The sequence below is a fragment of the Pseudoalteromonas lipolytica genome (genome assembly GCF_900116435.1).
Classification (GTDB): Bacteria; Pseudomonadota; Gammaproteobacteria; order Enterobacterales; family Alteromonadaceae; genus Pseudoalteromonas; species Pseudoalteromonas lipolytica.
This window is the reverse complement of record NZ_FPAZ01000002.1, coordinates 173,014-230,684: the sequence shown is the minus strand read 5'-3', so window position 1 is coordinate 230,684 and position 57,671 is coordinate 173,014. Positions and strand designations below refer to the sequence as shown.

General features: G+C 41.6%; 50 protein-coding genes and 1 pseudogene (1 of these 51 running past the window's edge). 23 read left to right on the top strand and 28 right to left on the bottom strand.

What is annotated here, in order from left to right; translation table 11 throughout:
- A protein-coding gene (locus tag BM378_RS02545; RefSeq protein WP_074988520.1) for an NADP-dependent oxidoreductase crosses the window boundary here: on the top strand, positions 1 to 878 show its 3' portion. 121 nt of this gene lie to the left of the window's left edge; only the last 878 of its 999 coding nucleotides appear in the window; its start codon lies off the left edge, out of view; its stop codon occupies positions 876 to 878.
- 214 nt (positions 879 to 1,092) lie between these two features.
- Here BM378_RS02545 and BM378_RS02535 read toward each other — a convergent pair whose 3' ends face one another.
- Positions 1,093 to 1,608 carry a TFIIB-type zinc ribbon-containing protein gene (locus BM378_RS02535; RefSeq protein WP_074988518.1) on the bottom strand — a complete coding sequence of 172 codons (516 nt, stop codon included), beginning with the start codon at positions 1,606 to 1,608 and terminating at the stop codon, positions 1,093 to 1,095.
- 21 nt (positions 1,609 to 1,629) lie between these two features.
- Entirely contained in the window at positions 1,630 to 2,217 is a 588-nt protein-coding gene (locus BM378_RS02530) for a DUF4202 domain-containing protein (protein ID WP_074988517.1), read from the bottom strand.
- Between the two features lie 174 nt (positions 2,218 to 2,391).
- Between BM378_RS02530 and BM378_RS02525 the strand changes: the two genes are divergently transcribed.
- Positions 2,392 to 4,902, top strand: coding sequence for a bifunctional diguanylate cyclase/phosphodiesterase (locus BM378_RS02525; RefSeq protein WP_177222567.1), 2,511 nt, complete (start codon positions 2,392 to 2,394; stop codon positions 4,900 to 4,902).
- On the opposite strand, the gene BM378_RS02520 is transcribed toward BM378_RS02525, so the two are convergent.
- Positions 4,877 to 5,341, bottom strand: coding sequence for a TlpA family protein disulfide reductase (locus BM378_RS02520; RefSeq protein ID WP_036972428.1), 465 nt, complete (start codon positions 5,339 to 5,341; stop codon positions 4,877 to 4,879). The genes BM378_RS02525 and BM378_RS02520 overlap by 26 nt on opposite strands.
- A gap of 245 nt (positions 5,342 to 5,586) precedes the next feature.
- On the opposite strand from BM378_RS02520, the gene BM378_RS02515 reads away from it, so the two are divergent.
- Together BM378_RS02515 and BM378_RS02510 are read left to right on the top strand one after the other, a co-directional pair.
- A complete protein-coding gene (locus tag BM378_RS02515) occupies positions 5,587 to 6,156 on the top strand; it encodes a Tll0287-like domain-containing protein (protein WP_074988515.1) in 570 nt (189 codons plus the stop codon).
- A gap of 99 nt (positions 6,157 to 6,255) precedes the next feature.
- Positions 6,256 to 6,591, top strand: a complete 336-nt coding sequence (locus BM378_RS02510; protein ID WP_074988514.1) for a zinc ribbon domain-containing protein YjdM — start codon at positions 6,256 to 6,258, stop codon at positions 6,589 to 6,591.
- On the opposite strand, the gene BM378_RS02505 is transcribed toward BM378_RS02510, so the two are convergent.
- The 6 genes from BM378_RS02505 to BM378_RS02480 all read right to left on the bottom strand — a co-directional run bounded on the left by BM378_RS02505 (position 6,588) and on the right by BM378_RS02480 (position 11,458).
- On the bottom strand, positions 6,588 to 7,388 hold the full coding sequence (locus tag BM378_RS02505; protein ID WP_065979609.1) for an alpha/beta hydrolase: 801 nt from the start codon (positions 7,386 to 7,388) through the stop codon (positions 6,588 to 6,590). The genes BM378_RS02510 and BM378_RS02505 overlap by 4 nt on opposite strands.
- Positions 7,389 to 7,577: 189 nt before the next feature.
- Entirely contained in the window at positions 7,578 to 8,423 is an 846-nt protein-coding gene (locus BM378_RS02500) for a mechanosensitive ion channel family protein (RefSeq protein WP_074988513.1), read from the bottom strand.
- A 41-nt stretch (positions 8,424 to 8,464) separates the two neighbouring features.
- On the bottom strand, positions 8,465 to 9,436 hold the full coding sequence (locus BM378_RS02495; protein WP_074988512.1) for a calcium/sodium antiporter: 972 nt from the start codon (positions 9,434 to 9,436) through the stop codon (positions 8,465 to 8,467).
- Positions 9,437 to 9,780: 344 nt separating this feature from the next.
- A complete protein-coding gene (locus BM378_RS02490; RefSeq protein ID WP_036972435.1) occupies positions 9,781 to 10,185 on the bottom strand; it encodes a hypothetical protein in 405 nt (134 codons plus the stop codon).
- 14 nt (positions 10,186 to 10,199) lie between these two features.
- Complete coding sequence (locus BM378_RS02485) at positions 10,200 to 10,430, bottom strand: hypothetical protein (RefSeq protein ID WP_065979612.1); 231 nt, start codon at positions 10,428 to 10,430, stop codon at positions 10,200 to 10,202.
- Positions 10,431 to 10,648: 218 nt separating this feature from the next.
- The gene (locus tag BM378_RS02480; protein WP_074988511.1) at positions 10,649 to 11,458 is read right to left on the bottom strand and encodes a sulfite exporter TauE/SafE family protein; all 810 of its coding nucleotides are present in this window, start codon (positions 11,456 to 11,458) and stop codon (positions 10,649 to 10,651) included.
- A gap of 389 nt (positions 11,459 to 11,847) precedes the next feature.
- Here BM378_RS02480 and BM378_RS02475 point away from each other — a divergent pair, with 389 nt between their 5' ends.
- From BM378_RS02475 to BM378_RS02465, 3 genes are all read left to right on the top strand, one after another.
- Positions 11,848 to 12,822, top strand: coding sequence for a DUF1852 domain-containing protein (locus BM378_RS02475; RefSeq protein WP_074988510.1), 975 nt, complete (start codon positions 11,848 to 11,850; stop codon positions 12,820 to 12,822).
- A 24-nt stretch (positions 12,823 to 12,846) separates the two neighbouring features.
- Positions 12,847 to 13,878, top strand: a complete 1,032-nt coding sequence (locus tag BM378_RS02470) for a methionine synthase (protein WP_074988509.1) — start codon at positions 12,847 to 12,849, stop codon at positions 13,876 to 13,878.
- A 213-nt stretch (positions 13,879 to 14,091) separates the two neighbouring features.
- Complete coding sequence (locus BM378_RS02465; protein ID WP_074988508.1) at positions 14,092 to 15,627, top strand: EAL domain-containing protein; 1,536 nt, start codon at positions 14,092 to 14,094, stop codon at positions 15,625 to 15,627.
- A 250-nt stretch (positions 15,628 to 15,877) separates the two neighbouring features.
- On the opposite strand, the gene BM378_RS02460 is transcribed toward BM378_RS02465, so the two are convergent.
- Together BM378_RS02460 and BM378_RS02455 are read right to left on the bottom strand one after the other, a co-directional pair.
- Positions 15,878 to 16,702 carry a MipA/OmpV family protein gene (locus tag BM378_RS02460; protein WP_074988507.1) on the bottom strand — a complete coding sequence of 275 codons (825 nt, stop codon included), beginning with the start codon at positions 16,700 to 16,702 and terminating at the stop codon, positions 15,878 to 15,880.
- 379 nt (positions 16,703 to 17,081) lie between these two features.
- Positions 17,082 to 18,014, bottom strand: coding sequence for a LysR family transcriptional regulator (locus BM378_RS02455; RefSeq protein ID WP_036972445.1), 933 nt, complete (start codon positions 18,012 to 18,014; stop codon positions 17,082 to 17,084).
- A gap of 33 nt (positions 18,015 to 18,047) precedes the next feature.
- Between BM378_RS02455 and BM378_RS02450 the strand changes: the two genes are divergently transcribed.
- The 3 genes from BM378_RS02450 to BM378_RS02440 all read left to right on the top strand — a co-directional run bounded on the left by BM378_RS02450 (position 18,048) and on the right by BM378_RS02440 (position 19,903).
- Positions 18,048 to 18,548 (top strand): DMT family transporter, encoded by a 501-nt coding sequence (locus tag BM378_RS02450; protein WP_227006875.1) that lies wholly within the window; start codon positions 18,048 to 18,050, stop codon positions 18,546 to 18,548.
- An 8-nt stretch (positions 18,549 to 18,556) separates the two neighbouring features.
- Positions 18,557 to 19,048, top strand: coding sequence for a DMT family transporter (locus BM378_RS02445; protein ID WP_036972446.1), 492 nt, complete (start codon positions 18,557 to 18,559; stop codon positions 19,046 to 19,048).
- 378 nt (positions 19,049 to 19,426) lie between these two features.
- Positions 19,427 to 19,903: a hypothetical protein gene (locus BM378_RS02440; RefSeq protein WP_074988506.1), complete on the top strand. Its 477-nt coding sequence runs from the start codon at positions 19,427 to 19,429 to the stop codon at positions 19,901 to 19,903.
- On the opposite strand, the gene BM378_RS02435 is transcribed toward BM378_RS02440, so the two are convergent.
- Positions 19,900 to 21,105, bottom strand: coding sequence for an anhydro-N-acetylmuramic acid kinase (locus tag BM378_RS02435; RefSeq protein ID WP_074988505.1), 1,206 nt, complete (start codon positions 21,103 to 21,105; stop codon positions 19,900 to 19,902). The two genes, BM378_RS02440 and BM378_RS02435, sit on opposite strands and share 4 nt — an antisense overlap.
- Positions 21,106 to 21,365: 260 nt before the next feature.
- Here BM378_RS02435 and BM378_RS02430 point away from each other — a divergent pair, with 260 nt between their 5' ends.
- Positions 21,366 to 24,104: a TonB-dependent receptor domain-containing protein gene (locus tag BM378_RS02430; protein WP_074988504.1), complete on the top strand. Its 2,739-nt coding sequence runs from the start codon at positions 21,366 to 21,368 to the stop codon at positions 24,102 to 24,104.
- Positions 24,105 to 24,280: 176 nt separating this feature from the next.
- Positions 24,281 to 24,514, top strand: a complete 234-nt coding sequence (locus BM378_RS02425; RefSeq protein ID WP_065978546.1) for a hypothetical protein — start codon at positions 24,281 to 24,283, stop codon at positions 24,512 to 24,514.
- Between the two features lies 1 nt (position 24,515).
- Here the strand turns inward: BM378_RS02425 and BM378_RS02420 are convergent, their stop codons facing one another.
- Together BM378_RS02420 and BM378_RS02415 are read right to left on the bottom strand one after the other, a co-directional pair.
- Complete coding sequence (locus BM378_RS02420; RefSeq protein WP_074988503.1) at positions 24,516 to 25,358, bottom strand: SMP-30/gluconolactonase/LRE family protein; 843 nt, start codon at positions 25,356 to 25,358, stop codon at positions 24,516 to 24,518.
- 10 nt (positions 25,359 to 25,368) lie between these two features.
- The gene (locus BM378_RS02415; protein ID WP_065978548.1) at positions 25,369 to 25,788 is read right to left on the bottom strand and encodes a hypothetical protein; all 420 of its coding nucleotides are present in this window, start codon (positions 25,786 to 25,788) and stop codon (positions 25,369 to 25,371) included.
- Positions 25,789 to 25,973: 185 nt separating this feature from the next.
- On the opposite strand from BM378_RS02415, the gene curA reads away from it, so the two are divergent.
- From curA to BM378_RS02400, 3 genes are all read left to right on the top strand, one after another.
- Positions 25,974 to 27,005, top strand: a complete 1,032-nt coding sequence (gene curA, locus BM378_RS02410) for an NADPH-dependent curcumin/dihydrocurcumin reductase (RefSeq protein ID WP_074988502.1) — start codon at positions 25,974 to 25,976, stop codon at positions 27,003 to 27,005.
- Between the two features lie 48 nt (positions 27,006 to 27,053).
- A complete protein-coding gene (locus tag BM378_RS02405) occupies positions 27,054 to 27,671 on the top strand; it encodes a glutathione S-transferase family protein (RefSeq protein WP_036972455.1) in 618 nt (205 codons plus the stop codon).
- Between the two features lie 105 nt (positions 27,672 to 27,776).
- A complete protein-coding gene (locus BM378_RS02400) occupies positions 27,777 to 28,358 on the top strand; it encodes a hypothetical protein (RefSeq protein ID WP_074988501.1) in 582 nt (193 codons plus the stop codon).
- Positions 28,359 to 28,419: 61 nt separating this feature from the next.
- Here the strand turns inward: BM378_RS02400 and BM378_RS02395 are convergent, their stop codons facing one another.
- Positions 28,420 to 28,644 (bottom strand): GGDEF domain-containing protein, encoded by a 225-nt coding sequence (locus BM378_RS02395; RefSeq protein ID WP_051501884.1) that lies wholly within the window; start codon positions 28,642 to 28,644, stop codon positions 28,420 to 28,422.
- Here BM378_RS02395 and BM378_RS20275 point away from each other — a divergent pair.
- Positions 28,574 to 28,792 carry a tyrosine-type recombinase/integrase gene (locus tag BM378_RS20275; RefSeq protein WP_227006874.1) on the top strand — a complete coding sequence of 73 codons (219 nt, stop codon included), beginning with the start codon at positions 28,574 to 28,576 and terminating at the stop codon, positions 28,790 to 28,792. The two genes, BM378_RS02395 and BM378_RS20275, sit on opposite strands and share 71 nt — an antisense overlap.
- A gap of 181 nt (positions 28,793 to 28,973) precedes the next feature.
- Here the strand turns inward: BM378_RS20275 and BM378_RS02385 are convergent, their stop codons facing one another.
- The 3 genes from BM378_RS02385 to BM378_RS20600 form a co-directional block, all read right to left on the bottom strand.
- Positions 28,974 to 32,558, bottom strand: coding sequence for a toll/interleukin-1 receptor domain-containing protein (locus BM378_RS02385; protein ID WP_074988500.1), 3,585 nt, complete (start codon positions 32,556 to 32,558; stop codon positions 28,974 to 28,976).
- 43 nt (positions 32,559 to 32,601) lie between these two features.
- Complete coding sequence (locus BM378_RS02380) at positions 32,602 to 34,212, bottom strand: hypothetical protein (protein ID WP_074988499.1); 1,611 nt, start codon at positions 34,210 to 34,212, stop codon at positions 32,602 to 32,604.
- Positions 34,213 to 34,300: 88 nt separating this feature from the next.
- Positions 34,301 to 34,429 (bottom strand): J domain-containing protein, encoded by a 129-nt coding sequence (locus BM378_RS20600; RefSeq protein WP_256213501.1) that lies wholly within the window; start codon positions 34,427 to 34,429, stop codon positions 34,301 to 34,303.
- Positions 34,430 to 34,741: 312 nt separating this feature from the next.
- Between BM378_RS20600 and BM378_RS20725 the strand changes: the two genes are divergently transcribed.
- Positions 34,742 to 34,954 carry a helix-turn-helix domain-containing protein gene (locus tag BM378_RS20725; RefSeq protein WP_177222566.1) on the top strand — a complete coding sequence of 71 codons (213 nt, stop codon included), beginning with the start codon at positions 34,742 to 34,744 and terminating at the stop codon, positions 34,952 to 34,954.
- A gap of 121 nt (positions 34,955 to 35,075) precedes the next feature.
- Positions 35,076 to 35,925: pseudogene (locus BM378_RS20595) on the top strand (IS630 family transposase); the annotation flags it as partial.
- A gap of 444 nt (positions 35,926 to 36,369) precedes the next feature.
- Here the strand turns inward: BM378_RS20595 and BM378_RS02355 are convergent.
- Together BM378_RS02355 and BM378_RS02350 are read right to left on the bottom strand one after the other, a co-directional pair.
- Positions 36,370 to 37,596, bottom strand: a complete 1,227-nt coding sequence (locus tag BM378_RS02355; RefSeq protein WP_065979287.1) for a Rieske (2Fe-2S) protein — start codon at positions 37,594 to 37,596, stop codon at positions 36,370 to 36,372.
- Positions 37,597 to 37,734: 138 nt separating this feature from the next.
- Positions 37,735 to 38,037 carry a hypothetical protein gene (locus BM378_RS02350; protein WP_065979286.1) on the bottom strand — a complete coding sequence of 101 codons (303 nt, stop codon included), beginning with the start codon at positions 38,035 to 38,037 and terminating at the stop codon, positions 37,735 to 37,737.
- A 158-nt stretch (positions 38,038 to 38,195) separates the two neighbouring features.
- On the opposite strand from BM378_RS02350, the gene BM378_RS02345 reads away from it, so the two are divergent.
- Entirely contained in the window at positions 38,196 to 38,564 is a 369-nt protein-coding gene (locus BM378_RS02345; RefSeq protein ID WP_065979285.1) for an AlbA family DNA-binding domain-containing protein, read from the top strand.
- A 333-nt stretch (positions 38,565 to 38,897) separates the two neighbouring features.
- On the opposite strand, the gene BM378_RS02340 is transcribed toward BM378_RS02345, so the two are convergent.
- The 3 genes from BM378_RS02340 to BM378_RS02330 all read right to left on the bottom strand — a co-directional run bounded on the left by BM378_RS02340 (position 38,898) and on the right by BM378_RS02330 (position 41,462).
- The gene (locus BM378_RS02340; RefSeq protein ID WP_074988495.1) at positions 38,898 to 39,416 is read right to left on the bottom strand and encodes a CZB domain-containing protein; all 519 of its coding nucleotides are present in this window, start codon (positions 39,414 to 39,416) and stop codon (positions 38,898 to 38,900) included.
- Positions 39,417 to 39,496: 80 nt separating this feature from the next.
- A complete protein-coding gene (locus BM378_RS02335) occupies positions 39,497 to 40,165 on the bottom strand; it encodes a response regulator (RefSeq protein ID WP_074988494.1) in 669 nt (222 codons plus the stop codon).
- Positions 40,158 to 41,462, bottom strand: coding sequence for a DUF4118 domain-containing protein (locus tag BM378_RS02330; RefSeq protein ID WP_074988493.1), 1,305 nt, complete (start codon positions 41,460 to 41,462; stop codon positions 40,158 to 40,160). The genes BM378_RS02335 and BM378_RS02330 overlap by 8 nt, the downstream gene beginning before the upstream one ends.
- Before the next feature lie 186 nt (positions 41,463 to 41,648).
- Between BM378_RS02330 and BM378_RS02325 the strand changes: the two genes are divergently transcribed.
- Positions 41,649 to 43,103, top strand: coding sequence for a TrkH family potassium uptake protein (locus BM378_RS02325; RefSeq protein WP_036972469.1), 1,455 nt, complete (start codon positions 41,649 to 41,651; stop codon positions 43,101 to 43,103).
- A 185-nt stretch (positions 43,104 to 43,288) separates the two neighbouring features.
- Here BM378_RS02325 and BM378_RS02320 read toward each other — a convergent pair whose 3' ends face one another.
- Positions 43,289 to 45,223: a RecQ family ATP-dependent DNA helicase gene (locus tag BM378_RS02320; RefSeq protein WP_036972470.1), complete on the bottom strand. Its 1,935-nt coding sequence runs from the start codon at positions 45,221 to 45,223 to the stop codon at positions 43,289 to 43,291.
- A 260-nt stretch (positions 45,224 to 45,483) separates the two neighbouring features.
- Here BM378_RS02320 and BM378_RS02315 point away from each other — a divergent pair, with 260 nt between their 5' ends.
- The 3 genes from BM378_RS02315 (at position 45,484) to BM378_RS02305 (ending at position 49,147) form a co-directional block, all read left to right on the top strand.
- The gene (locus BM378_RS02315) at positions 45,484 to 46,788 is read left to right on the top strand and encodes an NAD(P)/FAD-dependent oxidoreductase (RefSeq protein ID WP_036972471.1); all 1,305 of its coding nucleotides are present in this window, start codon (positions 45,484 to 45,486) and stop codon (positions 46,786 to 46,788) included.
- A gap of 90 nt (positions 46,789 to 46,878) precedes the next feature.
- A complete protein-coding gene (locus BM378_RS02310; RefSeq protein WP_036972950.1) occupies positions 46,879 to 47,448 on the top strand; it encodes a manganese efflux pump MntP in 570 nt (189 codons plus the stop codon).
- Between the two features lie 193 nt (positions 47,449 to 47,641).
- Positions 47,642 to 49,147: a phospholipase effector Tle1 domain-containing protein gene (locus BM378_RS02305; RefSeq protein ID WP_036972472.1), complete on the top strand. Its 1,506-nt coding sequence runs from the start codon at positions 47,642 to 47,644 to the stop codon at positions 49,145 to 49,147.
- 1 nt (position 49,148) lies between these two features.
- Here the strand turns inward: BM378_RS02305 and BM378_RS02300 are convergent, their stop codons facing one another.
- The 4 genes from BM378_RS02300 to BM378_RS02285 form a co-directional block, all read right to left on the bottom strand.
- Complete coding sequence (locus BM378_RS02300; protein ID WP_074988492.1) at positions 49,149 to 49,901, bottom strand: substrate-binding periplasmic protein; 753 nt, start codon at positions 49,899 to 49,901, stop codon at positions 49,149 to 49,151.
- Between the two features lie 203 nt (positions 49,902 to 50,104).
- Complete coding sequence (locus tag BM378_RS02295) at positions 50,105 to 52,738, bottom strand: glycosyl hydrolase family 18 protein (RefSeq protein WP_074988491.1); 2,634 nt, start codon at positions 52,736 to 52,738, stop codon at positions 50,105 to 50,107.
- A 65-nt stretch (positions 52,739 to 52,803) separates the two neighbouring features.
- Positions 52,804 to 54,402 carry a lytic polysaccharide monooxygenase gene (locus BM378_RS02290; protein WP_074988490.1) on the bottom strand — a complete coding sequence of 533 codons (1,599 nt, stop codon included), beginning with the start codon at positions 54,400 to 54,402 and terminating at the stop codon, positions 52,804 to 52,806.
- A 55-nt stretch (positions 54,403 to 54,457) separates the two neighbouring features.
- Positions 54,458 to 57,637, bottom strand: a complete 3,180-nt coding sequence (locus BM378_RS02285) for a glycosyl hydrolase family 18 protein (protein WP_074988489.1) — start codon at positions 57,635 to 57,637, stop codon at positions 54,458 to 54,460.
- Positions 57,638 to 57,671 lie beyond the last annotated feature (34 nt).

The following is a 57,671-nucleotide window of genomic DNA, read 5'->3' as shown; positions in this document are numbered from 1 at the left end:
ACACCTGGATGTCAGTCGACCCTTACATGCGCCCACGTATGATAGATCGTGAATCTTACATCGAACCCTTTAAATTAAACGACGTTATGGATGGCGGTGCCATTGGCGAAGTAATTGAATCACGTAACAATCAATTTCCTGTTGGCAGTAAAGTAACTCACCTTAGTGGCTGGCGCACTGCACACATTAGCGATGGCAGCGACTTAACCCTGTTACCTGATGTACCACTGCCTGATCAATTATTTTTAAACACCATGGGTATGACAGGTTTAACTGCATGGGCAGGCCTTACAAAAGTTATCACTCTAAAAGAAACAGACACTGTGTTTGTGTCTGCTGCATCTGGCGCAGTCGGCAGTGTTGTGTGCCAAATTGCTAAGCTAAAAGGCTGTAAAGTTATCGCCTCGGTGGGTTCAGATGAAAAAGCTCGCATGGTAAAAGACTTAGGGGTTGATGCTGTAATCAACTACAAAACCGTTGAAAACCTTACTCAAGCACTTCAGCAAGCCGCTCCACAAGGGATTGATGTTTACTTTGAAAATGTCGGTGGCGACCACCTTGAAGCAGCATTAAATGTGATGAACGATTACGGCCGCATTCCTGTTTGTGGCATGATCTCAGGTTACAACAACGACACGGCGCAACCTGGGCCAAATAACTTATTCTTCATTAACTCTAAAAAGTTAACCGTACAGGGCTTTATTGTTATTGATTATTTTGACCAATTCCCTGAATTTATAGAGCAAATGGGCGCATGGCTCAGTGAAGGTAAAGTTAAGTCTGAAGAAACAGTATACGAAGGCATAGAAAATGCCGTAAATGCTTTTCTTGGTTTATTCGAAGGTAAGAATAAGGGCAAAATGCTGGTTAAGCTATAACACGCTAAACGTGTAATAAAAAGCCTGTGTCTTCGCTGACACAGGCTTTTTAAAAGTGAACAAATTTAAAAAATACCATCGTCGAAACCAGAACTGTTTACGATTTAAACGCCCTAGAAAAGAAAACAGTACGTCACAAATAGCTAAATCTCGAAGTTTCGAGAGGTACATAGCTTTGCGAGTTAGCTCAGCCTCAGGGGCTTTATATAGGTTATCAGCCATTCAAAAGCGATAAGTATGCCAGCTCTGCCAGTTTTTCTAATGATGAGCTTGCCTTAGATTCTGGTTTTTCAGCATCAACAGAATAACGCCTTTTTGGGATCTTAACTTGAATAAAGCCATGGTTGTTTGCCATATCGAGACGTAATAGTTCACGTTCTTTTGGGGTTAGGTGATTTTCATGAATTTTTTCAAGTTCACCATTATCAAGCCAAATCGCGGCACAGTTGGGGCACTCATCTAACTCAACTACTTTAAGCGGGGTAAAAAAACGCCGCATCATCACGATATCAGGGCACTTAGGGCAATTAATCCGCTTGGTAAGATCAATGCATTCTGTCGGTAATGTTTGTAAGTGTGCGACCAACACCTGTGCTGTTTTTAAATTGGGATCGCTGAAGTGAAATATTTGCCGATTATCAAAAAACACGCCACCCGTTGATGAAAAATACACCTTAGTATCGCCAATACTCACCTCATTAAGGGGTGTATTTGTGCGTGGACAATCCATAAAACATCCTTGTTTTTAATATTAGTTAAGCGCTTTTAAAATAAGCGGTTTTAATGGTTCTGGCAATGCGATTTGCCCACCTAAAACAAACTCATGTGCTTCACTCGACATTTTTTGCCATGTTTTACGAATGATCCCCAGCCATTTCGCCTCGTCGTAATCAGGTTTACTCATTGAAAAATCAAGCATGTAATGCTCAATAAATACCAAACTTGCAATATCTTCTATCAGCTGGCTGTCAGGGTTATGTTTAATGTTCTTTTTAGCAACCGCAGCATACACACGCTCACAATCAGCTATTGAATAGCCCGCAGTTTTCATTAGCGCAGTCACTCGCTCAGCATGAAAATCGTATAACGCGCCTCGCCACTGATAATAACCCTGCTTACCTAAAGGGAAATCACTGCGAGGTGAGCGCCAACGTTCAATATGCTGACCTCGTGCAGCAATGTGCATTAACTCATCAGCGTCAGGTTTAAAACGCGTTAGCATGTCTGTCATACGCATCGCATAAAGGAATTCTTTTGCATATGACTGCCCCTCGAACTTCACACTATTTGGATCAGCATTATTTGCATTATCTATTGCTTTTATTACAGCTTGGTACATAGGAGTTCTTTCTTAAGTATTTGCAAGTTATTGTAATCTGGTCTGTTACATTTTGCTATTTTGTTGAAATTGATGAGTAATTATTGAGCTTTGCTAGACAATAAAGCAACCCTAAACTAGTATTTTTCAGTAAGTAATTTCATACTTTAATTGCCTAAGAGTTTAGGGATGCCCTTGCTGAAGAAAAATAAAATCTCTCAATCGTTACTTTCCTTTATCATTAGTTTCGGCTTATTTTCAACGATTGCATTCAAGGTGTATTTTGATAGGCAAGAAATGCATGAGCTGGAACAAAAAACGATTCTGAATAGTTACAGTAGCGATGTTGAAAAGGCCATTCTCAATGCCCTTCAAGGCCCTTATTTAGTGCGCGCAGCAATGCGTGACTATTCATACACACAAGAGCAGTTCGAAACACTCGCCAAACAAATCCTTAATCACAGCGATGGCAGCCAAACGATCCAGTTGGCGCCAAACGGAATTATTGCCTACAGCTATCCATTACTAAGCCATGAAAGTGTCATCAATGCAGACTTATTCAAAAACAAAACCATCCAAGATTCTTTGCAAAAAACGATACAAACCAAACAAATGCAACTTGATGGGCCTAAAGAGCTCTCACAAGGTGGACAAGGGTTAGTCGCACGCTTACCTATTTTTAAACAAGACACCCTTTGGGGGTTTAGTATTGCTGTGCTGCGCTTTCCTGAATTTATAAGCAATATTAAACCTAAACTTGCCTCTGCATCTCATCGTTTTGAAGTCTGGCAAAAACAAGACACCAATTACCGGCCTTTACTCGCTAATCAGACGTTTGATGAAAGTGAATGGCTAACTCAGCCGATCATGATAAAAAATCAGCAATGGGTAGTCGGCATTAAAGACCAATTTATATTGCGTAGTCACACCGAAATTGCTGTTTTACTGCTGTTCTCACTGCTGTTGTCATCTATCAGCTGTTATTTGTTTTTTATCACGGCGCGTCTTCGCGAGCACGAGCATAATTTAGAAGAATTAGTGCAAAAACAAACAGTCGAACTTTCAGAACAAGCGTTAGCACTCAAACAAGCACAATCATTGAGTGGTGTGGGGAGCTGGCACTTATCACCCGATACGGGAACGCGTCATTTATCAGCCCAAGCCAAAGTGCTTTTTAACTCAGATTCGGCAGAACAAACGATCAACGCTATCTGTAACAGCATCGACAGTTTTTATAAAAATGCCTTTTTAAATTTTATCAATTCACGCCCAAATACGCCTATAGAGCTTGAGTACACCATAAAAATTAATGGCGAAAAGCGCTGGTTTCACGAACTTGCAGAGTGGAACTTTAAAACCAACACTTTAGTGGGGACTGTCGAAGACGTCAGTGACGAAAAACACCAGCAACATGAACTCTATCGGCAAGCTAATTTTGATCCAATGACCGGACTGGCTAATCGCCATTACACTGAAAAATACATCACCAGCTTATGTCCTCAAAATCAATATAACTCAGGACTTACCTTGTTATGCGCTGAAATAAAAGGCTTTCGACAACTCGAAGATATCTATGGTCATAATTTCATAAACGAATTACAAATAATCATTGCCAATCGTTTAATAGAGTTTGCAGAGCACTACCACGCATTTTGCGCTCATATTAAACCCGGGTGTTTTCTAATGCTGTTAAAAGAAGCTATTATTGATGAAAAGCTTGCAACCTTTGTTGATAAACTTCAACACCAAGTTGCTGGTTTAATTGAAACCGCAGGCACGGCCCACTTTTATCATTTTTATATTGGTGTGGGTTACCCTCATTTACAAAGTCTCGATGCAAGAGAGCAAATTAATACGGCACTTATTGCAATGAATGAGTGCCATAGCTTAGAAAAAACATTCACTATTTACAGCCAGTCTCTAAAAGATAAGCTGATAGCAAAGAGCGACTTAGAAAGTGATTTGCGTCACGCCCTCTCTACCGGTAAGCAATTGAGTATGGTTTACCAACCCATTCTTAATACCAAAACAGGGGCGTTGGTTGCATGCGAGGCATTAGTTAGGTGGCAGCATCCTGTTAGGGGCTATGTGTCACCAAACGAATTTATCGCCATTGCAGAGCAGTCTGCGTTGATCAACTTATTATCGCGGTGGATCATTGCCAAAGTCGCTGAAGACTGTCACCGATTAGTGGAAAATAACATTCGTATAAGAATGTCGATAAACCTGTCTCGTAAACAGTTTTCAGATGCGCATCTCGTAAAACGTTTAAGCCAAGAAAAAATGACCTTGTTCCCGGCGGATCAAGAAATAAACCTTGAGATCACTGAGTCTGCTCTTTTTCAAAACACACAATATGCCATTAGCTTAATGCACAAACTAAAAACAGCGGGCTTTGATTTATCGCTTGATGACTTTGGAACGGGTTATTCATCGCTTGCGTCCATACAGCAATTCCCCCTTGATAACGTGAAAATAGACCGTGCGTTTATTTGTAATTGCGTCGAAAACCCGCGTGACGGTCTTTTTTTACAAACCATGAGTGACTTGGCGCATCATTTAAACTTAACCATCACTGCCGAGGGGGTCGAAAGCTCAGAACAATGGCAACTGGTCAGTGATAAAGGCATTGATTACATTCAAGGGTATTTAATTTCAATGCCATTACCAATCGAAAAGTTTATTGAATTTGATCCTGCCCCGTAAGATCGCGGGCAATACTTTGCTGAGGCTTTTCAATCATTCGGGTAAGTTCTGTGCCATCATCACTGATAATGATGGTAGGGGTGTAACGTAAGTCATGCTTCTTTGCGAGGCCGTTAGGGTCGAGCTTGTCGTAGCCAACCGCAACTAAACGCAATGAACCAAGTTGCACTTTAGCCATATCAAGCAATTTTAAAAAGCGCGGTACTTCGCGTTTTGAATCATGGCACCACGTGCCTAAAAAAACTAAAGCTTGCTTGCCTTGCAGTGCTTTTATTGTGTTTAGGTCATTTTCGCTTGGCGAATAGTCTTCATATTCTTCGCTAAATTCAGCGTAGTTTTTAAGTAAGTCTGCAACCGTTATATCGCCAGCATAGGGCGCTTCAGCGGCAAACAGCGTCGTTGACAAAAGCACCACAAAGGCACTCAATACATATTTCATAATTATTATTCTCTACGCTATTAAAGTCCCACAATAACTAATTGCGCTTATTTACACCAGTTTTAGGTGCGTTCAAAACAACACTAAACGCTCTAAAATAAACCTCTACGATGAATAAAAACATGTGCATTAATAGGGTTAAATCAACATCCCTGCTTTCAATTCGGCCTATGACCACACGCTATTCGCAAAATCTTAAAATCTACCCTATTATATTAGTTATAACTAATATAATGAGAATCACCATGGTCACAGCAAAAAGAGTCAGCGGTCTTTTAGTACTTTTCAGTTCAATGAGCTATGCACAAACAACACCGCCAAATATCGCGAGTTTGGAGAGCGAAGCCGTTGAGCGCATTGCATTATTTGCAAACACACTCAAATCTGAACTTGGTGAGGCAATACAGCAAGGTGGGCTTGTTGCAGGGATTGATGTGTGCCAAATGAAGGCGCCCGCTATCGCTGAAAGTTTGTCAATCAATGGCTGGAAAGTCGCTCGTAAAAGCAGCAAAAACCGAAACCCGAACAATAAACCCGATGGTTGGGAGGCCGAGAAAATAGCCGAACTTCTGGACATGCTACGAAACAGCGAAAGCATCGAGAATGTCACATTTTCAACCACCCGCGATGGTCAGTTTCGCTTTGCCAAAGCCATAAAAGTTGCCCCGGTGTGTTTAGCCTGTCACGGTGAAAAAATATCACCAGAGGTAAAACAAGCGCTCAATAATCATTACCCTAACGACTTAGCAACTGGGTATAAACTAGGCGATTTAAGAGGCATTTTTTCTGTGAGCAAAACACTGGAAACCCCCTAATACAATGCCATGATGGTGTATTTGTAAGTAACTTAGGCTCGCATAGTGCACCATTAGCCATTAATATAAGCGCAAATAAAATTAACCTAGGTGTAGTTTATGTCGACCCCTCCTTGCCCAAAGTGTCAATCGGAATACGTATACCCAGATCAAAATAACCTCATATGCCCTGAATGTGGGCATGAATGGAATCCAACGGCTGTAAATAGCGATGACGTGATCACAGTAAAAGATGCCAACGGCACTTTATTGGTAGATGGCGACAAAGTGACAGTTGCTAAAGATTTAAAAATCAAAGGCAGCTCACAAGTCATTAAAATTGGCACCAAAGCTGTTATTCGCCGAGTGCTCGATAAAAAAGACCACGAGCTCGACTGTAAAGTAGACGGTATCGGCGAAATGATGGTCACTGCAAAATTTGTAAAGAAAGCTTAAGCTTGCGCGTCCTCAGCCAGCCATGACAACATGGCGCTGCGGACAACTTCAACATGCTCGCCGCCCACAGTCCAGTGACAAACACCTTCAAGCTCAATAAACTGAGCCTTATTTCGGGCATATTTTTTTGCCATTGCTCGCTGTGCTTTGATGGGGGTCACCCTGTCTTTATTGCCCGCAATGATAAGTATTGGGCAGCGAATTGATGCACTATTAACGCGTGAATAACCCGTTGGAAAAAAGCCACTTACCCCCATTTGAAATGTAGCCCGCCCCGACTCATAAGTCGCATGCTGATATATTAGCTGCTGAACCGAATCAGGTTGCGTATTCGCAATACCATAACGAATCTGCGCAAGCGTGATGTGTGTTACCCGCCGCCATAGCGGAAATAAAAATAAATTACGTCCAAATGTGCGAATAACAGACCAACTCCATGCATTGATCCCCCCCGGTGCGGCTGATGAAAGTAAAATAAGCTTGGCAACATGCGTCCTTGCTGCGACCAATTGAGCCAGTAACCCACCCATCGAATGACCAACTATAATGGCAGGCCTATCAAGCTTGGCTATTTCTGCCATAATAAACGCAACATAATCTTGTAAGCGCAGCTTCGCTAATGTCTGTTTATCTGCCGTTGTATAACTTGATTTGTCAAAATGCATTGGCAACGTTAATGCATGAACTTCAAAGCCCTGTTGCGTAAATACTGCCGCCACGTCTTGCATAGCCACCGCGGTGCTCCACATACCATGAATAAGGACAACGGGTGGTTTATTTTTAAACTGTGTATTCATGCCGTTCATACCATTTATTAACCCATCGAAACGACAGCTTATGTGTGCTGATGTCGACGTTTGTCGTTGTTAAACTGTAAAACATCATTGGCAATTGGGTCCTGAGTGAGCGTTTGTTTATCTTTACCATAATGCATTGTTACCACCCACGGTGGTTAAACAATAAAAGCCACAGTTGTGGCTTTTATTTCACACAGACTCGCTTTTTGTAACAAGCCGTTCGGGTATGTGTAAGGTACGCTGCGGAAATGGAATCGTTAAGCCTGCGTCTTCGATTGACTCTTTAACGCGCTTATTTAAATCCCAATACGTTTGCCAATAATCGTCATTTTTAGCCCACGCTCTAAGCTGTATATTAACTGCACTTTCGGCCATAGCCGATACCATAACGTGAGGTGCAGGCTCTAAAAGTAAGCGAGGTTCACTGGCAGCAATACGTTTTAAAACATCGAACCCTTCATCAATCGAATCGGCATACGAAATACCCACAACAATATCCATGCGGCGTTTACCATTTCGAGTAAAGTTTTTAATATTGTTGCCCCACACAATCCCGTTCGGTGATGCGATATATAAGCCATCGATGGTTTGAAAAATAGTGGTGAACAAATTAACTTCAGAAACTGTTCCTTGCATTGAACCTATTTCAACAAAGTCACCCACTTTAAAGGGCCTTAAAATAAGTAACATCATGCCAGCAGCAATATTACTTAAAGTATCTTTAAGCGCTAAACCAATCGCGAGGCCTGCGGCCCCCACTAACGCAATCAAACTTGCGGTATTTACGCCAAAAATATCTAAAATAAACACACCACCAATCACATATACCGTATAGCCTGTAACCGATGACAAAATAGGCAAGAGTGTGTCGTCTACTTTATTCAGTTTTGAATGAGAGTTTTTAATCGCCTTTTTCACAGACTTGGCGATAAGCGCACTGGCAATCAAAATTACAATCGCCAACACCAATTTGTAGCCCAGCGCAATAATAGTCTGTGAGTGATTAAGCCAAAAATCGCTAACCGTTTGTTTCATACTATGTCCTGTATAATATATTTATATTTCAATTCGTTAACTTAATTGCTTACTGAAAACAGTAACCACGTATTATAGGCACAGTACACAAGCAGTAGCCCAACCCCTTCAACTCTGTTTATTCTGCCAGTCCTGCGATAACCATAAGCAAACACTAATAAACATAGCGTTAAAGAGAACATCGCTAACCAATCACGCATTAATAAATCACTTGAAAGATTAACGGCAGGCGCAATAACACCAGCAATGCCTGTCACCGCTAAAATATTAAACATGTTAGAGCCAATCACGTTACCAATGGCAATATCGTGTTCACCTTTTCGCGCTGCGACAACTGAGGCGGCAAGTTCAGGTAACGACGTACCCAGTGCCACAATAGTTAAGCCAATAATTAAATCGCTTATTCCCATAAGTTCAGCAATATTTACCGCCCCCCACACAAGTAAACGAGAGCTGGAAATGAGTACAATAAGCCCGATGACTAACCAAGTAATAGCCGCCTTAAGCGACATAGGTTGGGCACTCAGTTCCTGCTCAACATCGTTTTGTAAGGTATCGTTTTTGCTTTTTAGCGCAGCAAAAATACTCCAGCCAATAAAGGCTAGAAACCCAAGTAATAATACAATGGCATCAAAACGCGTTAGGCTGTTGTCCCATATCAACACAGCAAGCAAAATACTAACAAGCAGTAATAGTGGCAGCTCTTTTTTAACAATCGTTGAATGAACAACTATCGGCGAGATAATAGCTGTAAGGCCCAATATCAGCCCTATATTTACGATATTTGACCCAACGGCATTCCCTAAGGCAAGCTCGGGGCTGCCGTCTGCCGCCGCCATAGCTGACACCAACATTTCTGGCGCAGACGTGCCAAAGCCAACAACGACCATACCAATTAAAAGAGTTGGCATACCCGCATATTTAGCACTGACAGCGGCACCATCAACAAATCGATCGGCACTCCAAATCAGCAATGCAAAACCGCATAAAATAGCGAGGACAAAAGTAATCATATGAACTCCCGGCGCATCAATAGTAACAAAATGACCGACTTGAACATTGCGTAGTCACCCAGACCACACGCTAGAAAAGTAATAAACACGAGCAGGCTCCTTAGGGCGGAATACAATAAGGCATGCACTATGCCCGCCCGGAACACAATAGATGCCTTAAGTCTTGTCAATCCATACTACGGACATGAACGCCACGAACGAATGCTCGGAGACTGTTGACGTTCATCTTAGTAACTAAGCGACTACTCCCCTAAGGTTAGGCGTAGACTATATAACCAAAAGTCACAAGTACAAAGTAAAATCTACACCTTTTTTACTTGTTTTTTTTACCACGATTCGACTTCTTAAACAGAGTAACGTTCGACGACAATACCCGCCACATCACATGCTTTACAGTGCAATTCCCAACCACCAGCCCAAGTTCGAGCATGAAGACTTGCATGGCAAAGTGGACACACTTCATCAGCAAATGTACTTGGAGTTAGCGCTTTTGCACGCTTAGAAAAAAACCTTAAAAACCACAAAATGTTATCATCGATGTTTATCGCAAGATCGCGACGTAAGGTATCGCAAAATGCGTTAAAGACTGCCTGCTTGTATTCCCGTTCATGTTCAGGCGATTTTGCAGCATACAGACCAAGATAGTGATCGATTTCTTTAACACGTTCAGGCCATGCGTGTGCGTCTATATGATGTTGGCAATCAATCAGTTCTGCCAATGTATAATTTGCGTAATCTGGTTTTATCATCGTAAATTTCCTCCTTAAAACTCACTCGGATAAAGCGAGCCATTTTTATTTATCTCTGCTAACCACTGCTCAAACAAGGTATTAGCATCTGCAAGCTCATTCTGTGACAAGCGTGGGGAGTGCTTTTGCTCAAACCAAGCATAGCGATTATATAAATCATTATTTTGCGTCATTTCCATAAGCAAACGATTAATCGCATAGGCTTTAGCCGCACTGTTTACGCCCACTTGTTCATCGACAAACATATACGTGCTTTTTCATTTCCCTGCATCGCTGCGCGCTCTATGAATTCTGCCCTTGCAAGTTTAGTAGGAAATTGCGAACGCACATAAAATTCAGGTGTTAAACGTAAACATAGCATCCCACGATAAAATGCAAATTGCTAGATTACGCTAGCCCAAAAAACTTGAATGCAAGACATAGCTGCCCAACAGGTGCCTTACATTCAAGCATTAAAAATATGCTAGCGAGTCAGCATATTAACGGTCATTATAATAAGCAAAGTGGCAAATATTTTTTTGATCAATGACACTGGCCATGTCTGCGTTGCTAGGGCCCCCCAAGGCGCAGTAAACCAAGACGTACAAACAATACCCAACAGAGCCGGTAAATAAACAAACCCTGCAAAACCGTCTTGCAATGCAAAGTACTGACTACCCGCACTGATGTAACCTACCGAACCAAATAGCGCAATAACAATGCCACAAGCCGATGCACAGCCAATGGCTTTTTTCATATCGACTGAAAAAAACGTTAATAATGGCACAAGCACCGCACCGCCCCCAATACCTATCATGGCAGATAAACCACCGGTGATTGTGGTAAAAAATGTAAGCAGGCCTTTATTAGGTAATTGACGCGCAGTGGATGTATCTCCCCTGCCCCCAAAAATCATTTTAAGCGCAATGAGCACAACGCAAATAGCGAATACTAACCTCACCACATTTTCTGGTAATAACGCCGCAATAAAGCCACTGATGAGCGCACCAAGTGCCACACCAACCATCACCCAAGGCGCAATTTCCCATGGCACATTGCCATTTTTATGATGCGCTATTGCTGACGACGTTGAAGTAAAAAGTATGGATGCCAATGAGGTTGCAATAGCCACTACAACAACCTGCTCTGCGGGTAAGACATTAAAGTGCAGTAATATAATGCTGAGTATTGGCACAATCACTAAACCGCCACCAATCCCTAATAAACCGGCTAAAAACCCAACGCCACTGCCAAGTAAAGCGCAGTAAAGCACCAACACGATTAATTCACTCATTCCCTTTATCTCTGTTATTCGTTTAGATTTCGAGTATATCAATTAAAGGAACAATAGTTGCGGCGTTAAGTATTGAATATTACTCACGTTTCACATGAAAAAACCACATCATAGCCCAACCCATTTAGCCATCTAGACTTTCAAAGTATGTTTAAGTACTTTGCACCCATATTAAACACACACCACAAGAGTGCGTCCCTTTAATGTATGAATCGCATTCATGTTTTACCTGAAATAAAAACGTTTTTCTTCATGCATCAGAGCACGTATAAATTTATTAACGCTGCAAAGGTTACTACAGCTAATTGAGTAGCCTGTTATGACTAACACTGCGATAAATAATTAAACAGCAGTCACGTTTTCGGATTAAACATTGGATACCTACAGCCATGAAAAATGATTTTACATTTACTATTAAGCGCATTTGCTTGGATGAAAACTACCATCCATCAAACAGCACGCGTATCACTACCAACTTTGCAAACTTAGCAAGAGGCGAAAGCCGTAAACAGAACCTACGCAATGCTTTAAAAATGATTAATAATCGTTTTAATGCCTTAGCAAATTGGGATAACCCACAAGGCACTCGCTACTCTGTTGAACTGGAAATTATTTCTGTTGATATCGATATTGCGAACAGCGGTGACGTTTTTCCCTCTATTGAAGTGTTAAAAACGAATATTATTGATCACCACACCGATGAACGAATCGAAGGCATTGTGGGTAACAACTTCTCATCTTATGTTCGCGACTATGACTTTAGTGTGTTGCTGCTTGATCATAATAAAAGTAAAAGCCAATTTAGCATCCCCGATAACTTTGGCGACTTACACGGCAAGCTGTTTCAACACTTTGTAAGCTCTGATACTTACAAAAGCCACTTTAAAAAACCACCGGTTATTTGCTTAAGCGTGTCAGACAACAAAACCTATCACCGCACTGAAAACCAGCATCCAATTTTAGGGGTAGAGTATCAGCCAAATGAAACATCATTAACCGAACAATACTTCAAAAAAATGGGCTTACAAGTGCGTTACTTTATGCCTCCTAACAGTGTGGCTCCTCTGGCATTCTATTTTTTTGGTGATTTGCTTAACGATTACACTAACCTTGAGCTTATCAGCACCATTAGCACTATGGAGACCTTTCAAAAGATCTACAGGCCAGAAATTTATAACGCCAATGCAGTCGCAGGGAGCCGTTATAAACCAAACTTAAAGAACCAAGATCATTCATTAACACAAATTATTTATGACCGTGAAGAGCGCAGTCAGTTAGCTGTTGCACAAGGCAAGTTTGCCGAACAATACTTTATAAAGCCCTATAAAACAGTGCTTGAGCAATGGTCTAGCAATCTGGCCTAATAACGAGATAACTAAGCGATTATTATGAAAAAATTATTACCTACTTCAACCGCTGGCAGCTTGCCAAAACCGTCTTGGTTGGCACAGCCAGAAACGCTTTGGTCACCCTGGAAATTGCAAGGAAGTGAACTTAGCGATGGCAAGCATGATGCTCTGCGTGTTTCGTTGCATGAACAACAGTTAGCAGGTGTTGATATTGTGAGTGATGGCGAACAAACCCGCCAGCACTTTGTCACCACCTTTATTGAACACTTAACAGGGGTTGATTTCGAAAACCGTAAAACCGTTAAAATACGTGACCGTTACGATGCCAGTGTGCCGTGTGTTGTTGGGCCTTTATCACGTACCAAACCGGTGTTTGTTGACGATGCCAAATTTTTGCGCGCACAAACCAAGCAGCCAATCAAATGGGCGTTGCCGGGTCCGATGACCATGATCGACACCCTGTACGATGACCATTATCACAGCCGCGAAAAGCTCGCCTGGGAATTTGCTAAAATTCTTAATCAAGAGGCCAAAGAGCTTGAAGCTGCAGGTGTCGATATCATTCAATTTGATGAGCCCGCTTTTAATGTGTTTTTTGACGACGTTAACGACTGGGGTATTGCCTGCCTTGAAAGAGCAATCGAAGGGCTGCAATGCGAAACCGCCGTTCATATTTGTTACGGTTACGGCATTAAAGCCAATACCGATTGGAAACAAACATTGGGCAACGAGTGGCGCCAATACGAGGAAATATTTCCTAAGCTACAAAAATCGAATATCGATATAATTTCGCTCGAATGTCATAACTCGCGTGTACCAATTGAGTTACTTGAGCTGATCCGTGGAAAAAAAGTGATGGTAGGCGCCATTGATGTCGCACGCAATGAAATAGAAACCCCAGAAGAGGTTGCCGCAACACTGCGTGAAGCACTCAAATATGTTGATGCCGATAAGCTCTACCCTTGCACCAACTGCGGCATGGCCCCATTGCCCCGAGATATCGCAAATGACAAATTAAAAGCCCTCAGCGCAGGGACAGAGCTTGTACGAAAAGAGCTGCTAGCTAATTAATCCTCACGAAAAACAACGACATTACAGATAAACAAGCAGGTAGCGTGCTACACGACACCTGCTTTTTTACTTCACGCTATTCAAAAAATCGTAATTCCTTAATTTTAAGCAATTTCTGAATGTTTAATCACCCTTTCCGACTAGCTAACATAACTACGTTCACCAATACTGTAACGGCAATAAACACAACCCAATAAAAAATAAGGAACCATGATGCTGTCGAATATACCGCGCTTTAAAATTGACGATATTTTGATGGCCATCAAAAACAACGAGTTCTTTTTAGTCGCACAGCCACAAGTCAACCTCGACACATACGAACTGGTCGGGTTTGAATTTCTGGCACGCTGGAATCATCCTAAATATGGTGTCATCGCACCATTTCATTTTATTGATCTACTCGAAATAAATGAACAATGTTATTTATTAACGCTCACACTGTTTGAGCGAATGCTGCAGACCATTCAGTCCCTTGATAATACGAAAACGGCTATTCACTATTCATTAAATATGTCAGCTAATGACCTCACCGTTGAAGGCTTCGCCAAACAAATCGGTCATTTAATCAATCAATACCAGATAAATGCAGATTCGATTGTACTCGAAGTCACCGAAACCGCAGGTATTTTCAGCAACCAAAGCGTGGCAAACCTGAGACAACTCAGTCAATTGGGTATTCAACTTGCTATTGATGATTTCTGGACGGGCTTTTCGACACTCGAAACGATTCGGTTAAATGTGTTTAGCGAAGTAAAAATTGACTACTCCTTAACCTCGCAGCTTATTAATGACAAAGCAAGCATGGCAGGCATGAACGCTATTCTTCAGCTGTGCAGTGATTTAGAGCTGCGTTGTGTAATCGAAGGCATAGAAACCTGCATGGCACGAGGCATTCTTATTGAAGCCGGTGCCAAAATTGGTCAGGGCTTTTTATTTGACAAAGGGGTTGAGGAGCACGCTCTTAAAGAGTGGATTACTAATTATACTCACAGTCAATACAGCGCAAAATGTGATAACGCCACATTGTTACTCAGTGAAAAAGAGCTTCGTTTACTAGAGCTTCGCCCACATCCTTCTTGGCTATGGGATTTCAACACCAATAAAGTCATTTGGGCAAATCGTTCTGGGGTTAAATTTTGGGGAGTAGAGAGCCTGAAAAACTTACAAGCAAAAACATTCAACTTAATGAGTTACTCAGTTAAAACACGGCTAAAAAGCTATTATCGACGCTTTGTTTCAGGAGAAGCCGAAATAAGTTCTGAATGGGATTTTTACCCAAATGGTCGGCACAAAAAAGTCTTTTGTATTCAAATCCCCCGCGTTTCACAAGAAGGTAACTACGTTATGATGGTGCATGCGTTTGAAGGGTTTCATTCGCGCCTACCCAATAAAAAGCACTTCGATTCAACAAACCAGTTCCCTGCCCCTTTTATCATTGTTAATGAGCAAGGAGCGCTAACACGCATTAATAAACACGCCCATATTGAGATTGATATTCAAACAGACCAAATTAGCGAAATAATTGCCCCTGATGATTTTCAAAATATAAAATCAGCCTGCCGAGGTGGGCATTTGGTGCAAACATTTGTAAAAAACCAAAAGAGTGATTGCCAAGACGTACTCTACATTCGCGCTTTAATGGTGCCGGATCAAAATACGTCTGAACAATGTGTTTACCACATAGTGTTAGTGCCTATCAGCGATTTACTCGCCAACGAGATACCCGCGCTAAAACCTGTAGACAATTAAAATTAACACCAATAGGAAGAACAAAACACATTACATTGACCGTAGAATAAGCGTAATAACAATATTCAGTAACTTACTCAATGTTCTACCCCCTCATAGCAACACGACATTTAGGCATTAAGGTTGAAAATGCCGCACACTTCAAAATCAATAGAGCTTATAAAATGGCAAAAATATAAAATACCGTAGTGTAGGCACGATAATTTAAGCCTGCCCAACGCTTTGAGCAGGCTGTCAAAGAGCATTAAAGTTAGAAAATATAAATGAAACCGACGCCGATTTCACTTTCATAATTACTACGCGCGATGGGGCTTTTCCTTACATCACTGCTGAAGTACTCAAAAAGAGCTTCCGCGTAAATCTGCCAATTATCATTCATATTATGTCGGTAACTGTAATCCACGCCAAACGAGCGTAATCCCCCACTCAAAGAGGTCGTTTCTAAGCCTGATGCCGCAGATTGCATTTCGTCTATACCAAACCCTTTGTTGGCATAGTCACTATCATGAAAAACAGCCACTAGATTAACTTCAGAACCCGACCCATCTGTGTGGGTTCCAAAGCGTCTGCCCACCCCAAACAAACCTAAATTTCCATCTTCACTTGCCACAACACGGCTTACTAGCCAGTAACGCCAATCAGGTGTGAAAGAACGACGAGCCTGAAACACCAGTTCAAACCCTTCTTCTTGATCACCTAACCCATCTAATCGGCCATCATCTGAATCGCTTTCTTCTCGCCCCTCATCAAAACCTACCGATGCCTCTAACAACCAATCATTGTTTCGAAGACCACGCCAACCAAATGCTTCTCCAGCAAAATAAAATATATTATCGCCCTTACGCCATTGCACCGCTCCCGCAGGCTGCAATTCAAACCCAAATTCGTCTGAACCTTCGTAAGCCGTTTCATATTCAACGCCTGCACCAAGCCCAAAGCTCCAGCCGTCTTTCCCGTTAGTGAAATCATCTAATGAAGGTAAAGGAACCAGTGCTTCTCTATCCTCTAAAGCCAGTACTGAAGGGGTTGCCAACCCATAAATACAAGAAAGAAAAATTGGTAAAAACTTTTTCATCTATTTCATCCTCTCAAAATTTATTGTGGGGTCTGCATGGCAGATCCTATTCTTGTAGAGAGATCGACCAACAACGGCAGTATGCGAATGCTATTGCATCGTATAAGTGTAGCAATAGAGACTCTTACATTCTTAAGATCATCTATCCGCATAAAAATACGAATGAATTTTTTTACTAGATCAGTAAATAACCCCGTTGAGAGAGGTTAGTTAGTTGGTATATATAAATAGTTTGGGGAGTTTTTTGGGGGATAATCACTCGTCATCTTGAACGCTAAAGCACTCTACCGTTATTTTTTATCAAAACTAAGCGTTGAAAATTGCATTCGACCCTAATACAGGCTTTAAAAGGCCGTAACTTCTTTTAAATATAGCGAGGCTATAGCTGCCAATACAAAGGGGACCCAAACACGTCTATGTAGTAGTCAATAATGGCTCTTGCATTAAGTGATGGGTGACGGGCATTCGGGTATATTGCAGCAATAGTTTGAGTTTCAGTATTAATTGATGAATCAATCTCTGTAAAAAGCTTCACAAGTTTCCCCTCAGATAGACTGTCAGCAATGAGCCAATCTGGAAACAATACTATTCCCATACCATTTAAAGCGGCGGTGAGCAGAGACTCGGCGTTGTTCGAACTTAAAGTCGGAGTGATCGGGCAGTGAACCCATAAACCTTCGGGTTGCCTGAAATACCAACGATTTGGACCTGATGAGCCACTATAGACGAGACATTTATGTGTAACTAAGTCTTCAGGTTTTTTAGGCACACCATATTTTTGAATGTACTTGGGTGATGCAGTGAGATGATAACTCTGCTCTCCCACAATACGTGCTCGTAATGAGGAGTCGTTAAGCGTACCGATCCGAAATATGACATCTGACGCATCTTTCATCGGATCAATGTAATCATCAGTAAGAGTTAGCTCTATATCTAATTCTGGATACCTTTCGCTCAGATTAGCAAGGGCTGGAGCTATATGCTTTTGACCAAAAAATACTGGCGCGTTTATCCGGGCAAGTCCCGAGGGTTCTAGTAATCTTTCACTTAACGCTTGTTGTGCATCATGAAAATTTAAAGCCATTGCACGCGCATGATTTATGAATAGGTTACCGCTTTCAGTGGGTATTATCGCACGCGTATTCCGATAAAATAATTGATGTCCAAGTGCATCTTCAAGATTGTGTATAACACGAGACACTTGAGAAGCAGACACCCCTTCCCGTCTCGCTACCAACGAAAAATTCTTTAGCTCATACACATTGATGAAAATCAGTAAGCTCTTTAGATTTATAGATTCAAAATTACTCATATATGCATATTGTGCAAAGGTGTTCACACAATAATGGCATTTTTCTCATCAATCGAAAAGCGTATTCTTCTTCACCTTAAAAAATGGAGAAAGTTTTATATGCAACTCTTTTTAATTTTGATTGTTATCGCTGGTGGTATGGGGCTTTCCGTTGAAGCCGGGTTACTAGGGCCTTTGGGAACGCAAGTTGGCGATTTATGGGCAACATTTAGTATTTTCGCAGTTGGGGCTGCATTAACATTTTTGTTGATGTTGTTTTTTAGCCCTCGTAATAGTGCATCTTTTTTCTCTCAGCCATCATGGCAACTGTCAGGGGGAGTATTAGGTGTCGTTTATGTCGTTATTCTCACTGTGGCGACGCCTAAAATAGGTATTGCAATGACGATGATTGGTATTTTAGCTGGGCAAATCTCTAAAAGTTTAATTATCGATCACTTTGGTCTATTTGGTACCCCTCACAGAAGAATCGACAATAGACGAATTATTGCACTCATTTTCATCATTATCGCGTTAGCGATGGTTGCACAAGGTTAGGATCTATTATGACATTTATAATGATTTTATTAGCGATACTCGGTGGCGTTATGCTCAGTATTCAAGCAGCAATTAATGGTCAACTTGGAAGTAAATTAGGCGTTTTTAAGACCGCATTCCTTACATTTTCAGTGGGTGCATTAATCACAGCTTTATTGATCTTCTACTTTGAGCCAAAGCATTCAATCACGTTGCTGGATGTACCCAAATGGCAATTACTGGGAGCTATGTGTGGTGTTCCATATATAGTCATAATGGTACTTGCGGTGCAACGTATCGGTACCGCTGTCGCAACGGTTGCGGTTATTTTCGGGCAGCTAACAATGAGTATGTTAATTGATAATTTTGGCTGGCTGGGGAATGAGCCAATACCTTTTTCAATTTATAGGGTAATTGCAATTATTTGTCTTGGTATTGCCTTATATTTTATATATTCAAGCAATAAGACTACAAATAGCTCAAGTGAACAAAAATTAACGAGAACATTTACTTCAGATTAGTGTGTTTAAGTTATCTAATGTTTAAATATTCCTACCCAATGAGCTAGGTGCCTAGCTCATTGACTAATTAAAACGACGCTAAATGCGCTTTTACTTGCTTACAAAGTCTCATCAAAACATTCATAACGCAAAGTTACAAACAGTCTTCAACCAATGAATTCGACTCTTAAAGCTGCTTAATGGTTATCTGCGGTGCCTAGTTGAGATCCATATCATTTATCGGATTTTAATTTATTACTATTCTAGTTTTGGAACAGAAAGAACAAATTTTAGTTGTTCATAAAATAAATAATCCCCCTTATGACAATAGTCATAATTCTGTCATTTAATTGATCAATAATTGGCGCTAATTTAATCAACTAACGTAATGAAGAAGTAATGAACAGTGCTTTGGTGCAACTTTCGTTTGCACTCCCCTCTAGTGATGATCCCTTATGTGCGGCACTTGAGCATACAATGGAATACGAACAACTGCATTTTGTTGCTAACGAGCAAAAGCAGGTTTTGTTTTATTGTGTGCTACCCGAAGATGCGCATGAGGGCGATGTGATCTCTATTAGTGCGACCTATCCTAATGCGCGTGAATCAGCGTATTTTACTGCGCGCACACTGACGCAACATGACCTAGATCAGCAGCTTATTATGCTTACGTTAGAAAACGTGACACAAAGTGGTGAATTTGTATTGCAGCTAATGCTTCATGGTAAGCATGCAACATTGAAAGACAGCGCGCAATTCGACGTCGGTATCGCTGCCAACGCATCGCCACAATTAGCGCCGACAAACCACGCTAAAAATCAGGGTTTTCGGCACTATATCAGTAATCTTGGGGCAAGTTTCTTAGCGTTTTTCTAATCGCAAAAGCTTATTTTACCCATGGTAATATCGGGGATCCCTTGCTCGGTATTACCAAAACGCTGTTGACCCCCCGACAAACACTCATTTGCCAGAATCGCAAACAATACCGCCTCTTTCGCATCTGGATTAATGCCTAAGCTATCGGTGTTTTTAATAGCTGAAAGCTGCGGGCAATTCGCTAAGATCATATTCATTAGCAGCGGGTTATGCACTCCACCGCCACTGGCATACACTGCAATATCGGTCAGTTTTTCACTGCATTGGTTGATTGCTTTAGCAATCATTAAAGCCGAAAACGTGACTAAAGTGGCCATAACGTCGTAATGAGACAGATCGCTCGTGTTAGAACGTGCTTGAGCCGACGCTAAATAATCTAGGTTAAATACTTCTGGCCCTGTTGTCTTTGGAAAATCTAAACTAAAGAATGCATCACTACATAACGCCGCTAACAAAGCGTCGTTTGCGGTGCCTTTACTGGCGATTAATGCATCTTTATCATACTGAAGCGGAGCAAAATGACGCTGTACATACGCGTCCATAATGGTATTGCCTGGGCCAATGTCTGAACTAAAAACAGCTCGCGCATCGGCAGATTTTGGTAAATAGGTAAGATTAGCAATCCCCCCCATATTTAACAAAATACGGTTTTCTTGATGACTTGTGAAATACAAATAATCACCGTATACCGCCAAAGGAGCACCTTCTCCACCCGCAGCAATATGCTTTTGCCTAAAGTCGCCAATAGTGGTGATCCCTGCGGTAACCGCGAGATGATCACTGTCACCAATTTGTAACGTTGCATTACCGTATTCAGGGCGTTTGTGCTGAGTTTTAGGGCAATGATAAATAGTTTGTCCATGACTTGCTATTACATCGATATGCTCTTTATCTATACCCCAGCTCGCTAAAGTATGTGCAACCATCTCGCCATGAAGCTGGCCTATCCACGGGTTAAGTAAGGTTACTTCTTCAAGGTCGCATTCTCGCTTTGCAAACACCCGCTTAACGCGTGATTTATAATTATCGTCGTAATCAACGGTAGTAAACTTAATAACATCAACATGGGTATTCATGCCTTGCCCAGAGACCTCACACAGCGCAATATCAAGGCCATCTAATGAGGTGCCACTCATCAGACCAATAATTAATTTTTTTTCTTTTTTTGCACTTAAATACAGTTTTTCAATATGTTGATGCATAAATAAATCACTTAAAATCAGCTTGTTATATAATAATAAGCCGCTTGATGGATTGGAATAGTTTATATTTTAAAACAATACATTTAAAGAATAATTATTGCAAAGATTTTTAATTTGCTTTAAAACTGTACGGGTGAGCTCCCCAAAAGGAGAACACAACAGCCATCATAACAAAAAGTATGACGCATTAAATTAACTAAATGGTCTTGGTCGCATACCAACCAGCGTTGATTTAAATGATAAAACGCTAGGGAATCAACATGAAAGCAAAGACAACTCACACAAAACGTTCGCTACTGCTGCTCTCACCACTTGCTATTGCTGTAAGCTCGGTTATGGGGGTGGCGCACGCTGCAGATACCGAACAAGCCAAAAAGCCTGAAGTAATCACTGTAACAGGCTCACGTATTCAACGAACCGAATTAGTTTCAAGCAGCCCTGTTGTCAGCGTTGATGAAGCACAAATTCACCTAGACCGTGCGGTAAACGTTGAAGATATTACGGCTAAACTGCCACAAGCGGCAGCAGGTGCAAATAGCACAGGCGCAACCGTTGGCGACTCGTTTGGCTCATCGACGATTGATTTACGTGGCCTAGGTCAAAACAGAACACTTGTGCTTATTGATGGTACACGCGCTGTACCTTTTAGTTTTCGAAACTCAGTTGACGTAAATACGATTCCGGCAGGTTTAATTAAGCGTGTTGACGTGCTTACCGGCGGTGCTGCTGCGGTATACGGTGCTGATGCCGTTGCTGGGGTTGTAAACTTTGTATTAGATGATGATTTTACCGGTGCTGAATTCTCGACGAGTTATGAAAGTGCAGATGGCGGGAATGAAAAACTTAATTTTGAAGCAATTTTCGGGGGTGATATCGCCGAGGGTCGCGGCCACGTTACCGGATATTTAGGCTACACCGAACGTAAAGAACTTTTAGCAGGCGAGCGAAGCTACGCCCTTGATAACTCAACACCGCTGATTAATAGTGGTGGTTACTATACCGATGTTGCATCAGGCAATAGCCTTGCTATAACAGATGCTGGAAGTGTTTCAAATGAGCGTCAAACGACTGATTTTACAGCCGATCGTTACTTAACCCAACCAATGGATCGCTTTTCAACTGGCTTGTTATTCGATGTTGATGTAAGCAACAGCGCCGTTGCATATGGGCGTGCCATGTATTCGAAAGTGACTGTAAAGGGAGCGGGTGCCAGTGGTCAAACACCTATTTTTGTGAACGAGCAAGTCACTCTTACCAGTAATAACCCGTATATTCCTAGCGAGTTACGTGACCAACTAACGTTTGATAGCGAAGGTAATGCACGTGTAAATGTAGAGCGAAACCTTGGTTTAGGTGTGCAACATACAGAAGCCGTTCGCGATTCAATGCAATTTCAATTAGGTTTAAAAGGCGATTTAACCGATTACTTACGCTACGATGTGTATGGTCAATACGGTAAAACCGACGAAGTAGCAACCATTTATAACAATGCCTATCGCAATGACAACAGTGGCAACAGCCGCTTTGCAGCGCTAGCTAACTCAGTGGACATTTTTGATCCCAACCTCGACTTAACTGATTTCAGCGACCCACTAATTTATACCACTCGCGACCGTACACAAAGTGTGATTTCAGCAACCTTATCGGGTGATTCAGGGTTCTTGTTTGAGCTTCCTGCTGGCCCTGTCGACTTTGCCGTTGGTTACGAATACCGTAAAGAAACCGGTAAACAAACACCGGGCGATGCGTTTAGAAATGGCACCAGCTTTGCGTCAATTAGTGCATTTGATATGGACGCAAGCTTCAGCTCAGAAGAGTTTTATGCTGAGGTATTAGTGCCTATTTTAATTGATCAGCCCTTTGCCGAAGAGCTTAGCTTTGAAGGTGCTTATCGCATTTCTGACTACTCAAACACTGAAGCAGAAGACACCTATAAACTGGGTATAAACTGGGCAATTAACAGCGATATTCGTATTCGTGCAAACCGCTTAACGGCGTTTAGAGCACCTAACTTAGGTGAATTTGCCAGCCCTATTACGGCACTTTCGCTGTCGTTATTTGATCAAAACAGTGATCAATTTGTCCCTCGATTAGCGGGCCGTTATAACGGCGATCCTTGTTTGCTAGGTACGGGCGATGCAAGCCAATGTGCTGCATTTGGTGCGCCGCCAGTTGGCACTGAGTTTGACTCAAGCACAGCAAAATACACGTACGGCGGAAACCCAAATATTAAACCAGAGCAAGCTGAATCTGATACTTTGGGCATTGTTTACACTCCTAGCTATTTAGAAGGCTTTGATTTATCGTTAGATTATTACAGCATTCGCGTAACGGATGCGGTAAGTCAAATTCAACCAGGTGCGGCACTGCAAAGCTGTTACATTGACGATCCTAACCCGAATAACCCATTGTGTGGTGCAGTACTTCGCGATCCGAATACTGGGTTTATTAGCACAGCTATTGTTAACGACTTTAACTTAGCAGCAATTGAGCAAGCAGGTATTGACGTTGCGGCTAACTACGTTATTGATGCCCCAGCTCAAATGGGCGGTCGCTTTAGATTCTCGTACCAAGGTAACTTTGTTACTAAACAAACTCGCCAAAATAACAGCACCGTGGCAGAAGTAGACTGTAAAGGCACCTATGGCAGTGCGTGTTCTGGTGACTTTGCGAGTATTTTACAAGCAGACTATAAACACCGTGCAAGCATTGATTGGCAATTAGATAACATGAATTTCCAACTTGGCTGGCGCAGAATCGGGGAAGTAGAGTATGCTGTAGACCGTTCAGAAACAATCTCAGCACAAAATTATCTTGATTTCGCAGCAGCATGGCAAGTTAATGAGGAACTTGCTGTTAATTTTGGTGTCGATAACTTGTTAGACCGTGAACCACCAACACCTGAAATCGGTGCAAACCACTTTAATACCGTAAGTGATTATAGTGTGATTGGCCGCTCTGTCGGTGTTTCACTGAGATACGCTCCGAGTTTTAATTAGTCCTACTGTTTTAGCTACACAGGATTAATCCCCTCAAGCGCACCCTGCCCGGTGCGCTTTTTTATTGCCTCAAGATAGACCACTTAATTAAGCGAATTAGTATAATATTTAATTTTAACGCCTTAATAATTAGGTCAAAGTACCTAAATAAAAACTGATAAACAGGGAATGTATACATGCCATTTAATGAACAAGAACGCGCGGCTTTATTAGCGCTTAAAGGGGTCGGCCCCACAGTAGTAAAACGCTTTGAAGAAATAGGGATTGACTCATTTGAGCAGTTAGCAGGGTTCGATGCAAACACAATTGCTGAGCGAGTTGCCTCAATGCTACAGACAAGCTGTTGGAAAAATAGCCCGCAAGCAAAAGCGGCGATTAACGCCGCTATCACACGCGCTAAGCAAGGCTAATTTAAAGTTTAATTACCTCTATCGCACCGCGCTTTTGCATAGTAACAAAGAGTGTATCCTGCTCGTCGTTAAAGGTTAGGTTTGTGGGATGCTGGCCTTTAAGCGTGTAGGTTTTTAAAACCTTACCTTCAGGTGAAACCTCCAGCACTTTACCCGCTCCGTAACGGGTAATAAAAATATGCCCTTGGTTATTCACGCGCATGCCATCTAGGCCATGATCATCAAAGCGTATCAACACGCGTTTATTACTAATATTCAGTGCATCGTCAAGGTCATACTGCCATACAACGCGTTGCACACTTTCATTTACATACAGCTTGCTGTTGTCGTTATTCACGGCAACCCCGTTAGTGGTTCCCATGTTTTTTTCGAGAAGGTGTGTGCTACCGTCTGCGTTTATGCGCCACAGCTGTCCGGTGCTTTTTGCCCAATTAGGATCGCTGGCAAAAAAGCTTCCTCCTTGCGTAATCGCAATATCATTAGGTTGATTCATTTCGCTGTTGTGGGCAAATACTTCGACTTGTTGGCTGTTCGCAGGCACTTTTAAAATACGATGATTAACGTAATCGGCAATATAAAGGTTACCATGTTGATCAAATTGCAAACCATTACCAACGCTGTCATTTGGTAAGCGCACAAATAATGACGACTTGCCCATGTTATCGACTCGGCCTATCGTCCCTTGCTCTGCATAGTTAACGGCATACAAAGTGCCGTTGTACATGGTAGGTCCTTCAATGCCTTGCGTAAACACATTGTCTTTTACAAAGTCTTGGCTATCAACGGCCATAACGGTTTGTGAGCTAAAAAGCGCAACGACAGCTGCTAAAGTGCGAAATTTCATGATCATCCTTTTATTTATCTAGGCTGGTATAGACAGCTAAAATTGGGTACTCATTTTCACCAAACGAAAGTGTAAGGGAGCGCTTTTCTCCATCATCAAGCTTAATGCCTTCATCGAAAGTGAGTGGGTTTAATCGGCTGCCATCTGCAAACAACGCCATAATATGGTCGGCTTGTAAAATACGAGAGCCAGATGCTTTGTTTTCGATAGTAACCACGGCGAGACGTCGGCCACTTTCGCTACTCATCATCACACTATGCAAAATACTAAATTGGCTTTGTTTGGGATAACGTTTGGCGTCGTTTTCAAATGCAAACGCACCGCCCGAAAGCGAGACAGGGTCAACCGATAATACCTCATCATTCGCGTTAGCCTGAGCGCTAAACGCGCCAGTTAAAAGCGCCGTCGTTAACAATAAAATACGTTTCATATCAATCCTTTTGACTTATCTGTTGCATTTGAGCATACACCTTTCTATGCCCTCTGCAAAATCGATTATTGCATGACTGAAATTGTGTTTATTTTCACAGTGACAATTTAATCATTGAATTTTATGAATGCGCCCGCACTTCATCTATATGCACCACTTCATAAACCTAGTAATAGGAACAAAGTATGTCTGATATTCAAAATCGTCAATATATTCTTGAGTCTCGCCCAAATGGCGTCGCAAATGAAAGCAATATCGTATTAAAAACACACTCAGTACCCGCACCAAAAAACGGTGAGGTACTGCTAAGAACTATTTATTTATCACTCGACCCCTATATGCGTGGACGAATGAGCGATGCAGAGTCATATGCTGACCCTGTTGAAATTGGTGATGTGATGGTGGGCGCAACCGTATGCCAAGTTGAGCAATCAAACCACCCTGACTACCAAGAAGGTGAATGGGTGTTGGCGTATACGGGCTGGCAAGAATACGCAATCAGCGACACAAAAGGCTTAATGAAGCTGGGTAAGAACCCTGAAAACCCTTCTTATGCGTTAGGTATTATGGGTATGCCTGGTTTTACAGCGTACATGGGGCTTTTGGATATTGGTGAACCAAAACCAGGCGAAACGGTCGTTGTTGCTGCGGCCACAGGACCTGTCGGTGCAACAGTAGGGCAAATTGCTAAATTAAAAGGCTGTAAGGTCGTTGGCGTAGCTGGCGGTAAAGAAAAATGCCAACATGCTGTTGAAAACCTTGGGTTCGATGCTTGTATTGACCACAAAGCGGATGATTTTGCAGAACAGTTAAGCGCAGCCTGTAATAAAGGCATTGATGTCTATTATGAAAATGTCGGTGGTCATGTACTCGACGCCGTCTTACCACTGTTAAATACCAAAGCACGCATTCCATTATGTGGCTTAGTATCACAGTACAATGCAACCGAGCTGCCACCGGGCCCAGACCGCTTGTCTATGCTTATGGGCTTAATTTTAAAGAAACGTATTAAAGTGCAAGGTTTCATTATTTTTGATGACTACGCTCATCGTTATGAGGAGTTCGCAAAAGACATGCAAGCATGGCTAAGCGAAGGAAAAATCAAATATAAAGAGCACCTTGAAGCTAATTTCGAAAATACACTTAACGCCTTTAATGCTATGTTGAATGGTGATAATTTTGGCAAAACTGTCGTGCAAGTTCAGCAGCCAATGTAAATTTTTTAGGCGTAGCAACTCATGCTGCGCCACTATTAAGGATAACGAATGATTAAGTTACACCATTTAAATAAATCACGTTCTAAACGTATTATTTGGTTACTGGAAGAGCTTGGTGTCGATTACGACATTGTTGCCTATCAACGCAATAAAGAAACGTTTTTAGCGCCTGATGAACTAAAACAAATTCATCCGCTGGGTAAATCGCCCGTTATTGAAGATAACGGTAAAGTAATTACCGAGTCTGGTGCAATTACTGATTATCTAATTAGCCAGTACGGGCAAGGCAAGTTTATGCCAAGTCAGCAAAGCGACAGCTATGTTGATTACCAGCAATGGCTGCATTTTGCTGAAAGCTCTGCCATGGTGCCTCTTCTACTAAAACTCTTTATTACTAAAGATGGCTGTCAAACTAACTTTATTGCCGACTATGCCGACCATGAAATTGCTAAAATACTGAGCTATGTTAATCAGCAATTACAAGGTAAGCAGTACTTAGTCGACGACACATTGACAGGCGCTGATTTCATGATGTCTTTTGTTGTAGAGCAGGTTGCTCAGGCGGGTAAGCTGTCGCACTTCCCTGAAATCGAACGCTACTTTGAGCAGCTAAAAACTCACGAAAGCTATCACACAGCTAATGAGCTAGAAGCAAAATACGATTAGCGTAAAAAGTAAGGGCACTGTTTGGTGCCTTTACTCCCTCTATATTATTACGATGGAGGGCATAGCCGCGGTTTTACTGGGCATTTTTAAAATAGTAAATAAGTAATGTTTGTACCTATTCACGAATTATCTAACGATTTAAACATCGCCATATTAGTACCAAACCTAACCGCCTCAGAGCATGCAACATTGCTATGCCCACAGACATTTCAAGCAACAGATTTTGCTCAATTCGATGCCGTATTTGTTGGCGGGCTTGATTGCTCTAACACAAAAGAGCTTACTGATTATTGTGCATCGTATGGCACACCACTCATTAAAATAACCCACCCAAGCAACGACACAAGCGTGATACAAAATGTCATTTTAAATATTGTTGCCAAGCTTTACAGTCATGAAATGCCGAGCAATATAGACCTTGCAGATATCATAAACCTTAATAATGAAGCAGACACATTATGTTGCTTTGATTCCTTTCAAGCAGCGGTGACATTTTTAAACACCGTAAATAACGCTATCGTTAGCAATGGCCTGTACTTAGCATCGCCTCACCTTGATTTAGAAACTTTCACAAAACACTCACAACAACTTTCTACCTATATCGCTGATAGCGGCTATTTATGTGCCAGTTTGTTTAGTTCACGTAATGCAAAGTCGTCTGTGTTGATTGGGCTCAAGGTAAAGTAAGCATGGCCATGTTCATCGCCAAAAATAATCAGTAAAGAAGAGGCAAGCGTCGCTAATATCCTTACGTCACGCAGACTCTGTTGCGGCCAGACTTTTTAGCTTGATACATCGCGTGATCTGCTCTTTCAATTGCCTGCTCAATATCATCGTTAACACTGACAGAGGCAATACCAAACGAGCCTGTCACATTTATAGGCGTGTTGGTCCCAATATTAATGTTTAACTCTTCGACACTCGCTCTTAAACGCTTTGGGCATATTAGTCCTAATACAATTAATGCCGCCATTCAAAAACTTTTTAAACAAGAGAAAATACCTGTTGCACACTTTACCGTACATGATCTTCGTCGAACATGTCGAAGTCTACTCGCTGAAGCTGGTGTTGCTGGCCATGTCGCTGAGCGTTGCCTTAACCATAAATTAAAAGGCGTTTAAGGTATATACGACAGGTATGATTATTTAGATGAAAGGCGAGGAGCACTTAATCTAATTAGTAATCAATTAGCCCTGTTGATTTGACCATATATTCTTTATAAAAATTTAGAGCGACTTCACAGTAGTAGTGGTGAGCAACAATTAGCCTCACCTTGCAGTACGATTAGAGTCGCATAAGAGTTTAACTATTACAATTTCTCAGCGCCTTTTGCTCATCTGAAAGTTGAGGCAAAAAGAAAGAAACTCGCTCTTGAGTTGTAAGGCACTTATAGTTCGGTGTTAGTTTCTCTATTGCTTTATCAATCAGTGATTTTATTGAAACTAAAGCCCATTCATTCAACAAACTTCCGTGCAAAGTGTGGATACTTTTTCCGTCTGTAGTAAATGAGTCTATGGGTTGAAAAAAGCTGAACTCCCTGACAATACCTCGACTCGCTAAGCTCCATAAAATCAAGTTATTTGGTGTTGTTTTAAATATAATCTGATCACCATTACCAACGAATAGATATTCAGAGCTACTTATAGTGTACTCTGTTAGTAATTCTTCGCCCGTCAGAGCAGAAAAAATACGCGTATATTTTCTTCCATCTTCATTTATGAACTCGAAAGCTACTAACTTAGAGTTTTTACTAAAAGTAATATCTTTCAAATCTAAGTTTTTTAATGAAAACTCCCAAAGCTTTTGACCAGAAATTAAAGATTTCATTTTAATCAATTCATCTAAATCATCTGCAGTAGTTTGATGATAAGCAAAAAGCGCTTCATTAGGTGAGCTTTTGGTAAGGCGTATACCTCCAACTCCTTTATGAAAAACCTTAGTCTTTTTACTAAACTCAAAATTATAAAGGAAATACTCAGAGAAGGTTTTTATTAACGCCCCTGCTTCACTTGAAGGTACAGGCTTCACTATTCTCCCTTCAATTGTGTTTATTAATTCAAAAGAGTTGATATCCCAAATATCAATTTCATAAGAAGATATTTCTTGCGTCACTAATTTTCGGCCATAGTCAGTCACAAAGGCAAAATCAACATCAAACCCTAGTTCAACCTGATAGACAGTATTGTCGAGTTTGCTAAAGTTTAATATTTTCTTTTCTACTTTTTTCTTACGAGGAACAGGTGCAACATCCTTTTCAATATTTTCATTTTGGAAAGAATTTAACAAAAAAATAGGAATACCATCTTTATTAGCCTCCAAACTTTCTGACTTTTTACTATTAAACTTTTTAATAAGTGGAGTGCTTACAGCAAGCAAGTGAGGTTTAGTATTTCTCATAAATATAGATATTGCATCGTAGTTGCTATGATGAACCCGCTCTCCCGTAACCAGGTCGAATACGTAATTCTCTCCTCTAGGGGAAGACTCCTGGTCGATACACACCAACCATTTATTTTCTTCAATAATAAAAGCACTACTTAAACATCGATTATAAGAAGTAATATCCTGTGTTCTCCAAATAACCTTTTGAGACTCCAAATCTATCATTTGAAGCGATGTCGTATCACTGTAAATTATTTTTTTCTCTTCAACTACTAATACTAACTTACCACCGAACAAGTTTTCACTATCCAGTTTAGGAAACGATGCTAAATCTACCTGGTTAAAACCTTCACTGTACAAAGGAGCGGAGACTCTTACCCTTTTATCGTTTTGACTAATTAAAATATATCTATCGCCTCCCCAAGCACCATGAAGCTCAGTATCACTGAAAACTGTTATTGCATTGAGAAGGTTACCTGTACGCTTGTTCCATGCATAAAGTTCATTGTCATTATTTATTGCAACAATGGTATTTCCGGTATTATCAAAAAATGCACGTTGATATCCCGAATTATTATTTTTACCAATTAAATTGGTAGTTGTTCCAGTAGTTAAATCCCAACTTATTAACTCCTTGACCGTTGATATTAGTACATTGTTTCTATCGATTGAAATATCGATATCATTAACTTCTGAATTTAAAGTAAGTGTATCAATTAACTTATCGGATGAAGTTGAATAAAGCGCTAAATTAACATTATTCTCATCACTCCCTATTTCTATCACAGCAACCAACTCTCCATCAGGGCTAAATGATGTTAGCTTTTTTCCTGGCTTGTATATGTTAATAATATTTTTTATTGGAGTTTTTTTGTTAACAGGAATTAAATAAGCAACCTCTCCAAAACCACATGTATAGACATGTTCTCCAGATGGTGAAAAGTTTAGGTAAGTTAAAATGGAAGGTGAGTTAAAATCTAATATTAAATCCCATTGATGCAAATTATTTACACTAGAGCCCCATACTTTTAGCTTTTTCAAAGTGATATAAGCCAACTTCAGACCATCTTTCGACAATTTAAACTTGTCAATAACCGAGTCATCTTTAATCTTCTTTAAAACCTCACCTGTAACAGTGGATAAAATGGTAATTCCTTCCTTCTCTCTAAAAGCAATAACTGAACTGTCATAACTTATACTGATTTCTCTTCCAACGACGTCAAGCTTTTTTGTAAAAATCAACTTTCCACTTGCAATATTCCAAAGCTCTATAACTCCTGATTTATTTTTTTTCAAGAAAGTTAGAGCATCCCCAGAAAGTAAATAACTATCTACATTATTCTCGTCAAAAGATAAAAGAACATTATTTTTAAACAATGCACTAATTAAAGGTATTTTATTTCCTACAGCAGGCCTTTCCCCACCATATAATCCAGGTAGCGCATTTAACCCCAATAAAGTAGCAGTATCAAAATTACCTTTATTATTTTGACTATCTACTTGAGACATAATGAATGTGCTCTGTATTGAAAGTGCATTGTTTCTCTCAGCAATAGCTTCTTTACGAGATTTTTCTGCTTTTTTTTTCTCCCTTAATGCTGTATCTCGCGCAATTTCAGCTATAAACGCTTGATTTTCAGCTATTTCTTTTTGGGAGTACGCAAATACTCCTGCGCTGATAGCCAAAATTGCCAATATAGCTACCGCGCCCAACCATCGCCTCAATTTCTTAGCCTTCAATCGTTCTTGTTCTAACTGATATTCTTTATCACGTTGGGTGAGTTCGCCTAAAGGTACACCTAAAATGCCTGCAATGATTTTAAGCAGCATTAGATGAAGTTGTTGCTGATAGGAATCGACCTTTTTATCTATGGTTTTGTTATCAAGTTTAGTCGTGCTTTTTAAGTGTTCACGATAAGCTGCGGGGGTCGTCCAGCCCTCTTCTGGCTTACCGTCATTATTAATTCTAAAATCTGCAGCTATTGGCTCGGCATGTTTATCGGTAGGATTACCCTCGTGGTCGTATTCAAACTGTAGAGGAGTTGGGAAACACTCATCTTCTCTAGTAAAGCCCAGCTTTTGTTTACTGTCATCCCAACTAGTATTTGGCTCTCCATCTATCATGGCAGCAATAATACGGTCAGAGCCACCTAGCTTTTTAAAGTAATCTATTTCATCAGCTACATAAGTCGAGTCAACCGCTCGTGGTGAGCAAAGCACAACAAGTAAGTTTGTTTGCTCTAATGCACCAACAATAGACGTACCTAAATCAGCATGGGCTGGTAGCTCTTCTTCATCACGAAAAATAGGGTAAATACGGGCAGGTATAGCATCGCCTCGACCATTTTTTTTCCCTACTAAATCTTTGGGGACTTCATAGGTTTCAATAGCTTGGTGTAACCAGGTAGCCCATTGCCTGCCTTGTTCTTTATTATCGGCATGACGGTATGAAATAAAGGCATGGTATTTATATTGGTTAACTTTCGATTGTTTACTTTCTTCCATGTGAAACCTATTTTTATTATTTGTATATTTTATAGTTGTAAATTTAACCGCCGCTGGCAGGCTTATGTTGCCTGTTAACTCTAGTTGTATACCAACTAAAGTTCTCTTGTGCACATTCAATACAGAGTTGGTTGGTTATTTTAGCTATATTGTGTTCTGAATCTGTAGCACTCAACCAGCGTTTTATCGATTTGAATTTACTTATTTGATGGTGATAACGCATTTCGTTCTCTTCAAGCGCAAAGTTAAATACCAACTGCTCAAATGCTAAACCTACCAGAGGCAAAAAACCGATAAGAAACATCATGATGTGCTTTACTGGGTAGAGTTTATAAAAAATACCAACCTTAAATGCGGTGAGTGTAACAACAAGCATTAAAAGCGTACAAAACACAACAATAGAGAGTTCAGTTGCACTAAACCTTTGTAGTAACCTCTCTAAACCATCTAGCTTAAGCTTATAGCGTTTGTTACTGTCTTGCTCTTTTGTGCCATGCAGTTTCAATTTAAAATAATGAAGTTGATCATCAATAAGGTGAGATAAAATAACATTTTTTCGGTCTGTTCTTGAAAAACAGTCATTCACTTTATGTAACGGAAAAGCCCTCACCATGTGCGCTATCCATTGCGTATTTACATTGACCATGCTGATCTGTTTTTCAAATTGAAAAGCGTTAGTTTTATTACCTGAATAACTCACCAACTGAAATAATTTAAGCCGTAATGCTTCTGCACATAATCGGTAAACTAAATGCTTTTTAAGCGACGCCTTTTTCTTCATTCTATAATAAGTAAATACACCACCAGTATATGCGATTAAATACACGATAAGCAGCCATGGAGTATGGGTAAATACTTTTGCGTAAAGTAAAAAAGAGGCTCCTAAGACAAGAGTTAGCGAAAATAAAACCCAAAACCCTAGGTTACTTTTAGCCTGATGTTTACTGGCGAGTACGTCAAATTTACAACTAAAATCATAAAATTCAGCTAAGTTAACTTCACCTTCTTTAGTTTCAGTTGCTAACTTCTCTCTCAAGCTAGTGTCTAAATACTGTATTAATGTTGAATTCAATTCATCTGATATATTGCTAAAGCCTCTTATAAATGAGTTAAAGCTTTTCTCTTCATTATCTCGAACAAAATTAGCGCTAACTTCATTTTCGGATACTTTTATTTCATATAGGAAAGGTAGGAATTCATCGTTATTTGCGAAATATCCTGTTTGCTCAGATATATGCTTTTCTGGGTATCTAACATGATCTATGATCGCCTGTGACATTGTATTTTTAGCAGAAGAAAGTTCGTCACTTTCGCTACGAACCACCATCAACAGATTACACTTACTTATTAAAAAGTTTTGCCACTCAATGTTATCGCCAGATAAGCTAAACTGGAGGTTATCTTTCGCTTTAATGCAGCTAACAACTTCAGTTTTTAAATTTAGTTTATTTGCTTCACTGTAAAAGCTTTGCTCTACAGAGGAAGCTAGATTAGTTAACAACACAGGTTCAAAAGGAAGTGAAGCTATATCATCAGCCTGAGCATTTTTTAGAAGAAGATTGATAAAAGACTTAAGAGACTCATTAGCTCTGTCTAGAACATATTGCTCAGCTAATTCATCCCCAATTAGGCCAATGTATAATTTTGTTTTCATTTAATCCTTTAAATCACATATTATTGTTGTTTTTATATACATAACCTTACCACAAGTGATTTATCAACATAAAATTTTAATTTTAAGATCATTTTAACTTCTTTTTGATCGTATCCCATGCTGCATTGATTTGCTGGGTTTCATGCTCAACTTGTCTCTTTAGAGAGCCTGCAAGCCTTGCTATTTTATCTGGATGATAAAGTTTCATTAATTTCATATAAGCTGACTTCTACTCTTTTAGAGTACATCCCTGCCCTAATCCTAGTATTTCGCAGGCATCTGAAAATTTTTGTGGATTTAAGTGACCAGCATCATTTTGAGTTGAGTGTTTTTTGCTGGTTCGAGTTTTGATTTGAACGAGCCCTCTCTTGTTCTCGCCTAAAACTTTCTTGCTCTTTACGTATGGCTTCTTCGGCTTTTCGACGTTGGCGTTCAATATCTTGCTCAGCTTGACGTTTTTGCCTTCTAATACCATTCCGCTTAAATATCTGATCTAATATAGGCTATATAAAATCACCGGTTAATAACATTGAACCAAAACATAGCTGAACAGCTTTTAGCGCTTTCACGAAAAGAACCAAATGCACGAAAACGCATACGATTACTCGCAGTGTCATTATTTTATGAGGGGAATAGCAGAACTGATATTGCAAAACGTCTTAACATAGCACGAAGTAGTGTTAATAAATGGGTTTCTAGTTATACCATTCCGCAAAAATACTTAATCATTTTGAGTGATTAAACCAGTCGCTACCTACGTTAAAAATTTCTGATTTAGAACAACTAAATAACTAAATTTTTGCCTTGTTATCAACGCGGTTTTATTGCCTCAAAATAGACCACTTAATTAAGCGGAATGGTATTACCTAGAACAGGGGCTGTATGGCTTAGACAATAAGCCTATACAAGGGCGTCCATCTAGATTGCAACAGTCACAACTTGAGCAACTGTCTGAATTTATAAAACGCACGAACACAGAACTTCAAGGTGGCCGGCTTACCGGTGAAGACATTGTGCATTACATTAGCACTGAATTTGGTGTTCATTATCACTTAAATCATACTTATAAAATACTCAAGCAGCTTGGCTTTAGTTGGATCACAAGCCGTTCGAAACACCCTAAACACTCATTAAAAAGCCAAGAAGCTTTTAAAAAACTTCCAACTGGAAACGATCCTTCACACACCCGGACACCTTCCACTTGACCGTATCGACGTATGGTTTCAGGACGAAGCACGATTTGGCCAGCAAAATCCGACTACGCGCATTTGGGCTGAAACAGGCACTCGGCCACGGATAGTAAAACAACAGCAGTTTGACTATGGATATTTATTTGGTGCGGTATGTCCTGCCACAGGCCAAACAGAAGCGCTAGTAAGCCCATTCGTCAATAAAGAAGCAATGACGCAGCACCTGAGTCAGATATCACAAGCTACACCAGTTGGCAGACATGCTGTCGTGATAATAGATGGCGCAGGCTGGCACACATACGATACAGCCGCAGAATTTAACAACCTCACGCTAATAAAGCTCCCTCCTTATTCACCAGAGTTAAACCCAATAGAGCAAGTATGGAGCTGGATACGACAACACTGTTTATCCAATAGAGTGTTTTCGGGTTATGACGAAATTGTTGATGAAGTTTCAAAAGCATGGAATCACTTTATTTCAATACCGGAGCGAGTGATGAAGATGTGTAATCGGGAATGGTAAAGTTGATTTAATCTTTATGCGGAATGGTCTTAGATCCTCTTCAACCTCATGCTTTTGACGATAAAGTTCTGTCTCGGCTTGTTCTTTTTGCTGCTCTATGTTGCTAGCAAAGCTGCACTATAACGGCGAAGGTTAAGTAAATTTAATAAGTCTGCAAACCATTCTTTTAAACTAGTTACAAGGCGGTTGAAAGAAGTATCTCACTCATAAGCTTTTAAATTTTAAATAAATTGGCTTCCAAGCATGAATTAAAAAGCCTATGACAAAACAAACTGTAAATTGAAAAACAATTAATAAAAATATTTTCAATAATTAATTTTAATTACTGAAGTTTTAAGCGGCTTTTACAACAATCAATCACAAAAAGAAAAAGCCTTTAAAAGAGCTTTGTAGAATTGCTTTGTTTGATTGATAGGCCATCGCTATAGAAGAGCAGCTAAACACTTAATGAGGTTGTTGGAGCCTTTTTACTAGATCGTTTATCGCTGGATTATTAATAATTTTAATAACCTCATTTGCACTTCCGCCATATTTAATTTTTTCATCAAGTTGAAAACCTCTTCGCAAAAGCAGCTCAATAAGCGGTAGATATTGTGTGCTAATTGCATTTACTAGTATTTCGGGGCGCTTTGGGTCACCTTTCATTGACTCGTAACTATGTTTTTTTAGTATTGCTTCAACTAAAGAGAATTGCTGCCACCTTGCCGCTACTGAGAGTTGCTCTGCCACACTCATTTCCTCTGTTATTAATGGCTCTGGCAATAAATAGTGATATTCTATTTCGCTTGAATCAGGTAGCTTGCCTAAAATAAGTGTCTGTTCGTTTATGCTATAGGGTGGAATATTTAAAGGCTGTGTTGTTTGTGGCTGGCTACTATTGATTTTGCTTGCTAAAGGCAAACCCATACTATTCCATTCATCTCCATGACAAGGGTTTTTAAAAGCAATATTTTGTGTGAAGCTGACCGTTAGTGCACAGCCAAACCTTGGCTCTAAACCCGACACAACAAACCACTGCGGATTTAAACTTCTACCAAGCTTTTTACTTGTGAACTCTGACATTGCTATAAATTCACTTGCCCGCTCAGCGTCGGCCATTGGTGGCGTTATTTGCTTACGTGATAACATGCCATTTGGCAGTGCTGGTAAAGCCAATGCTTCAAGTTGTGCTTTTGTACGTCTACACACAAAAACAGGCTCAGATTCAAGCAAGGTACGCTGCCAATCAACCCTAGCGCATTGGCCTTGCGCTATCTTGTTTAAAGATACCTGTTGCGACCTAGCAGAGTTAAACCAAGTTAAAGTTTGCTTGTAAAGTAAGGTGCTTTTAGTGGTGTTTCGATTAAGCTCATCTTGCCACTTCAGAGCTAGCTGCTTATTTGGTTTTACGCCTAGTCCATTTTTAATGGCATAGCTTAGCTGTGCGCATGACCTTTCATCTTTATTCATACACGCTTCAAGAAAATACTGTATGGCAGCCACATAGTAAGTGTTTTGCGATAACTCATTTTTCTTAAATTGATTATTTGTTGAGGTATTGGTTTGCAGCTTTGCTAAGTCTAAATAGTGCGTAGCACTTTCATAATACGAAGAGAACGCAAAGAGAGGCGTACTTAATAGTGAAAATAACAATGCCAAAAAAGCGTTTTTATTAATTAACTTAAGTCTCATTTATTTCCCTATTAAATCACCTTTGAATGACGCAGCAATGGCTTACTAGCCCCAATCATTTTTTGCTCAATATTTTACTGAACGTGCCTTATAAGCATGTTTCAAGTGAGGCAATATCTATGATCTACTTGCTGTTTTTCACTTTTCATTAAACGTCAAAAGTCGGTACAAACCAAAAGGAAGTATTATCCAAATTACTTCAGCCAACAATAAAGGCATAATTACTTTACCTGCCATTACTCCCGCTTGTATCTTCGACCAAACCATTTTGTAAAGTTCCCAATTGCTATAAAGGTGAGGGTCAAAATTAAAAGCAAAACGATACACTTCCATAAACAATGTGGGCTTCATAACTTGTAACCCTATAAGCAACGAAAAGCATAAAAATAGATTTGCAGGTTTAGTGTATTTTCTTGTTGTATCAATATCCTTCGTACTCATAGCCACATCCAACTTGTATGCTTACCATTATGTTTACATTTTGACCTAATGCTATTATTGTTACAATGAGTCTGTTAGTCAAAGTAATAAATAAATGATTTAATAACATTACTAAGTTCTTGAATGTACAATTCACTCTACTCTAAAACTGGTGAAAAATGGCAAAATTCGAAATTAAAACGCTTGATGATATTTCCCTATTACGAGAGTCATCTGAGCTAGAGTGCAAACAAGCTAGCGGTAAAGATGGTAAGGGTGCTATCCCAAAAGATATGTGGGAAACCTATAGTGCTTTTGCTAACACTGATGGCGGTACAATTATTCTTGGCCTGAGAGAGAAAAAAGGCCAATTTAGTCTTGTCGGTATCGAAGATATTGGCCAAGTAAAAGCCGATTTATTTAACACCGCAAACTCTCAAAAAGTCAGCACTAACTTATTAACTAACAACTCAGTTCAAGAAGTAGTCATTGATGGCAAAAGCTTACTTGTAATTTATGTATTCCATGGTTGTTGTTATCATCTATAAAACGCTGTAAATCAGCAAAAGAGCTTTTATTTCTACGCAGCAGTGTTGCAATACATGGACTTAATAAAGCTTCCATTTGGTTGCTGAAGGCTCAACTTTGCGGTGTCCCTGCCTTAGATTGCAATAATACTTTAAAAATAACTTTTAATTCTTGAGTCATTAAATTCACTTGCTCTGAGTCAGCTGAATTAATTTAAAATGAATTAATACTAGGTGAAAATCAGTTTTTAAGTAACGGAACTACATACACGAGTCTGCTTACAAAGTTACTTATTGAGAACTCTTTGAAACGAGCGATTTCTTCAACCATATCCCCGTGTGGGTCTAGTAAAATTAGCGTTGCGAGTGACGCTTACAGCGTTCGTGCTCTTTGCGCAGGTGACTCAGTAAGTTGGTGCGATCAGTTGCCCCAGTAAGTGGATCACGGGTATGCAAAACGTCGGAAAACTCATAGCTCACCGCTTCAAATAAATCTCTGAGCGTGTCTAAATCAGCATGAAATTGATCGAGTAAGCTCACTGGAATAGCCGATTTAGCTTCATTTAACGACAAAAGCACTTTAGCACCTTGATGCATTTTTTGATGCGCAGTGCCCATCTCAGAAAAATGAGGATGCAACTTTTTAGTGTCGGTTGGTAACTTATTAAACCACTGACCAAACTCGCAAAAAGTATGCGCATTGTCGCTAAGGTCATGCTTATTGGCAGGGACATTTGAGATTAGGCTGCGTAGTAACTGCTTATACCAAGATTGGTGCCATTCAATTGCTTGATCAATTTCTGCAATAATACGCTCTAGCTGCTTATTAGACAGCGTATTAAGCCCTTTGCTGCCCTTTGAATTAGACGTCAATCAAATACCCCAATTTATTGTTTTTAATATTAAAAGAGTAGTCAATAAATGGGGTATGCCCAACGAAAAAGACATAAAACTTAATCAACTAGCCGATAACCCACGGCGGGCTCGGTAAGTATGTGTTTAGGGTTTGCTGCATTATCTTCGAGTTTTTGTCTTAACTGGCCTATGTGAACACGCACGTATTCAGGGCGATTTATATATTGCTCCCCCCATACTTGAGATAAAATAGCGTTATGCGTTAATACTTTATCTTTTTGTTGAAAGAGTAACAGTAAAATAGCGTATTCTTTTTTAGTTAACTTGATGCTCTGCCCGTCTTTTTTAACAACATGTTTGTGGGGATCAATATGAATATCACCACATTGCAATGTCATATTTGGCGAAGATTGGGCGCGTAATAAAACCCGTATTCTGGCAAGAAGTTCGTTGGCACTAAAGGGCTTCGTTATGTAATCGTTTGCGCCATTATCCAGTGCGGTTACTTTTTCTGTTTCGCCATCACGCGCAGATAAAACCAGTACCGGTAATAAACTCCATTGCCTAAACTCAAGCAACCAATTTTGTCCATCCATATCGAGTAAGCCTAAATCAAGTAGCACTAAATCAAACTGTTGCTCACTTAACAGTGCAAAGCCATCTAAGCCCTTTGCGCATAGGCTGACATCATAGCCACTGGCTTTAAGCAACGTTTTTAAAAAACTTTGCAGTGGAGGTGAGTCTTCTAACACTAAAATGTTAGCCATGCTGTTTACTCCAAATCAACTGGGCTTTCGCCTGCCCTGTTTGCTCATTAAGGGTTAACTCAAATTGACCTTGCTGACACTTAGCAACCACATCGCAGATAATACTGCCAAGACCAACGCCTTCGTCTTGACTGGTTTCATTATTGCGATTAATCGAGTTTATTAGCACGAGTTGATACTCATTTTCTCGTTCAATAAATTGCATATCCGCCGTTCCGTCACCATAACGCGCTGCGTTCTCGAGCATATTAGCACAGGCAATTTCTAGCAGTGTTTCATCACCATAGCAGGCACTATTTTGTGCAGCATTAATGGTTAATTTAAAGTCGCTTAATTGCTGTTGCCTACGCGCTTTTGCTTCGCTAATGAGGCTCGAAACGTTGAGTTTTTGCCATGTAATATTCTCACCTAACTTATTGACTTTGCTTAGCTCCATTACCTTATCGAAATGCTGATTAAGTATTTTACTTTGCTCAAAAATATTACTGGCTTGTTCTTTAACCACGTCACGACTTAATTCAATCTCCTCATCAGCCAGCATACTTGATGCCCCCATTATGGTTGCCAAAGGAGTTCGCAAGTCATGCGATAAACTGCGCAGCAAGGTATTCTTTGACCGCTCAAGTTCCGCTTGTACTGCAATGGCCGCAGACTGTTGACGCAATAACGTTTTTTCGTGAACTTGATACAATAAAGAGCACGCTGTATCTGCCAGCGCTTGTTGCTCACTCGTCAAGGGTTTTGCAAACGCGATCCCCCCCAATTCAGGCAGCTGCTCATTTAAATACATAACATTGTTTGTCTGCGTCACTTGCCAATCACATTTAACCTTTAAATGCGCCGTCATCGCGGCTATAAATAATTGCTTTTGCTCATCTAAACTGTCGAGTTCATTTAATTTTTTCGCAAGCTCGTAGAGCAGTCGGCTATTGCTGGCGTGTTCTTGCACATCGCGCACTTTAGTATTGAGCTCACCGGCTAAATGGCTTATCACTAGGCCAACAATAAGCATCACCACAAATGTCACCACATATTCAATGTTTTCAATATGAAAGGTAAAGTACGGCACCACATAAAACCAGTCGGTGCAGGCTACACTCACTAGGGTTGTCAGCGCTGCAACACGGCGATTACTTCGAACAGCCACCCACGTCACCCACAACAGCTGTAACATCACAATATCAGTGGTTGTAAACAGTTCTCTAAACGGAAAAATAGCAAGCACCACCACAAGTGGCATCAATACACTTAAAAATATGGCCTTAAATAACGGGGGTTTGAATACTGACTGCATCATCTGTTTATGCTCATCTAACGAATTGTCATTAGATTAAAGTGTTTTTATTTTTGTCACTATAAAGTTTTTATAAAGTTTTTTTATCTCGGCATAAAATCTTTATAAAGCTTTCACTCTCTCTAAAGACATCTACGCCTATTTCAATAGCATGCTGATTTAAGAGCCGTTCATTAAATCAGTAGACGTATGATCAATTGGAAAATCACATTTCGATTACTCGCTTTCCCTATTTTGTGGATGAGTATAGTGCAATTGATATTTGCAGCTTTATCTGCATTTTTATTTAAAGATAATGTATCCGTGTCATTCCTATTGCCTGCGTCAATAATGCTTTTTACAGCAAGTGTCATATTGTTAAAAACCCAGCATGTTGATTCATCACTGGCCAACTTTAGGGATGCACTGATTTACGCGACAGCCACGTGGGTGATTGCAGGCTTTTTGGGGGCAATTCCAATCATTTTAGTCACCAAAGTGAGCTTTACAGATGGCATGTTTGAATCAATAAGCGCATTAACCACCACCGGCGCCACAATACTGTCGGGCTTAGATGATATGCCGCGTACGTTTTTATTATACCGCCAGTTTTTACAATGGATGGGAGGGCTCGGCATTGTGATTTTCGTGGTGGCTATTTTACCCATGCTAAATATAGGTGGCATGAAGCTCTTAAAAGCCGAAACACCTGGGCCAATTAAAGATGAAAAGCTATCACCTCGTATTGCAAACACGGCGCATTACCTTTGGAGTGTATACTTAAGCATAACCGTGTTGTGTACTGTTTCTTACTATTTTGCAGGCATGACTTTTTACGATGCACTGGCTCATGCACTGACAACCGTTTCAACGGGAGGGTTCTCGACCCACGATGCCAGTATGTGGTTTTACAAAAGTCATTTAATTTTATGGGTCGCCAACTTATTTATGATTGCAGGTGCTATTAATTTTGCACTGCACTTTAGAGTCGTCCACAAACGAGCGCTCGGTAGTTACTATGCTGATGAAGAAACGCGTTATTTTATATACATCATTACAACCCTTGCAGTGTTGTCGGGCGTAATTTTATACAGTCACGATACCTACTCCTCTTTTTTTGAGTCATTGAGTTTTTCAACTTTTCATATAGTGTCGTTTATAACCAGCACCGGATTTGGTGCAGCAAGCTTTACTGAATGGCCCGAAGCTGTCGGATTTTTACTTATTATCACCGGCTATTTAGGGGGATGCGCGGGCTCAACGGCTGGCGGAAATAAAATCATCAGAAATATTCTAGTGGTTAAAATGCTCAATAATAACTTTAAACAACTTCTTCATCCCCGCGCTATATTCACCATTAAGTACCAAGGCAGCCCTGTAAAAGATGATGTACTTCATGCCGTTATGGCATTTATGACTTTTGCCGCAGGATCAAGCATGCTGTTTACATTATTACTCATGTTTACTGGGCTGGATTTTTGGAGTGCGTTTTCAGCAGTCGCCGCATGTGTCAATGTGCTCGGACCGGGGTTTGGTGAAGTAGGCGCTAACTTTGCACCAGTTTCAGACGCAGGAACCTGGATATTAACCAGCGCAATGCTTGTGGGTCGTTTGGAATATTTTACTGTTTTTGCCCTTTTTACGCGTACGTTTTGGAAGCAATAAAAAGAAGCTCCTAAATACTCAGCCCAAAACTGATAAGTGGCACGTTGCAATAGTTACCACTTGACAAAGAAAACTTTCAGTTGTCCTTACAAAGTACACTGACAGAGTTATTCAAGACAAGTTCGTCAAAATGGTTACCTAAGCTACCGAAGCTTAAGCACATGCGTTTAAAATTTAAAGCGATGCTACAACTGCTGTAGCACCGCTTTAATATCGCTATAACGCAGGTGTTCACACACCCCAAAACCTGAAAGCTGCCTAACTTTATTGCGGGTAAACAGTGGCACACTCATTCCCGCTAAAAAACGGCATTGAGTATCAATACTGATTTCAGTTACCCCTTTAGTGGCTAAGTGCTCTTTTAGCTGTGTAACTTTAGCTGCAATAACCGCAGTGTCTGGCATGGTGTGCTCAAGTGAATAACTAAGTTTTACAGACTGGCCTCGACACACAGAACAATGGCCACACCCTTTTGGGGCATTATGATCATCAAAATAACGTGCAAGGTTATAACTCAAACAGCTATTAAGCTCAAAAAAGCGCACCAATGCAGCAATGCGTTTTATTTCTGCCTGCTCTTTTTCAATAAAGTACTGATGTAATTGCGACGCTAAATTGTCTGCATTAATGACTTCGTTATTCACCTCATACACTTGTGTAATGCGTTTAGTTTCAAGGGCTATGTGACCTTTTTCGGCCAAATAATCGAGCGCAGCAACCACCCGTTTTCTATCGACTTGCGTGGCATGTGTTAAGGCGTCAAAGTTGAGAGTGCCCCAAATTTTCTTAAACTCAGTATGATTAAATACCTGCTGTAAAAATGCTTGGCGCTGCTCATCAAATTGCTGAAGAAGTGTGTCTTTGCCTGTTAAAAACTTATATTTAAAGTCAGCATAATAGGCATACAACGGCGTGATAGCGCCATGAATTTCAAGCTGTACTAATAACGTTTTTAAGGCTAATGCACGAATATTACTGTCACTCGACAAGCTGTATTCTTGCATTTCCCACTGACCATTCGTTTGCTCCGTGCGAATATTGTTGATCACATATTCAATACCAGTTTGCTCGGGGGTATCGGCATAAACAAAGTTTTCAACCGTGTTCAGGCCATCTAGATTTGCCAAGGTATAACAATTTGATTGCTTAGAATCTCGCCCTGCGCGGCCTATTTCTTGGCTGTAGTTTTCAATTGATTTAGGTAAATCATAATGAATAACAAAGCGAATATCCGACTTATCAATGCCCATACCAAACGCAATGGTGGCAACCACAATATTAATGTTACCCGCCATAAAGTCATCTTGAATTTGCCAGCGCTTATCATCGTCAAGACCCGCATGATACGCCACTGCATTAAGTCCTGTCTGCGCTAACGCTGCGGCCACTTGCTCGGCAGTGTGTTGCAGCGTCACATACACGATGCCAGCGCCCTGCTGCTCAGCAATAACGCGTGTTAAGTGCGATTGTTTATCTTGGCTCGCCACACTTAACACCGATAAATCAAGGTTCGCACGATAAAACCCTGTTTGCACAACGCATTCAGGTGCAATGGCAAACCGCTCACACATGTCACGTTTTACTTTTTTGGTTGCCGTTGCAGTTAATAGCAACACCAGAGGAATATTAAGCTCATCGCGATAACGCGGCAGTTTTAAATAGTCGGGTCTAAAGTTATGCCCCCATTCAGAAATACAGTGCGCCTCATCAACCACCAGCATTGAAATCGGCACTTGCTTGATGAACTCGCGAAAGCGTTCGTTCTTAAAACGCTCCACCGACACCATTAAAATTTTAACCTTCCCGGTTCGCACATCACTCATCACGGTATGACTTTGTTCGCTCGTTTGACTCGAATCTAAGCTGGCCGCATATATACCTTTGCTATTCAAAAAGCTGATTTGATCTTTCATCAGCGCTAACAAGGGTGAAACCACCAAGGTCAAATTAGGCAAATGCAATGCAGTTAATTGATAACACAACGACTTGCCCGACCCCGTCGGAAAGATAGCCAATGATGATTGTTGATTTAACAGTTGTTCAATCGTTTGTTGCTGACCCTGGCGAAATTCAGTAAAGCCAAAGTATTGATTTAGCGAAGTGTGGAGTGCTGTAGTCATCCTGATCCCTTGTTTCATTTCCCTGTATTAGGTAATGATAGGTGCCTTAGTGCGAATTAGCCATGTTAACGTGTTTAGGCTCATCACCCAAGGCCATTAATATCACTAAACACACTATATTGTTCGTAAGCTTTGCTGACAAAGCCAGTAAAAAGGCGCACAATAGACCCGTTGCCATGGGGTATTGAAGAATGGATTTGCAATACCTAAGCGCTTTTAAATCGAGAGTGTTTAGGTATTATACTTTTGAGGGCAACGTAATGACTAACCAACCTCCTAAAATCGTGATAGTCGGTGGTGGCGCAGGCGGCTTAGAGCTTGCAACACAATTAGGACATAAACTCGGGAAAAAACGCCAAGCAGATATTTTATTAATCGATAAAAACCGTAGCCATATTTGGAAACCGTTACTTCATGAAGTAGCGACGGGGTCGATTGATGCCGATTTAGACGGCGTTGTGTACTCTGCTCATGCAGCAAAACACCATTATAATTTTCAACTCGGCAGTTTTTGCCACTTAGATTCAACCAACAAAACCATTACCTTAAGCGAGTTAAAAGACGAACTTGGCCATCGCATTTTGCCACAGCGACATGTCAGCTATGACTACTTAGTGCTCGCCATCGGCAGTGTGAGTAACGACTTTAATACCCCCGGCGTAAAAGATCATTGCTTTTACCTTGATTCAAACCAACAGGCCGAGCGTTTTCAACATGCATTACTCGATAACTTTACTCGCTTGCACCAAGATGACGACCCACAGCAGGCTCTAACAATTGCCATTGTTGGCGGTGGAGCGACGGGCGTTGAGCTTTCGGCTGAGCTGTATCATGTATCCGACATGCTAAAAATGTATGGCCTAGATAAAATGACAGCCAAGCGCCTACACATTGATTTAATCGAAGCAGGTCCTCGTATTTTGCCTGCCTTGCCTGAACGCATAGCCAACTCGGCAAAACGAGAACTGGTAAAATTAGGGGTCACGGTGCGCGAAAGCACGCAAGTAAAAGAAGCCACAGAAAACAGCTTTATCACTAACAATGACGCCATTATAAAGGCCGATATCATGGTATGGGCAGCAGGTGTAAAAGCCCCCGATTTTATCAAAGATATTGGTATTTTTGAGCTTACACGTAACAACCAAATTAAGGTAAATCAATACCTACAAAGCAGTGTTGATGAGACTATTTTTGTGATTGGTGATTGCTGCGCGTTTACTCAAGACGATGGCTCGCAGGTTCCACCACGCGCACAATCAGCGCATCAAATGGCACAATGCGTAGAAAAAAACCTACTAGCCACACTCAAAAACAACCCGTTAAGCGTGTTTACCTATAGTGATCATGGCTCTTTGGTGAATTTGTCACGTTACAGCACCGTGGGCAGCTTAATGGGTAACTTAACCAGTAATAGCTTTTTTATTGAAGGGAAAATAGCGCGGTTTATGTATATTTCTCTTTATCGTATGCACCAGCGCGCCATTCATGGCAGTGCCAAAACCTTTGCATTGTGGATCAGCGAAAAAGTACTCCGCGTGGTAAGACCCAAAATGAAACTGCATTAACAAACAGCGCGACTCACCCTAAGCCGTAAATTACTCTACCTGTTTACGGCTTATACGCGTATAATGCGCACTTTTTGTGGGGCGCAAAAATTGAATATTATTACTCTCAGCGTATTGTCGCTTGCAATGTCAACCGACGCGTTTGCTGCATCAATCACCAAAGGCAGTTCACTTAAAAACCCACGTATTCTTAGTGCCATTAAATTGGGTTTAATTTTTGGCTGCATTGAAGCAATTGCCCCTGTCTTAGGTTGGTTAATTGGCAGTGCGGGTGCCGAGTACGTTGAAGCCTATGATCACTGGATTGCGTTTGTATTATTGGTGGGCCTTGGCATACACATGATCATTGAAAGTCGTAAAGACGACGATGACGACGCCGACGAAGTGCCAAGCAATAAGCGTTCATTAATGGCAACCCTGCTGACCGCAGTAGGCACCAGTATTGATGCAATGACCGTGGGCATAAGCCTTGCGTTTATGAAAGTTAATATTTATGTTGCTGCCGCAATGATAGGTCTCGCCACAACCGTAATGGTGACTATCGGCTCATTACTGGGGAATGTGATGAGTGGCTGGGTTGGCAAAAAAGCTGAAGCCATTGGCGGTATTGCCCTTATCTTAATTGGCTCAGGCATTCTATACAGCCACACTTACGCTTAATTTTAGCTGTTCAAACGGCTATTTTGGGCAAGGTTAACCACACCTTGCCCAAATCTCTCTCCTGTCTTCTGTGTTCTCATAAAAAGCCTGATATAAAAAGCCTGATATAAAAAGAGTGCCATCACGCATAATTTGTCTTCAAATTTTAATAAATGCCTTGTATGTTATGACAAACCACTAAAGGAATGACGCTATGACCCCTAAAACGCTGATTTTCAACTTTGATGGCACAGGCAGTGAGCCCCGTGATGCAGAACAATTTAGTGCCGCTCATTTCAAAGAAGATGCCAGTATTTCCAATATTCTTAAACTTCATTTGTTATTTGGCGGCACACTCAACAGTGAACCCGAAACGCCATTCCCAAGCCAACTTAGTTTTTATTACCAAGGCATAGGCACTCAAGGAAGCCGCTTCAGACGTTTATTCAATCAAGCATTAGCCCCAAGAGGCGACGATGTCGCCAGTATTTTAAACCGCGCAATAAACGACTTTAAACAATATTACGCTGTGGGCGATCGGGTTTTGCTAACGGGTTTTAGTCGTGGTGCAGCATTGGCAAGGCGTTTTGCAAAATGCCTTGAGCCCTTAATAAGCGACAATGTTTTTTTATGCGTATTTGATACCGTGGCATCTATTGGTTTTTCAAAAGTGACCAAAGCAACACGTGGCGCTGAACACGTTATTTTTGAAAACTACACCCTAGCCAGTAATATTAACGCAGCCCTGCATTGTGTTGCGCTGGATGAAAAGCGCCGCGCGTTTGAGCCAACACTCATAAACAAAGCGCCCCATGTAGAAGAGGTATGGTTTGCGGGCGCACACTCTGACGTGGGTGGCGGGTATTACCGTGATGGCTTAGCCGACATTTGTCTGCGTTATGCTATTGAGTGGTTAATAGAACAAACTATTTCACTTAACCTTCTGACCAGTGCTGATATTAATTACCATAGCTTACTGCCCGATGAGCACCGTAATTTAATTGCCCAAGACGATGTCACTGTTACCCCCGATCCGTTGGCGCTTAGTCACCAACAAAATTACTTTTGGTTTAATCCTTTATTTAAGCTTGTTGACCGAGAGTGCTGCGTATTGGTTGATAATGAGCAAAGTGAACATCCTCCCACAATTCATTACACCGTGGCAGAGCGTATTAACCGTTTAACCAGTTATCGTCCTGAGTCGCTAAAAAGCCTTACGTATGATGTGCTCTACAGTGATGAAAGCCGCTTAACCTTCAACGGCTTAAGCCCACATATTGCGCTTGATAAACAAAACATGACCGTACTCAGTATTGGTCAAAGTAAAGATGTATTTGTTTATGGCGCCGAAAAATATAACCACACCGGATTAATGTTAGCGCAAGGGGCGACCTATCGGTTTACGCCTTATCCTGATCAAACTTGGTATGACGATGGCATTAGTTGCGGCCCCGCGGGTTGGCATCGTGATAACGTGCAATTAGGTGTAAAAGAAATTCCCATGGCTGTGCTTGAGCCATTTAGACGCTTAGCGCATGCACAGTGGTTTGCACTTATTGGCGCGATTGATGACAACGATGAGCATTTATTTGAAATTGCTGAAGGTGCCGATATTCGCATTACAAAGTCAGGCGAGTTTTGCCCCTTTGCGAATGACTTAAATCGTTTTTATGGTGCCAATGCCGGACGTATCAAGTTGCGTGTTACGCGGTTAGGCTAACTCACTGTGTTTTATAGGAACTAATAATATCGGTTATTGCTTGCTTGTTGAATTGAATCGCGTGGTTAATAGCCTGTCGTTCCTCCTCGGAGAGGCTCAAGTCGCTTAGCATAAAATAAATATAATCGTTATTAATAATATACGGATGAATTTTTACGTTGTTAGCCTGATGTTGTTGAATCAAGCTTAAGCCTGCTAGTTCATCGTCAATAAAAAAATCAACGCGTTTGGCCACCAGCATTGCTAAGCGCTGTCGTAACGAGGGGACAGTAACAAACTGATCTTTATATTTTTTATTCTTACTTAAACGTGTCAATTCATCGCCATAATAACTGCCACTATTGGTAAGAATAGTTTGTTTATGGTCGAGTAAGCCTTTTAAGTCTTGTGATTCTAAATGGCTGTGCGGATACCAAAAAAGACGCATAACTTCGTTACGATAAGGCACTGAAAAAGTACTAAAATCATCTCGCTGTTGGCTGTAGCTGGCTGCGGGAAGTAAATCAACAGTGCCATGTTTTAATTCAGCAAATCCACGTTTTGACGAAGGCATTGCGATAAATTGACTGCAAAACCCTGCTTCTTTTAACACCAAGTCAGTAATCTCTATATCAATCCCAGTGAGCTGATCATTTTGGCTAAAAACATAGGGTCGCCACGATTGGCTCACTCCGACTTTTAAAACCCTATCGCAGCTAAACGCTTCAGTGCTTAACGCAGCAAAAACCAATAAGAAAAGCACTTTCATCGTCATCAACACACCTGTAGTTTAAGAGCCTAAACTCATCACTCTTTTAGTATGGTTCATAATAGGTGAAACACAAAAACTAAGCGAGGAGGAAAGTGAGCAATTAAAATAAGGAAAAGTTAGAGATTAGACACTAAAAAAGCAGCCCGAAGGCTGCTTTGTAGGGAAATCACATTTTAATAAAATACACTACATGTAGCTAGGTAGGTTTAAAGTGCTTTCCATACATCCACAACGCCTGGCTCTTCTCCTTGAGTCCACCACTTCGCTTCGTATTTTGTACCTTGGTGAACGACTTGGTCGCCCCCGTTGTAGATACCAGCAGCTTGCCAAACCACATCACCATTACCGTCTGTTGGTTTTGAGCTTGCTCCCCACGGGCCACCTAAATCAGGACGGTTTCCTTGTGTCCACCATTTTGCAGTATATTCAACACCGTTATAAATTACCGTGTCACCGCCCACATAAATGGCTGCTTCATCCCATGTTGTATCGCCACCCGGTGGGTTTGTTGTGCCAGAGTCAGTTACTGTCACGTTGAAGCTTACCGATGTCGTAGCTTGTGTGTCAGATACCTCTACCGTTACAACATAGCTTGTATCGGCATCAACGCTGCCCGCTTGCAAACTAATATTTGCACCTGAACCCACCAATGTTAAGCCTGCAGGCACTGTCCAGTTATAGCTAAGTGCATCATTATCTGCATCTGTAGCAGACACAGATACCGCAACGCTTGCATCTTCAGCAACGGTTTTATCTGAAATTGCAGCCACGACAGGCGCTGAATTGCCGCCCGTACTTGGCGCCACAACATTCACTGTTACATTACGGCTCACCACGGCTTTACCGTCGGTAACCGATACCGTTGCTAGGTATTGCGCATCACTTGTCACTGATGGCGCAGCAATAACCAGTGTATTTGAGTTTTCACCCGTTACAGACAGCGCGGCGTCTGCTGTCCAGCTATAAGTCAGTGCATCGTTATCGGCATCGGTTGCTGATGCGACAACTGAAACAGACTCACCGGCGTTTACAGTTACGGTGCTTGATACTGACAGCACAGGCGCTCTGTTGCTAGGCTCTGTAACCGCACCACCTAAACCTTCGTGCATCGCATTCAGGATATCACCATTATCGGCATCGATTTCCCATGCAAATAATCCCCCTAAGTCATGTTGATTAACATAGTTACCCTTTGCAATAACAGAGGCAGGGCTGTCATACGTAATCAGTTTACCTGTAGAGCGATTCCAGACATATGCGCCTTTTGCTTGCTCATCGTAGCCCACTTCAAAGCCATTAATACCGGTGCCTGCTGCGCCGATCATATGTGCTTTTATGCCTTTATAATCAATAACACCGTCTTCCCAGACGCCTTGCGCAGTGCTGCCTTTTAAAGGACCCGACCCTGTTGCAGTCATAGGGTTACCATCAATAGTCGTGCCTGCTGGGTAAACCCCTTCCCAACCACGACCATACATCGCTGTGCCCACAACAATTTTCTTCGATGGAACATTTTGCGCAAGTAATAACTGCACTGCGTTATCGGTGGTGTAAGCAGGTCCTTTGTATGGTACGCCTTGGGCGTCAACACCCGTGCCATCACATTGACCAGGGCGGAAATGCGATGAACAGTACAAGGCGGTTTGATGGCCTGTTACTCCACTCCACGCGCCGTAAAAATCGTACGTCATGGCAAAAATGTAATCCATATATTGGCTTGCTGCTTGGTAATCAACATCTTCAATTTTGTCGTAGCCTGCACCAATCGCTGATGTTAGCTCATATTGACGACCAGTCTCGGCTTCAAGCTCATCAAGCATAGCTCGCAGCTCTTGCATTAATGCCACATAAGCAGGGCCATCTGCAATTGGGTCACCTAGCGCCGGATTAGCACCGTCGCCACCAGGGAATTCCCAGTCAATATCGACACCATCATAGAATTTCCATGTTTTTAAGAACTCTTTCATTGATGCGACAAACGTGTCGCGGTTTGCTTTATTAGTAAAATATGCGAATGGGTCAGATAACGTCCAACCGCCCACAGATGGCAATATTTTTAAATCAGGGTAGCGTTGTTTTAGCGCCATTAATTGTGAGTAAGTACCACGGATTGGATCGTCTGCACTCACACCCGGAAGGGCTTTTTGAATCGCCGCCCACGGATCATGAATAACGACTTCGAAATCTTCTGAGCCCGCACACGCAGTATTTAGCGCGTTTTTAGGGCCTCCAGTCAGTGAATCATTCGGACCACAAATTGGAATAAAACCATATAAAATGTGACTTAAGTTTTGTGCAGGAATATTTGTGACATCGTAGTCACGCCCATAAATACCCCATTCAACGAAATAAGCCCCTGTTACCAACCCTTCTTTTGTACCAATGTCTTTATTATTTGGATCGTAATCCATGGGTAATGGGGCTAAGTGCGCACCGTCGGTGTCGGCAATAACAATGGGTTTGCCTTCACTGCGCGCGCACGTTGTGCCACCTTCACAAAGCTCAACATACAAAGTGTGGCGACCCGCTTTATCATAAGGGAAACTAATCACTCCGCTTTTAGTTCCCGCAGCCAAAGGGCCTTCATTTACCAGCATATTGTCAAAATACACTTTGTAACTATCGCCACCATCACCGCTCCATGCATTCCACTCAATGTTAATCGTTACTTGATCAACACGTTTAACGAGGCTTTTATACGAGCCCGTTCCTTCAAGGTTTACTTCAACAAACGAGTACTCTTGCGGTTCCCAAATAATGGTCGGTGTCGATGGTGCAGCATTCGCTGCACTGGCACATAATGCAACACCAATGGCTGCGCTTAATTGTTTTATATTCATGATTCTCTCTTATCTATTTTTATTTAGCTGTTTGCTGTTATTGATAAAGTTTGAACTACAAAACTTTAGATTTTTGCCCATACTTGGCTGGTACTCGGTGTATCGCCCTGAGTCCACCACTGCGCACGATAGCGCTGTCCTTGATAGGTCACCTCGTCACCGCCTTGGTAGGCTTTGCCGATGTTCCATTCGCTCGATGCCGAACCTGATTCAAGCTGCCATGCATCACTGCTGTCGGGTTGTGCGCCTTGGTTCCACCATTTCGCACTGTAGATCCCGCCGTTAAAGCTCACTTTATCGCCGGTGTTATATTGCGCGCTGTTATCCCACGCGGGCGCATCGGGGTTTGGCTCAACCACACTGCTATTAAGTACCGTGACCGTAAAGCTGGCTTCGCTGGTAAGCATGCTGTCAGATACTGAGGCAGTGACAGTAAAAGAGGTATCTGCATCGACTTCTGGTGCTATTAACGTGATGTCGGCACCCGCCCCAGTAAAGCGAAGAGGAGCCGGTACATTCCAGCGGTATGTTAATGCGGTTTGCTGATCGTCAAAGGCATGTAAGTGCACATCTGCCGTGCTATTTTCATTCAGGGTGATAGCTTCAGGTTGATGGATAATAGGGGCAGTATTTTCAGGTGCGGCTTTTACGCTCAGTGCAAAACTGTAGTTGGCGTTTGTTGCAAACACCTGATTGGTTAATATATCGCTGGCATTAAAAGCGATTGCGCCACCAGCATCTTGCACACCAATGCGTAGTAAATGGCTGTAATTCAGATTAAGCAGCTGAGCAAACTCTGCTTGCCAATTAGCCTGATTATCGCTGGTGACTTGCATTTGTTGTGTAAACAGCTCTTGCCCTGTTTCATCAAACAAACGCGCAGACACACTGTCACCCACTTCTGCATTTTGACCTTGGCGCACAAAATACGTCAGTGCAGACCATTCACTCGGATCAGTCGGTGCTGTGTCTGTAACAATGGTAATATCGCTACAGTTATAAAAGCCCTCGCCACCTGCATCATCACGCTGCCAGCGAGTATATAAAATAGCGTCGCCACTGCGCTCAGCAGGAATAGACACGCTCATTTCATAGTAACGGTCGTTATTATCACCAATCACAAAATCAAGATTGCCGTATTCCTCAACCAGCTCTAAATCGTCCCACGTGAGAACGTCTGTGGCGCTATCAAATCCAGGCTTTGTCAGGTAAAACTGCCAAAAACTTGGGTTATGAGGCGTACTTGCTAAAAAACGCACTAAAATATCGCCATTCGCGTTAGGCACCAGCTCGGTACGTTGCCAATGAGCCGAGGGTAAATCCATGCCTCGTTTTTCACTGTCGCCTGCCGCACATAAACGGCCATCGGGCACACTGTCTTTTACCGCTGCTAGGTTGGTGTAATCAATCGTGTTCGCTGAATATTCAATATCTTGCACAAACTGCACATGCCCTGCCTCTGCAAATGCTGCACGGCAAGCAAGATTAGGAATAGCGCTACCATCAGCGGGCCACCAATAGCCGCCGTCTGCCTGACAAAATGCTTGGCGAGCTTTAGGGCTTTCTAAAAATCCGTGGGCATTCACGTGGCTTGATGCACAGGCAAGCAGCATGCTGGTTGCCACTGCCGATAAAGACAATGCCTTCGATTTAGTTGTTTTCATTGCTGTATTCTCGCTGTAGAAATGCGGAGCACATTGCGTGCCCCGCTTTGTTGAGTTAAAGCGTGCAGCTCACAGTCCAATCAGCTGATGTGCCTGGCTCTGTGCTTGTCCACCACTTAGCTTCGTAAATCACATTGTTGTGATTCATCAGATCACCGCCAACGGCATGGCTTGGGTTACCAGCCCAGTCTGTTTGCGGCCAATTTGGATAGACCGCAATGCTGGCGACATCGACACCGTCACACGTTGCATCGTTACCCCCTGTGTCACCGCCATTATCACCACCATTGTCACCGCCTGGATTTGTGGTGCCCGGCACGGCATCAGGCAACATTGGGTACTCGTATTTAAATGCGTAGGTTTTGCCCTCTTTTTCAATAGTGAAATTAGTTGGGCCAGTAATAGGCATGTAATACATGACTTGTGCATCAACGGTTTCACCGGTGTTAAAGGCTTTTTCAATTCCACCCCACTCATTTACAAGAGTGATTGAAAAGCGATGGAATTCATTCTCATAACCACCAATATTGTTGCCCGCAGCATTCGAGCCATTTGCCTCAACCGCCATACCGAGCTTTTCTTGCGCATTCCAGTTCGACTTGAAAATAGCTGACGTCGATACCGGCACATCAAAGCTAATTTTCGCGCCGCTTAAATCAATATTTGAGTTATTAGTAAATGAGAAAGTCGGTGAAATTGGGTAGTTATCATCACCAATAGGGAAGTCTTTAACCGTAAAGCTCACATCTACAGCTTCGCTGGGCACGGTAAAATCAACATTGCCTTGATGTGTGTCGTATGCCACACCGCTTTGATTAAACTTATCGTAAGCCAGCGTCGTTAAACTTGACCCCATAAAGTACTCGCCTTTTGCCGAGTCGTAATCAAAGTCACCCGCCAGTTCCCAGAACATGATGCCACCTAAGCCATTGTTGATAACGTAATCAACTTTGGTTGCCATCGACTGTTCATCTTCAATTGATAAGAACACCTTTTTATCTGCGTTCCATAACCAAGGCGCCACGGCAACATCATCGTAATAACGTGTATAAGTGCCCGTTAAAACATCATCTGTGTCGGTATCTGGCGTTAAGCCGTAGATTTCAAGGTAAGACGGATTAATCCCGTTTTCTAAGTTTTTCGCATGCCATAAAGGATTAGAACCTGCAGGCATTTCTTCACCTACATCGTTCTTGTCATGCCACAGGTTATCAATGCCTAGCGCACCATTGCCGCATAGGTTTTTCTCACCGACTCCAGTACCTTTTGCACAGTTAGATTGATCAGGTAACGCAGCTTGTCCCCACAGGCCATGTGTGCCACCCGACACATCTTTAAAGCCACGCGTGTAGTAAGGAATACCAATATTGATGCGACCCGCAGACACCGCGCCACGGAAATAACGTACAGCCCAATCGGTATTTAAGTAACCAATGCCTTCGAACTCAGCTGTTGTATACACGCCCCATTGTGCAAGCTCTGAATCAAGGCCAGTGTCATACAATGCTGCGTTGTGACCTACGTGTGAGTTCCATGCGCCATGTAAGTCGTACGACATAATGTTCACGTAATCTAGGTACTTCACGCTTTGGAAAGTTTCCATACCACGCAGTAAGTAACCCGAAGACGGTGATGCAATCGTGAGTAGGTAATGCTTACCGGCTTTTTCACCCGCAATATCAAGCTCTTCACGCAATTTTTGCATCAGCACACGATACGAGGCATTTAAGCCTGCTCGACGCGCATTCGAAATAGCAAAATCATCAGGATGGCCCGAATCATTCATCGACGATGGGTATTCATAGTCAATATCAACCCCATCAAAACCATACGTTTCAATGAATTCAACGGCGCTTTTCGCAAACGCATCAATACCAGCTTGGTTTACCGAGCCATCGGCATTCGTTGTCATTGTGTAAAAACCACCGCTGTTTACGCGCGTGCCATCTGCACCAAAATAACCACCGGTTTCGGCCCAGCCACCCACAGAGATTAATGTTTTTACATCTGGATGCTGTTTTTTAAATTTATTCAGTAGATTAAAGTGACCTGTGTAGCTAAAGCTAGGATCCATTTCGGCCCCTGTTACCCCCGGCCAAGTCATATTTGTTGCGGGGTTGCCCGCAGCATTCGGATCGCCTATCGACACCTTGTTATTGGCATCAACGTGCGCAAAGGCATAGTTAATATGGGTAATTTTGTCCCACGGAATATCATTCACTAAATAACTCGGTTGACCATTTGCACCATTGCGCCAGCTAGTGAAATAACCAATCACACGACGCGGATGATCAGCGCCCATTTTTTCACGGCCATTGCTGTCATAAACTGTACAATACGGTGTATTCACACCCGGTGTTTGGTATAAACCGTGGGGCTTACAATCAGCACCTGGCGGCGTCGCTTCAACCACATTCACAACGTGAGTGGCAGTGCCAGTTGCGCCTTCATTGTCTGTCACGGTTAACGTAAAGGTAAATTGACCCAGTGCCGGTGCTTGCCATGTATAGCTTGATGACGCGCTACTTGCCTGATAAACAGCGCTGTCATTTTCTGCCAAACTAAGCCCAGTCACCTGACCATCGCTATCACTGCCCGAAAGTGCAAATACAATATCTGTACCCACGGTAACTTGACTCGCGACAGTGCTAAATTCAATGCTTGCAGTCGGCGCTTGATTACCCGGTTCGACAGCATCAGACACACTCACCGAATGTGCCACCGCTGTTGATGCAAGCCCTAACTCATCCGTTGCAACTGCACTTATTACATGGCTTCCGACGGTTGCCTGCCAACTTGTTGAATATGGCGCACTGCTTGTAACAGCCACCGATGTTCCATCAACAAAAAATTCAACACTCGCAACTGTGCCATCAGTGTCAATGGCGTCAGCCTCTATGACAACGCTGTCACCAGTGGTAAACAAAGAACCCTCAGCAGGGTTTAAGCTTGTTACTTGTGGTGCTTGATTCTCACTGACAGCGCTGTCACAAACACCCAATAAACGCCACTCTTGATCAACACCCGATGTCTCCACGGGGTTAGTCTGTGTCCACCATTTAGCTTCATAGGCACTGTCTTGTGCTTGCACCTGATCGCCACCGACATGTGTTTGGCCTTGCTGCCATACTTCTAAGTTACTGCAATCAATTGCAGCCTGTGCTGTAAAGCCAAATACACTGAGTGACAGCGCACTTAGTTTAAAGGCATTTTTTATTAATTGATGTGAGCTCATTCGCTCCCTCCGCCCAAGGTTGTTATAACAATTA

Excerpts from the sequence above, each read along its gene's own strand:
- BM378_RS02450 (WP_227006875.1), top strand. The coding sequence starts at position 18,048 with ATGGCATTTTTCTCATCAATCGAAAAGCGTATTCTTCTTCACCTTAAA.
- BM378_RS02315 (WP_036972471.1), top strand. The coding sequence starts at position 45,484 with ATGACTAACCAACCTCCTAAAATCGTGATAGTCGGTGGTGGCGCAGGC.
- BM378_RS02445 (WP_036972446.1), top strand. The coding sequence starts at position 18,557 with ATGACATTTATAATGATTTTATTAGCGATACTCGGTGGCGTTATGCTC.
- BM378_RS02325 (WP_036972469.1), top strand. The coding sequence starts at position 41,649 with ATGATCAATTGGAAAATCACATTTCGATTACTCGCTTTCCCTATTTTG.
- BM378_RS02420 (WP_074988503.1), bottom strand. The coding sequence starts at position 25,358 with ATGAAATTTCGCACTTTAGCAGCTGTCGTTGCGCTTTTTAGCTCACAA.
- BM378_RS02335 (WP_074988494.1), bottom strand. The coding sequence starts at position 40,165 with ATGGCTAACATTTTAGTGTTAGAAGACTCACCTCCACTGCAAAGTTTT.
- BM378_RS02330 (WP_074988493.1), bottom strand. The coding sequence starts at position 41,462 with ATGATGCAGTCAGTATTCAAACCCCCGTTATTTAAGGCCATATTTTTA.
- BM378_RS02380 (WP_074988499.1), bottom strand. The coding sequence starts at position 34,212 with ATGAAAACAAAATTATACATTGGCCTAATTGGGGATGAATTAGCTGAG.
- BM378_RS02320 (WP_036972470.1), bottom strand. The coding sequence starts at position 45,223 with ATGACTACAGCACTCCACACTTCGCTAAATCAATACTTTGGCTTTACT.
- BM378_RS20600 (WP_256213501.1), bottom strand. The coding sequence starts at position 34,429 with ATGAAATTAATGAAACTTTATCATCCAGATAAAATAGCAAGGCTTGCA.
- BM378_RS02480 (WP_074988511.1), bottom strand. The coding sequence starts at position 11,458 with ATGAGTGAATTAATCGTGTTGGTGCTTTACTGCGCTTTACTTGGCAGT.
- BM378_RS02385 (WP_074988500.1), bottom strand. The coding sequence starts at position 32,558 with ATGGAAGAAAGTAAACAATCGAAAGTTAACCAATATAAATACCATGCC.
- BM378_RS02465 (WP_074988508.1), top strand. The coding sequence starts at position 14,092 with ATGCTGTCGAATATACCGCGCTTTAAAATTGACGATATTTTGATGGCC.
- BM378_RS02490 (WP_036972435.1), bottom strand. The coding sequence starts at position 10,185 with ATGATAAAACCAGATTACGCAAATTATACATTGGCAGAACTGATTGAT.
- BM378_RS02405 (WP_036972455.1), top strand. The coding sequence starts at position 27,054 with ATGATTAAGTTACACCATTTAAATAAATCACGTTCTAAACGTATTATT.
- BM378_RS02400 (WP_074988501.1), top strand. The coding sequence starts at position 27,777 with ATGTTTGTACCTATTCACGAATTATCTAACGATTTAAACATCGCCATA.
- BM378_RS02440 (WP_074988506.1), top strand. The coding sequence starts at position 19,427 with ATGAACAGTGCTTTGGTGCAACTTTCGTTTGCACTCCCCTCTAGTGAT.
- BM378_RS02495 (WP_074988512.1), bottom strand. The coding sequence starts at position 9,436 with ATGATTACTTTTGTCCTCGCTATTTTATGCGGTTTTGCATTGCTGATT.
- BM378_RS02305 (WP_036972472.1), top strand. The coding sequence starts at position 47,642 with ATGACCCCTAAAACGCTGATTTTCAACTTTGATGGCACAGGCAGTGAG.
- BM378_RS02470 (WP_074988509.1), top strand. The coding sequence starts at position 12,847 with ATGAAAAAATTATTACCTACTTCAACCGCTGGCAGCTTGCCAAAACCG.
- BM378_RS02535 (WP_074988518.1), bottom strand. The coding sequence starts at position 1,608 with ATGGATTGTCCACGCACAAATACACCCCTTAATGAGGTGAGTATTGGC.
- BM378_RS02455 (WP_036972445.1), bottom strand. The coding sequence starts at position 18,014 with ATGAGTAATTTTGAATCTATAAATCTAAAGAGCTTACTGATTTTCATC.
- BM378_RS02510 (WP_074988514.1), top strand. The coding sequence starts at position 6,256 with ATGTCGACCCCTCCTTGCCCAAAGTGTCAATCGGAATACGTATACCCA.
- BM378_RS02350 (WP_065979286.1), bottom strand. The coding sequence starts at position 38,037 with ATGAGTACGAAGGATATTGATACAACAAGAAAATACACTAAACCTGCA.
- BM378_RS02515 (WP_074988515.1), top strand. The coding sequence starts at position 5,587 with ATGGTCACAGCAAAAAGAGTCAGCGGTCTTTTAGTACTTTTCAGTTCA.
- BM378_RS02430 (WP_074988504.1), top strand. The coding sequence starts at position 21,366 with ATGAAAGCAAAGACAACTCACACAAAACGTTCGCTACTGCTGCTCTCA.
- BM378_RS02425 (WP_065978546.1), top strand. The coding sequence starts at position 24,281 with ATGCCATTTAATGAACAAGAACGCGCGGCTTTATTAGCGCTTAAAGGG.
- BM378_RS02505 (WP_065979609.1), bottom strand. The coding sequence starts at position 7,388 with ATGAATACACAGTTTAAAAATAAACCACCCGTTGTCCTTATTCATGGT.
- BM378_RS02530 (WP_074988517.1), bottom strand. The coding sequence starts at position 2,217 with ATGTACCAAGCTGTAATAAAAGCAATAGATAATGCAAATAATGCTGAT.
- BM378_RS02295 (WP_074988491.1), bottom strand. The coding sequence starts at position 52,738 with ATGAATATAAAACAATTAAGCGCAGCCATTGGTGTTGCATTATGTGCC.
- BM378_RS02460 (WP_074988507.1), bottom strand. The coding sequence starts at position 16,702 with ATGAAAAAGTTTTTACCAATTTTTCTTTCTTGTATTTATGGGTTGGCA.
- BM378_RS02485 (WP_065979612.1), bottom strand. The coding sequence starts at position 10,430 with ATGTTTGTCGATGAACAAGTGGGCGTAAACAGTGCGGCTAAAGCCTAT.
- BM378_RS20275 (WP_227006874.1), top strand. The coding sequence starts at position 28,574 with ATGTTTAACTCTTCGACACTCGCTCTTAAACGCTTTGGGCATATTAGT.
- BM378_RS02290 (WP_074988490.1), bottom strand. The coding sequence starts at position 54,402 with ATGAAAACAACTAAATCGAAGGCATTGTCTTTATCGGCAGTGGCAACC.
- BM378_RS02415 (WP_065978548.1), bottom strand. The coding sequence starts at position 25,788 with ATGAAACGTATTTTATTGTTAACGACGGCGCTTTTAACTGGCGCGTTT.
- BM378_RS02475 (WP_074988510.1), top strand. The coding sequence starts at position 11,848 with ATGAAAAATGATTTTACATTTACTATTAAGCGCATTTGCTTGGATGAA.
- BM378_RS02285 (WP_074988489.1), bottom strand. The coding sequence starts at position 57,637 with ATGAGCTCACATCAATTAATAAAAAATGCCTTTAAACTAAGTGCGCTG.
- BM378_RS02520 (WP_036972428.1), bottom strand. The coding sequence starts at position 5,341 with ATGAAATATGTATTGAGTGCCTTTGTGGTGCTTTTGTCAACGACGCTG.
- BM378_RS02395 (WP_051501884.1), bottom strand. The coding sequence starts at position 28,644 with ATGGCGGCATTAATTGTATTAGGACTAATATGCCCAAAGCGTTTAAGA.
- curA (WP_074988502.1), top strand. The coding sequence starts at position 25,974 with ATGTCTGATATTCAAAATCGTCAATATATTCTTGAGTCTCGCCCAAAT.
- BM378_RS02300 (WP_074988492.1), bottom strand. The coding sequence starts at position 49,901 with ATGACGATGAAAGTGCTTTTCTTATTGGTTTTTGCTGCGTTAAGCACT.
- BM378_RS02500 (WP_074988513.1), bottom strand. The coding sequence starts at position 8,423 with ATGAAACAAACGGTTAGCGATTTTTGGCTTAATCACTCACAGACTATT.
- BM378_RS02345 (WP_065979285.1), top strand. The coding sequence starts at position 38,196 with ATGGCAAAATTCGAAATTAAAACGCTTGATGATATTTCCCTATTACGA.
- BM378_RS02435 (WP_074988505.1), bottom strand. The coding sequence starts at position 21,105 with ATGCATCAACATATTGAAAAACTGTATTTAAGTGCAAAAAAAGAAAAA.
- BM378_RS02355 (WP_065979287.1), bottom strand. The coding sequence starts at position 37,596 with ATGAGACTTAAGTTAATTAATAAAAACGCTTTTTTGGCATTGTTATTT.